Source organism: Microcoleus sp. T3_B1, from assembly GCF_036700445.1.
Taxonomy (GTDB): Bacteria; Cyanobacteriota; Cyanobacteriia; order Cyanobacteriales; family Microcoleaceae; genus Microcoleus.
In genome coordinates, this window is record NZ_JAUBOX010000016.1 from 1 (window position 1) to 57,671 (window position 57,671).

Genomic DNA, 57,671 nt, shown 5'->3' on the forward strand with positions numbered 1-57,671 from the left:
AAACCCAACGCCACGCTTGATTGTTGGGTTTCGTTCCTCAACCCAACCTACGAAGTTATTTAATCCACGATCCTAAGTGTAATTTGATAGTGGTGGAATTGGGCGATCGCGATCGTTAAATAGAACAAGCAGCACACCGCTCTCGATCGGCAAAAATAAACTTTTGTAAAGGTTCAAGAAAATCCCGGAAATTACTTTGGGACAGACGTAACCAGTGAAATCACCGATCAAACAAAGACTTTGGATAACAAGTATGAATTGATAAACTCTTTTCACACGTTGTCAGAGGCAGGCAAAAGTTTGGCGATCGGGATCTTCAGGATGCGTCCTTCCAGTTCATCTACCTTTTCCAAAGGAAAAACTAAAATGCCAAGAAGATCACTTGAAATCTTCGGCGATGGTCGCGTGTACGAAATAAAAGACGACCTAGCCGTTAAAGTCACCGAGACAAATGGGCAAGTAAAAGCATTAATTGATGCTTTAAAGTTCAGCGTGGCTAAAACATACAACATTAATCCTCCAGAAAAACAACCGCCTGATGTGGCAGAACGCAGAGGTTCAAAGCAAATCAATGGAGAAGGCTTTAAGCTTCTGACTACGTTTGAAGGATGTAAGCTAACTGCTTATGATGACGGCGGTGGAGTTTGGACAATTGGTTACGGACACACTGGCAACGATGTTTTTCCAGGACTGACGATTAGCCAAACGCAAGCAGAAGAATTGCTGAGCAAAGATTTAGAAAAATTTGAATCCTTTGTTGAGGATGCCGTTGAAGTTCAGCTCAATGACAATCAGTTTTCTGCACTGGTTTGTTTCTGCTTCAACGTGGGGCCAGGAGGTTTTGGAGATTCAACTCTTCTGAGGCTTTTGAACGAGGGAAATTATCAAGGAGCTGCTAATCAGTTTCCTCGCTGGAATAAGGTAAATGGTGAACCCTGGCTAGGGCTGACACGCCGACGATTGGCTGAACGAGCACTGTTTTTGGGAAAACCCTGGCAGTCATTCTTAACCTATGAAGGAACAGGCGAAGAAGTAACAGGTGAAACAATCTCAGAAGCACCTCGCACTTTGAAACTCACCGAACCCATGATGCAAGGTGAGGATGTTCGTCAAGTGCAAGAAGCTTTGAAAACAGCAGGAATTAATCTCGAACCTGATGGATTCTTTGGTAATGATACTGACAAGGCAGTGCGACAGTTTCAGCAGCAGAAAGGGCTAACGGCGGATGGTGTGGTAGGTGCCCAAACACGAAAAGAATTGGGACTATAACATCGATTGTGTAACCAAATTCAAACCGATAGGAGAAAACCATGACTGACTCAAGCGATCTTCTCTTTAATCAACCTGTAATTGTCGAGGCTTGTGAAGAATTTGTCGAACGGGATATGTTGGGAATTAAAGGCAGTTTTCCCGGATTGCTCAAAGATGCACCCATGTCTTCGACTGCGGTGGTCAATGGCTTATCTCAGCAGTTGATATATCAACTCCAACTGATTGTGCCAGATGCCTTTGTCAGTTTTGATGACCTCAATGTAGACTTGCTGGATGCAGCCTTTCCCTATGTACAAGCCCCTGCAAAACAGGCACTCCAGAGAGCGATTCAAGATCGAGGTCAAACTATGCAGGTGAACTCTGCCTACCGCACGATCGCTCAGCAAATGCTGCTATACAACGATCGCTTCAACAACTCTAATCCTGTAGCTGCACCGGGAGCCAGCAACCACCAAACTGGGTTAGCGATCGACATTGAAGATGCAAGAGGCTGGGAAGTTTATTTGATGCGGTATGGCTGGTATCCATTACGAAACGATCCGCCTCACTTCGACTACCAAGGCGGCGGCAGGATCGATCTTCGCAGCAAATCAATACTCGCATTTCAGCAGCTTTGGAATCAGAACAATCCTAATGCAAAGATTAGCGAAGATGGCAGCTTTGGCCCTCAAACTGAGGATGCGCTTAATCGTTCTCCGGCTCCAGGGTTTCCTAAAGCGCCGTGGGATGACAAACCCAGAACGTTGCGCTTGGCGGTGCCCCGAATGGAAGGTTCGGATGTACTCAAGCTTCAGGAGGGTTTGAAAAAGGCTGGGATTGTAGTTGGGGCTGATGGTGAATTTGGGCCAGCAACAGATAAAGCCGTCAAGGAATTTCAGCAGAAGAAGGGTTTGAAGCCAGACGGAATTGTCGGACCAAAAACCCGCGAACAAATGGCTTGAACTGTTCGCGATCGAATTAACAAAATCTTGAACTGAAGGATACGTTGCTGAATGGGCAGAGTTTTCTGAAAAGCTTGAAATTGCGGCTCTAGAACTCTGCCGATACACCAACTCTCTGAGTTAAATACAGATGCTGGAGTGATGAGGTAAAAATGGCTGACCAACCCGATCAAACACTGAATTTTTACGCATTATTAATTGGCATTGACTACTACTTACCCAATCGGTTGTACAAGAATCTTAAAGGAGCCGTGCGTGACATTAATCTTGTAGCAAGCTACCTCTCCGAGACACTGAAGATTCCATCCGAAGGGATTTTCAAGCTAACTTCTCCGAATCCTGAAGTCGCTGAAACAATCGAAACCAAAGACCCGGAACCAACTTATGAAAATATTGTGGCGAAGTTTAAGGCTATTACAGAACTAGCGCAGCCGGGAGAGCAGGTTTACATTCACTATTCTGGACATGGAGGACGGACGACAACTATTTATCCAGAATTGAAGGGGAATGACCAACTCGATGAGGGAATTGTGCCAATAGATGTTGGCAACGAATCTGGGCGCTACCTGCGAGATGTGGAATTGGCGACACTGTTGAAGCGGATGACGGACAAAGGGTTGATTGTCACCCTTGTCTTGGATAGCTGCCACTCTGGAGAAGCAACTAGAGGCGACGATGTTGCAATTCGAGGCCCCGGAGAAACCGACACAGCACCGCAAGACTCTGAAAGCTTGGTTGCCCAGCGACAAGAGCTAATCGCAAACTGGCACACTCTGACTGATGGGATTCCTGCAAGTATTACCCCCGGGCAGTGGCTTCCTCAACCTAGAGATTATGTATTGCTAGCTGCCTGTCGTCCTAGCGAGTATGCCTACGAGTATGCGGTGAGCGGTAAGGAGCGACATGGGGCGCTGACGTACTGGATGATCGATACGTTAACCAGTAGCCCTTCAGGATTGACATACAAAACATTGCACGATCGCGTCAGTGCGAAAATTCAAAGCAAGTTTCCTCAGAGGCCAATGCTGGTGGGCGAGAGCGATCGCTTTGTCTTCGGAGTTGAGCGCGGATCTTTACAATATGCCGTCAACGTGCTTGAGGTAATTGAGGAAGAGGTAACAGAGGCAGACTCAGAACCGAAGAAAGTCGTCAAGCACGTTCGGCTGAATGCGGGGATGGCAAACGGTCTCAGTCCAGGTTATCGTTTCGCAATCTATGCGTTTGGCACGACAGATTTTACCCAGAAAAATAAGCAATTGGCGATCGTTGAAATTGCCAAAGTTGGTGCTTCTGATGCCTGGGCAGATGTAATTGAAGTGCTACGTCAGGACAAGATTGACCAAGGTTCTCAAGCAGTGATGCTGTCAGCCCCTGTCGATTTGGTACGGGGAGTACGCCTTTTCAAAAAAGAGGTTGGTGAGAAAGACAATGAACTGCCTCAAGCAATTGCGGACAAGCAAGATAATGCACTCTCAGCAGTTAAGGAAGCATTGGCAGGAAATGGCTGGTTGAAACTGGCGGATGCACAACAAAAGGAAGATTATCTAGTTGCGGTTAATCAACTCGGTGAGTATGAGATTTGCGTTGGCACGCCCATTGAAAACCTGCTACCTGCCCTGAAGATTGAGCATTCTGAGGCTCCGCAACAGGTAGTACAGCGTCTGGTACATTTGGCAAAATATCAGGCAATTCAGGAGTTGAGCAATCAATTTTCTGAGTTGACTAATCAGCTAGAAGTGGAATTACTCACACAACCAAACTGGCTACCAGGGATGCCTAAAAAACCGCAGCCGTTTCCCGATCCAACTAATTTAGTTGTTAAATCTGGTGAGTACGCATTCTTGCGAATTAAGAATACTTCCTCTCAAGTTTTGAATGTTGCTGTGCTGGATCTCGAATCAAACTGGGCGGTTTCCCGCATTCAACTCCAAATACCAGAGGCGATTTTTTATCCATTCAATCCCAATCAAGAAATGTTAATTCCGCTTGCGATCAATCTCCAGGATACTGTGAAATATTCCAAAGGAGCCGAAACCTTGAAAGTTTTTGCGACTGTCAGACAGAATGATTTTCGTTGGCTGGAGTTGCCCTCACTTGATGAAGAAATTGCATCAAAGGCAGGACTCCAACGCGACCCCGATCCGCTTGGGATACTTTTGACTGCGGTTGGTGCTGATGTTGATGATGAACCCCCAACTCGCGCAGCAGTTCCGATTTTCGATCCGAGTCAGGAATGGACCACGAAGGAGATCCAGCTCACGGTAATGCGATAGGTGTTTTGTGAATAGGGCTATTCATCCAATTGGAATAGATCGCTGGTGATTAGCATCAGTTCCATGCTGACTTCTTGAATAGTCCTAGACTCATCAATATCCAGAGAGCCAATTAGTAAATAACTTGTCTGTGCAATGTCCGAACAGCAACCTACTAGCCGACGTGCAGAACCAATAATCTCAGAGTTAGAGGTGTACTCAGAGTATCGCAAGTGCGATCGCTGGGCAATTATTGTTGGTATATCACGGTACCGATATCAAGGTTGGAATCTGAGATACGCTGATCGGGATGCAGAGGAGCTTTACAACCTGCTCCTCACTCCTAGTGGAGGCAACTTTAAGAAAGAATTCATCTGTAAATTAATCAATGAGGAAGCAACAACTGCCAACATTACACGAGCACTCCGTGCTTTTTTGAAAAAGCCAGCACGAGAAGACCTTGTTGTTATCTACTTCGCCTGTCATGGCACACCGGATTTTGACCGACCAGGCAATATCTACCTGCTTACTCACGATACAGCTCCTGGTGATATCGCAGGGACTGCGCTACCCATGCGTGAAATTGACTTGTCTCTGAGAGAAAATCTGCTCGCTGAGAAAGTCATTGTCTTAGCTGATACTTGCCACAGTGCAGCCATTGCTGGAGGAATTGGTCGTAGAAGTGCTGTTGATGATTCTACATTTGTAAACCGCTATCTACAGGAAGTGAGTAAGGCCAGAGGAGGAATCGCTCTACTAACCTCGGCGGAGGCAAATGAGGTTTCGTTTGAGGATGCTAGATGGGGAGGAGGGCATGGAGTTTTTACCCACTATCTGTTAGAAGGAATGCGAGGTGCTGCCGATGGTGACAAAAATGGAATTGTGACGGTTGGGGAGCTATTTGAGTATGTGCGTGACAATGTTAAACGTGCAACCGATCACAGGCAGCATCCTTTGATTGGTGCAAATGTATATGACCGTAGTATGCCTGTTTCAATGGTACCTTCTACGGAACTCTCTAATATTTTAAGAAATGAGCAACAGCCATACACAGAATTTCACCTAAAGGACGAGGCAAAAGAACGTCAACCTAAAAATGTGAAATTGCCCAAGTGGCAATTAATCGGAGTGGGTCTTGTTTGTGTAGTCATTGTTATTACAATCGTTTATCCTATTTTAACTAATGTTGATCGACCTCCACAAGTTATACCAACACAAACTTATGTAGAGCCTCAAATCCTGAAAGATTATGAAATTCGTATTTATTTTATAAAAGATAGACCGGATGTAGAAACAAGAGCCAATAAGATTAAAGAATTATTTAGCAAAAATTTTGGGGATAAAAATATATTTTTACTTCCTCAAGAACAAGATTTTTTCGACAAATATACATTCCCGAATCCGGACATCAATACACCAGTCAATGAAATTCGTTACACTTCAAAAAATGAAGAGGCAGCTAAGTATTTAGAGAAAATTCTCCAAAACAAATTGCCTTCAGAGCAATTTGATCTTTTGCCCATTGGTTCTGCTTCAGGGAAATATGTATCTATTTTTATTAGACCTTAACCCGAAAGATTTGTTTGCCAATTTCTGTATTTCCTACTTATCTGAAATAAGACTCAATTATTGAAGGCTTTGTCCAGTCATAAGAGATAAATTACTATGTCAAACTTTGAACACAGTTATGCCCTAATTATTGGTATTAATGACTACAAAAACGGCATCTCTGCACTCAAAACAGCCGTCAGCGATGCGACAGAAATTGCCCGCATCCTCGAAACCGAGCATGATTACACCGTCACTCTGCTTCTGAATCAAGCAGCTACCCTCAGCCAACTTCGGCAGGTATTAGAGATAGAATTGCCGCAACAAATTCAAAAGGGCGATCGCTTTCTCTTCTACTTCGCTGGACATGGGATTGCCCTCAACGGTGAGGATGGCCCTGAAGGCTATCTGATTCCTCAAAACGCTAAGTTGGGCAATGTTAGCACTTACCTGCCGATGTCAGAGGTGAATAAAGCCTTGCTTCAGCTTCCCTGCAGTCACTTTTTAGGCATTCTCGACTGTTGTTTTGCGGGTGCTTTTCGCTGGTCAAGCCTACGCAAAGCGATTCCTGTTGAACTGGTTACGATCCACAAAGAACGCTACGATCGCTTCATTCAAGACCCCGCATGGCAAGTCCTTACTTCGGCTGCCTACGATCAATCTGCATGGGATGCCTTTGACTTGAAAGACGATCGCGGACAAATTGGAAGCCATTCACCGTTTGCCGGTGCTTTGATAGAAGCACTTGAGGGTAAAGCCGATGCCTTTCCGCCAGCAGAACCCGGTAAGCCTGCGGGGGATGGTGTAATTACGGCAACCGATCTCTATGTGTATTTGCGCGATCGAGTGGAAATTGCGACTGAAGCACGTGCCATCCGCCAGACGCCAGGGATTCATTGCCTCAACAAACACGACAAAGGCGAGTATATTTTTCTGACACCAGGACACGCCCTGAATCTACCGCCCGCACCACCATTGGATGTTTCCAAAAATCCCTATCGTGGCTTGTTACCCTTTGAAGAGGAACACAACAAACTGTTTTTCGGTAGAAACGAACTAATAGAAAAGTTACAAAATATTGTCCAAACTAATCCTCTAACAGTGGTTTTGGGTGCTTCGGGTTGTGGTAAATCCAGTTTGGTAAAAGCCGGATTAATCCCCAAATTGAAACAGCAAAAAAGCGACAAATGGTGTATTTTATCACCAATACGCCCCGGAGCAACACCTTTTCAAGCCTTGAATAATGCGCTGATTGATGCCCAATTACCCAAAATTGAATTACAAAATCAACAAAAAACTCTGAGTCAAAGTATTGCGGTTTGGGCTAAAAATCATCCCGATTCCCATTTATTAATCTTTATAGATAAAAGCGAAGAAATAATTACACTCTGTCAAGATGAGGATGAGCGCCCGGAATTTTTCCAACAAATACTTACAGCAATTGATGCCCATCGGGATAAATTACGAGTAGTGTTAAGCCTACGTTCTGACTTTGAAACCCAAGTCAGAGATGCTGGCTTAAAGTTTTTCCCCACAGTCCTTAAAAAAGAAGTGGGAAACACTGACACCGAGCTTAAAGAGCGTTGGCTCAACGGACGATTTATTGTACCAGCGATGACACGAGCCGAACTACGGGAAGCGATTGAGAAACCCGCTGAAGCACGGGTAATGTATTTTCAACCCCACGATTTAGTAGAACAATTAATTAATGAAGTGGCAGATATGCCGGGAGCATTGCCACTGCTTTCTTTCGCGTTGAGGGAACTTTATCTGAAGTATTTAAAGCGACAACGGGATGCACAAAATCGAGGAATAACAATTGACCGGGCGCTGACTCAAGAAGATTATCAAGCTTTGGGAGGAGTCATCCGATCGCTGACTCAAAGAGCTGATGAGGAATATCAGGCGCTAGTTCAAGAAAATCCAGCTTATAGCCAAGTTATCCGTCATGTAATGCTGCGGATGGTAGCCCTGGCTGGGGGTGAATTAGCGCGCAGACAAGTCCCGTTATCGGAATTGGAATATCCGCCAGATAAAAATAGTTTAGTTAAGAAAGTAATTGAGCGTTTTAGCACAGCCAGGTTGTTAGTGAAAGGGCAAGATGCAGAGGGAAATCCCTACGTGGAACCAGCCCATGATGCTTTGGTGCGGGCTTGGCAAAAGCTGCTGAATTGGGTAAAAGAGGAGAAAGATTTAGCACTGCAAAGGCGTTTAACTCCATCCGCTTTAGAGTGGAAATATCGGCAACAGGCAAAGTTTCTTTGGAATGCTAATCCCTATTTGGATGTATTGAATAAGGAGGTACTCAACTCCCCTGATAATAATTGGTTAAACCAGGTAGAAACTGAGTTTGTGCAGTACAGTTTGCAAAAAAGGCGAAACAGTCAGCGTAGTTTGGTTGCCACTGTGACTGGAGTCATTCTTTCTCTAAGTGGATTTGCCATTTTTGCTGGATATCAGTGGAGACAAGCAGAAATAGGACTAATTGAGGCTTTAATGCAATCTTCAAAAGCTAATTTCACGGCGAATAAAAATTCTTTTGATGCCCTGATTTATGCACTGACAGCTAATAAGCGTTTGCAACAATTACCTTGGGGCAGCACAGACCAAAAACTCCAGACCGATCTTCTCACAACTTTGGCGCAATCTGTGAGCTGGGTAAGGGAGGAAAACCGCTTGCAAGGGCATCAAAATACTGTTCAGAATGTTAGTTTTAGCCCGGATGGTCAAATGTTTGCTACAGCTAGCCACGATCGCACAGTTAAGTTGTGGCGACGGGATGGAAGTCTAGTCAAAACTTTGTCAGGACATACAGACGAGGTGATGAGCGTCAGTTTTAGTCCTGATGGGAAGAAGATTGCTTCCGGCAGTCTAGATGGAACAGTCAGACTTTGGGACAGCAACGGCAAGCTGATACGGGTTATTCATGCTCATAAAAATTCTTCGGTGATCGGTATCAGTTTTAGTCCAGATGGAAACACAATCGCTACTGCCAGTGGTGATACAACCGTAAAACTCTGGCGGCTGGACGGTAAATTGATTGATACCCTTAAAGGACATCAAGACTTGGTAAGGCAAGTGGATTTTAGTCCTAGTGGTGATCGGATTATCACAGTCAGTGATGATAAAACCGTAAAACTGTGGAGTCGGGATGGCAAGACTCTAATCAAGACTCTCACCAACCACTCTAAGCGTGTTATAAGTGTAGATTTCAGTAGTGACGGTCAGTTTTTTGCCACTGGTAGCCTAGATGGAACTGTCAAGATATGGAGTCGAGAGGGGCAACTTTTAAATACCCTTCGGCATTCTGGAGGGGTATGGAGCGTTAGTATCAGTCGGGATGGACAAACCATTGCTTCTGGCAGTCAGGATGGAACCGTAAGACTATGGGCACAAGATGGCAGATTACTGGATACTTGGGTAGGCCATGACGGGCTCATTCCCTGTGTTACTTTTAGTCCAGATGGAAAAATGCTTGCGACTGGAGGTAACGATAACATCACAAAGCTTTGGCAGATCGATCGAAACCAGTTAACTGTTTTGCTTGGACATCAGGAAGAGGTACATTCGGTTAAATTTAGCCCAGATGGTAAACGGATTGCGAGTGCAAGCTCTGATGGAACAGTGAGGATATGGAATCGAGAAGCTAAGCTAATTTTGACTCTGGAAGGACACAACAGTAAGGTGAATGCCGTTAGCTTTAGTCCTGATGGAAAAACGATTGCTAGTGGCAGCAATGACAACAAAATCAAGATTTGGGGAGTAGATGGACTAATCCAAAGAACACTGGAAGGGCATAGAAAGAGGGTCATATCTGTTAACTTCAGTCATGACGGACAGACAATTGCCTCTGCCAGTGCTGATGGAACCGCGAAACTTTGGAGTTTGCAAGGTAAAAGACCAATCACGCTAAAAGGACATAAGAAGAGAGTGTTGAGTGTGGCTTTTAGTCCTGATGGACAAACAATTGCCACTGCTGGTGATGACACAACGGTAAAATTGTGGAGTTCTAGGGGGCAAGAATTCCGAACACTGAAAGGACATACAGATGTAATTTGGTCTGTTAATTTTAGTCCTGATGGAACAAGGATCATTACTGCTAGTAATGACAAGACAATCAAACTTTGGCACCGAGATGGAAGGTTAATCACCACACTGAGAGACACTGCTGTGGTGCTTGATGCTAGCTTTAGCCCTGATGGAAAAACGATCGCCTCTGCGAGTAGCGATGGGACAATAAAGCTTTGGCAACGGGATGGAACGTTAATCACCTCCCTGAGTGGGCATACTGCGCCGGTGCAGACGGTGAGTTTCAGTCCCGATAGCAAATGGTTGGCCTCTGCCGGGTCAGATCGAGTTGTTTTGCTATGGAATGTGTCAGATATTAGTATTCAGGGGTTGTTAGAGAAAGGATGCAACCATATCCGCAATTACTTGCAAACTAAATCAAAAAAATTAAAATAATTATGTAATTGATGTCAGTTTGGCAAGTTAACTATTAGGACATTCTACTGTCTTGTCACAACGCGATCGCCGAAAGCTTGCGTTCCATGAGGCAGACTATCCAGCGCAAAAAATGGCCGTTCTTGAAGGCTTTTATCATACTGCGATTTTAATTTTGGAGTAGTTTCCGGATCGACAATCAAAACACCTATTCTATATTTGTGATTATCCGCTTGTTCTGGACCGATATACAGGGGTACCTGCCATTCTCCATCTGTGGCATGAATGGGATAGTTATTGATGCTTATTAAAACTAAATAGAATTTACCTTCGATTGTCGCGTTTACATAAGCCCACATACTTGCACCTTCATCCAAGTTCTTGAAAGTACCCCTACATTCACATGGATAAGGAACTTTGCTTCCCTCAGCGGGTTCTATTATCTGCATTTCCGGTTGCGGTTTCAAGCCAGTAAGTTTAATATATGTGTCTGTATCTCCCGTTCTGGGGAAAGCAGCAGCGGTTCCTCTTGAAAATGCCTGATCTATAAACTCTTGATTTAGAATTTTCTCTTGTAAATATTTGTAAAAGTTTTTGGAAAATTCGACGGCGGCTGTTCTCTCAATATAACCCTCTACTCCAATCACACATTGAATGTGTTGAGCAATTAATCTGGTAGCTTCTGATGAATAGCAAAAATTGAGAATCACACACTTCACGCCTGTGGCGTTCCTAAAAAATCCTGCTAGAGCCTCTGCTTTTACGCGGTCTATTTTATTATTATAGGAGTTTGGGAGCTCGACTGTCCCATCGGTTTTTCCTTCTCCAGAAATATGAATAATTCGAGTGACAGGTGTTGGAAACTGGATTAGATCCGTAATCTCCTCAACAGATGTGACATATTTAGAATCAAGCTCTAATTTACTGTTACTACCTCCTGTAACAGTTTCGATTGCTCGCAACTCCTCAGCTATGCCTATATTAGGAGTGTGCGTTGCTATAAGCATAATTTTTTGTTTGTCCTGTGTCACTTCATTCATCTGCTAAGTTTACTCCCGTTTATGTATGTAAAAATATGTGTTGGGTTCTCCCCACTATTCATTTTGGGTTTCCGCTTGCTTGGTTTTGGTTTCCGCCTCCTCCAGGCTGACCCTTTTTAACTCTATCTCCTCCAGCTTGGTTTTGGTTTCCGCCTCCTTCATCCTGCGAGGGTAGAATTCCATCTCCTCTGATTGGATCGAGATAAAGGATATAGTCACGCCATTTTCTTCGATCTAGTTCTTCAATAGCAAGTGGTTCGTTTTTGTCGAGTTCTAGATGTGCAATACTTTCAGTCTGTTTGATTTTTATGATAACAGAATTTTTTGTTATTTGAATTGTACCATAGGCAAAAAAAAGCTCGTCCAGATCGGATTTAGTAATATTAACTGGTAAGCCACTAACCTTTATCATTGTCAACTACCTCTAATCAATCAAAATAACAACCAACTATTTGGGAAAAGATTATAAAACCAAGCACACAAGTAGATGACAGAGAAGTTTTTAAAAGTGATTCACTATCTTCTGTGATTTTATGATTATAGGTTAGATGTTCGCAAGCAATATTAATTTTTGTTGCTATTTGTTTACTTTCATTGAATTCTTGAATAAAAGTAAACAAATAGTGCGATCGCCATTTCTGCGACGATTATAGAATCGATTATCGCCTTACCCTAGAATTTCTGTTGCTAATTCAAGTTTGTAGCTCATATTCCAGGTTTTACTAAACTTTTCTCCCAAGTCTCGCAAATTGCTGTAGCACCCATATTTGCAATCTTTTTAATAATTAGAGTTGCCAGGAGACTAGCAACAACAGGAGCAAACCCAAATCCACTGACTAAAACAGGAGCCAACATCCCAGCCGCTGTGGTATAGTTCTGATTTATTGTTTCATCTAAAATCTTCCGAGTCTCTGCATCGTCTCCGATGGGTTTGCACATAAGTTCGTAAACTAACGGGTTTATGCGATCGAACAACTGCTTACCTGCTTCTAGAAATCTTGGATCGATCGCTGCTCTAGCCGCAAAGTTCACATCAATAGATTCCAAGGAAGCTGCGTCTACCCCTCTTGCTCCACGTCCAGCAACATCATCCCCTATGGCTTGTACGCGAGAGCCTAGCTGAGCTTCCAATACATCATCATCCAGCTCCCACAAACTTGCCACAATGGCTTCAACTTCTGTCATTGCTAGTTATCTCCAGGCTTTAGTTAACAATAGAGTTACTGATTATTCTGGGGATATAAAAATATCTTCCGAAACCAATCAAGCTAGTTTAACCAAAATATAGTGATATTTCAAAAATCTCAACTATTCTTATCATTTTTTGATTGAGCGACTATCTCTCTGGAGATGAGCCGTGTTCGCGACTAATATCATTCCGGGTGGGCCGGAATGATATTACCCAACAAAAGAAGCCGGGGGTAGCGCGCGAGAGCGTTTTACTTTTAATTAGAACGACCTACTTAATTACTAACCTCAGCCATTTCAATCACGCGACCATCGTAATCCTTAACCAAAAAATTCAGCGGCTTTTCCCGGCGAATTTTATAACTAATGCCGCGAGTTTGTACCCTCATCAATAGCTGATCCAAACAATCGCGATCGAAACAAACGTGACGCGGACGATTTTTTTCCCCTGCACCGGCGCCGCTAATAATGTGCAGTTGCGTATTTTTCATCAACTGATACCACAAACCATCGGGACTCCCCATTGTTTGAGATGTCGTTGCCCTCCCGACATTCGGCGACAAATACAGCGGATCAATACCAGTTGTTCCCAAAGTTTGCTCGTAATTGTAGTAGTAGTGCAGCGGCACTTCTGCTACGGGCAGGTTTAGCATACCTTCATAGAACTCCCTCGCTTGTCCGAGATCCGATACCATCACGGTGTGTACCTTCGGAGCACTGGTGAGAAACATCCACATCGCCCCCGCATAGGCGGCCAGCAGCATCACCATAATCCCTTGAGTCGAAAACAAGCTGTCCAGGGACGGCAAAAAAGAGCTCAAGTACAAAGGCCGAAGTCCAAAAGCAATAAAACTAACTGCTAGAGTCATGAATTATAAGAAAGGGTAAACAACGAAATTTATCAAGATTGCAGTCGCGATCGCCCGCGAGACTTAAACTATTAGCTTAGCCATCTATAGCAATCCTAAATGATTCGTGTAATTCTTGTAGGGGCAAACCCCCCGTGGTTGCCCCGCTTGACTGGGGTAGGCACGGGGGCACTACCCCTACATATTTTTACAAATGATTTAGGATTGCTATATGTTAGCAAAAACTAGCGGTTAAGCCCTACCCGATGAAAGTCTTTGTCTACGGCACACTCAAACCGGGGGAGTGCAACTACCTCCGCTACTGCGAAGGAAAAGTTGTGGATGCTTGCCCCGCGATCGCCCGCGGTCAACTTTTTGCGCTGCCGATCGGCTATCCTGCGATGATGGCCGGAGATGGCACAGTCTGCGGTTTTCTCCTCTGTTTCGCAAACTCGGCTATTTTGGACGATTTAGACCGATTGGAAGACTATCATCCGCTGCGGGAACCGACACAAAACGAATATCAGCGACAGGAAATCGAAATCTTCGATCGACACCTCAAACCTTTAGGCACGGCTTGGGCTTACTTCATGTTACCCGATCGCGTTCGTTCCCTAGGAGGCATCTGGCTGCCCGACGGCAGGTGGGAAAATAGGTTTTTCACCAAATAAGGTGGTTAATGCCGATGAGCTTAGTTAATAGCTATTGCCGTGCGATTCGGCGGCTCGAACCTGTAACCGTAACCCCGAATTGTTTTAATAAACTGCGACGCATTAGCATCAACTTGAATCATTTTCTTGCGAATCTGGCCGATATGCACGCTAACAACTTGCTTTTCTCCTGTGTCGTGGCAGTTCCACCCCCAGATTTTTTCGATTAGCTGTTGGCGACTCCAAGATTGATTGGAATGACTAGCCAAAAAATACAAAATATTAAATTCCAAGGCTGTTAAGTTGATAATGCGATCGTTGAGTGTTGCTTCCCGACGCGCTGAATCGATCGCGAATCGATCGAATACAATACGTGATGAAGTGACAGGCCTCATACCAATTTTTTATGAGGCCCCGTAGAATGCGATCCCCCCTAGCCAAGAGGGCGGGCACTCTTGGCACCGCCCCTACTAAGGGGGGGACAAGATTCCGATCTTTCGTCCCCCTTCTTAAGGGGGATTTAGGGGGATCGAGATATGTGCAACTTCACATTCAATTGGTATCATCCGTCTCAACACAACTTCTATACGAATTGCCAACTCTGCCAAACCAAAGGGTTTGCAGATATAGTCATCAGCACCTGCAGACAGGACTTTAAGTTTATCAGCTTCGTCGGTGCGGCTGCTTAGCATAATCACAAAAACATTAGTACGGCGATGCATTTCCTGGGAGAGGTGATAGCCTGTAGTATCCGGCAAATTCCAATCAAGAACTACTAGCAGTGGCTTTAATTTCTCAAACAATTCTAAAGCAGTCTCGCCATCTGCTGCCGAATCTACTTGATATTTCTGATTTAAAAAACGATGAACAAGATTGCGGATTGATGAGTCACTCGATTTTAGATTTTAGATTTTAGATTTTAGATTTTAGAATTGAAGCATTGACCCCACGGATAAATTCGGGGGCAAGTTTCATCGAATACAGGTTTTTTATTTCTGGACTGATGAATCACGTGGCGGGTATCCTGGATGCTTTCGGTCATCATCCACAACGAGAATCTTGGGAGTAGTATCAGTAGTCATAACAAAAAAGTTTCTTCCTAGCGTCAATTTAAAGCTGGCAATTACAGCACAGCTTTAGTGGAGCGTAAATCCCAGATCGTTCCAACTAATACAGACTTTTTTGGGGCAATTCTTCTCTCAACTTCGCTTGAATGTCAAAAGGCTCTCCCCAATCCCAAATTTTTACTTCTAGGTGTTCGTTAAATACCATTATTTCCAGCTCTATCGGAGTTTCTAATGGCAGATTTTTGTGAGCGTGGCGAACAGCATTCGTAAACCCTTCAATCACAGCAAGTTTACACTGATGCAAAACGACTAGGGGAATTGGTAGAGGATCTAGCTGTTCAACCCACGATAAAACTTGAGCAACAGCCTTGATATCAGTATTTATTTGAAGGCGGATTTTTTGAACTAGCTGGTTATAACTTGGCTCGGATTGGGGAAATCGTTGCTTTTGAAACCCGAAATTAAAGCTGGTTAAAACATCGATAGCCCGCTTAAAAAAACCATCTTGAATGCTGCTTTGGGATGGTACTAGACCAGGCTGCTGATAATATTTTACAATGAACAGACAGTTCCGACCGTCAGAAGTGCGGGTATAACTTAGCTCATCGGCAATTTTGCCAATAATTTTTATACCTATCCCACCTGACGGAATTTCATCTATGTTATCTATCATGGTGCTATCCTTTGTCATCATTTAATGTGTACTTTTTTACCTAAAAAAGACAGTGGCATTCTGAACGATTAAGTTTGCATGATTTATGCCTGACTTTTCCCGTATGCCGTGCAGTTGTTGTCCCGATCATTTTCTCTTTTTTGATCGGGTCTTGACAAACTCAGTTTGCGATCGCTAAACTGATCGAAAACTGACGTTGACAATTAGATAAGTAAATTATACAATGACCACCCTCAAAGCCTCTGAGGAGGGATTAGTAAAAATTAAGCAAGCTAGAAGAGAAAGGGGCTCGACTATAGAAGACCCGATATGGCTAGTAGAAGCTAGTCAAAAATTAGAGCCCGATCGAACTTGGACAGAGGCCGGGCCCTATGCCGATGGCCTCTCGCTGCCAACTTGGAGGCGTTTTTTAGGAGGAAGAGACCCAATTAAAGCTAATGCTTTCAAGGCTTTTTGCACGGTTTTGCAGTTGAATTGGGAAGAAATTGTCGATCGTCCTCCTTTAGCCCCCCCTTACCAAGAGGGGGTTGGGGCAGGGCTGTTTAATTCTCACCAAAAACATGAATTTTGTAGGGGTAGTGCTACCCCTACTCCCCGTGCCTACCCCCGACCTAGAGGATTCGATCGGCAGATCCGACCAAGAGGGCCGGCACGGGGGCACGGCCCCTACGGATAATGAAACTGCCCTGGGGGTTGGGGGGGTTAGAGATTTTTGCCAACAGCATATTGATTCGGTAGTGCAAGAGATACGGCAAAAATGCCACAGCAAAATCCAACAGCTTTACAGCAAAATGCAACTGTTGGATATTGCACAGCCCGTTGATGTCAGCAACCTCTACGTTGAACTCAACATTTTGGAGGAAATTACCAGTTGGCAGCCGGGAGAAATTAGCGATTTACTCAGAGAGTTCAACCCAGATGCGGATAACTTTAACCGCTTGGGATTAGGTAAAATATGCCAGAAACGAGTACCAGGATTGGATGCGGTGAAATCTCACTCTAAACTGATGGTACTCGGCAAACCGGGTTCCGGTAAAACTACTTTTTTGAAACACATTGCCATTCAGTGCGATCGCTCTGAATTTGAAGCAAACAAAATACCGATTTTTATCTCTCTGAAAACCTTTGCTGAAATCGCTAATCTTGACTTATTAGAATATATCAGCGACGAATTTGCCAGTTGCGGAGTTGAGGCGCGATCGCAAACTGAATCTGTACTCAGTCAAGGCAGAGGGCTGATTTTGCTGGACGGCTTAGATGAAGTGCCAGAATCAGATAGCGATGCAGTCGTCAGACAGATTCGTCAGTTTGTCCAAAAGTATTACAACAATCAGTTTATTATTACCTGTCGAATTGCCGCTGCTAAGTACAGATTTCACGACGAAGCCTTTACCTGTGTTGAGGTAGCAGATTTTAATAACAAGCAAATCGCTGCCTTTGCTCGCAATTGGTTTGTGGCATTTTCCCAGAATATGGAGGCAGGGAAAGCTTTAGCGTCTCAATTTGTATATCAGCTAAAAATGAATAAAAATCAGCAAATCCGAGAACTGGCAGTAACGCCTATCTTGTTGAATCTGACTTGTTTAGTATTCCAAGCCAAAGCACATTTTCCATCCAACAGAGCCAAGTTGTATGAGGAAGGATTGGAAATTATGCTCAGAAAATGGGATGAAACTAGAGGCATTCAACGGGATGAAGTTTATCGAGATTTGAATTTGTGCCGCAAGAAACATTTACTTGCTTTTGTGGCAGCTATTACTTTTGAGCGGGGCGATTACTTTTTTGAAAAAAATCAAATCCAACAAGTGATTGCCAACTATCTGGCTAACTTACCCGATGCCACAACTGACCGCGTTCAGTTGGAGAGCCATAGTGAGGTTGTGCTGAAGGCCATCGAGGCACAACATGGCTTATTAGTGGAGAGGGCAAGAGGGATTTATTCGTTTTCTCATCTAACATTCCAAGAGTATTTTACTGCTACAGAAATAGTTAACAATTCCACTCCACAAGCTTTGGAGAAACTGGTCAGCCACCTGACCGAGAAGCGTTGGCGAGAAGTCTTGTTTTTAGCAGTTGGGATGTTGCCAAAAACTGATGACTTGTTACTATCAATGAAACAGCAAGTTGATGGGATGGTTGCTGAGGATGAGCAGTTGCAGCAGTTCCTAATGTGGGTAAGAAATAAATCTTTTTCCATTAAGGCTCCCTATAAACCATCAGCTATCCGCGCTTTTTATCTGGGTCGAGAGGTAGAGCGCGTTAGTAACCCTCGTTCGGACTTGAATTTTGACCTAAGTTTGATCCGTATTCTTGGTTATGCCATTGACCATACCTTTAAACCACCCCTTGAACTTTTTTTCTTGGACTTTACTTCTTATTATGACAATGAACGTGACTCTGGCTTGGCTACTGAACGCCACTCTGACTTGGCTACTGATATTGTTCTTGATGTTGCAATGTTTTATGCAATTGACCTTAATATTGCCTATACTTATGCTGCTGGTTCAGGTCGCAATCTTCTCTCTATCCTCGCCTTTTCTCTCAATTTAAATCTTGAACCAGAATTGAAGCAATCTCTGCAACAACTCAGAGACCAACTATATGCTTCAGCATATCCAAACAGAATACAGCACTGGTGGAGAAGCGAGCGGGAGTGGTGGAATGCTAAAGGTCGAGATTGGACTCAGCAATTAATAAATGTGATGATTAAGTATCGCAATATAGGTCGCAATTGGATATTCAGCGAACAGCAGAAGTCATTGCTGAGGAAGTATTATGATGCTAATAAATTGCTAGTAGATTGCCTCAATAGCGGTTGTAATCTATCTCCTGCTGTGCGGCAGGAAATTGAGGAGACATTGCTGTTGCCGATCGCAAATCTGCAAAAAATCGGTGACAAGTGCGATCGCCCCGTCTAATTCCACTCGCTACCTACTAGGATATTAAGATGCGATCGCCCCACAATTCGTCATTCAAAGCCGGGAAAGCGTCAAAGGATATATCCACCTTGAAAAACTGGGAAAAACAGCAAAAAGCCCCCTTTTTTAGGGAGCTTAGCAACTTTCGTTATTGCTCAAAACAGAAATCCTACTGCGCCTTTAGCAATTACTTTTGAGGGGTTGCTACACCAACTTTGGGAATATCCATGATCGGTGCATTCACCCCAAGCATCAAATCATTGGGATTAACCATCTCCACCAGAGGCTCGTTTAAAGCCATAATCAAACCGTCTGATTCAGCAGGAACGGGCGATCGAGCAAACTGAGGAGCAAACAATTGGCGATCGCCACCGACACCAGACACCACCGCAACCAACAAAGCTGCGATCGCACCTCCACCCACAATCCAAGTTCGTTTCGGCTTGCGTTCCACCCGCTGCAAAACCTTCGTCGCCAACTCCTCGGCAGATTGTTCCGCAGCAGGCACCGGCATTGCCTGAAAACTCTGCTGCATCATCAGCAGTCGCGAGTACAAACGCTTCGTAGTGGGGTCATTTGTCAGCCACTCCTCAACTTGCCGGCGTTCTGCTGCCGTCACTTCGCCATCGAGGTAAGCACTTAGCAATTCAAAGCGATCGCGCATCATAGTAGTTACATTGCCCTGGGCATAATTGTTGTTAACTTCAGTTTCAGCGAGTGAATCCCCCACGCCTTGCTGATTCTGATTTTTATCGGATTCAAAGTTACCACTCATAATTTCAGACTTGCTCTAATTGGGGAATCACGCACTCGGTATTAGAATGATTTACTGCTTACTTATATTTTAAAAGAGAAGTTTTGATGTCACAGCAAACTTCACCAAATCTTCTTAACCCGCCTCTGAAATTACTCTTGCTAATTACCATCGAGATATTTTTGCAATTCCAACTGCAATCTTTGGCGAGCTCTAGCAATTCTCGACTTGACAGTTCCCAGAGAAACTCCGGTCATTTCGGCTATTTCCTCATAGGCTAAACCTTCTATTTCTCTCAAAACAATTGTCGTGCGGAATACTTCCGGCAAATCTGCGATCGCCACCCGCAACTGGTCGTAAAATTCTCTCGTCGTCAAATCTTCATCAGGCCCCGGACTGTCGGCCGGAATTTCCCAATCAACCTCGCCATCTTCCAGAGTACGGGGTACGTCCAGCGACAGCGGAGTTCGCACCCGTTTGCGCTTCCGCAACTCATCGTAAAACAAATTAGTGGCGATGCGGCTCAGCCAGCCCCGAAATTTAACAGGCTCTTGCAAGCGGTTAATATTGCGGTAGACCCGAATCCACACTTCCTGAGCCAAGTCTGCTCGGTCTTGCCAGTCAGGGGCCAAGTGATAGAGAACCCTGTCTACGTGGGACTGATACCGCTTCAACAGTTCTGAAAAGGCCGTGGTCTCAGGTCGATTTCCTTCCTGACACCGCAACACCAAGTCATAATTAGAGAGTTTTTCGGCTGGCAATTGCACTCTTTGAACGGTCGCCACAACCGCAGACCAGGACACGGAAATAAAGTCGCTCATCGGTGGAATCGGCTCATCGAACATTCCACACTTTTTGACGTTAGGAGATCGTAACAAGTTCCCCTCTTCAATCTCAAATCTCAAATCGATTGACTAATGCCCGACAACCTCGCACGCTCCAATACTAACCCAACTGCTAGAACCGTCAGCCCAATGTTCCTTTTTCCAAATCGGTACATTGTGTTTGAGCGTATCTATGGCGTACTGGCAAGCTGCAAACGCTGAGCCCCGGTGGGGACAGCCAACAGCCACCAATACGCTGATTTCGCCCACCTGCAAGTGTCCGACGCGGTGGTGAATAGCGACCCGATTGACATCGGCCCACTGGCGGCGGATTTCAGTAGCAATTTGCTGGAATACTCGCACGGCCATCGGTTCGTAGGCTTGATATTCTAGGGAAACTACAGCTTGACCGTCAGTTTGGTTGCGGACTGTACCGCTCATTATTACCACGGCTCCGTTCGCGGGGTCATCTGCCAAAGCGTATATTTCCTCTACAGACAGCGGCGCTAAGGTAATGGCGAAGCTGTCGGATTCATGGCGTTGAGGAATTGTGCCGAGAGAAAGTGCAGCGAAGGAGTTCATTGCGAAAGAAGTGGTGCTGGAGAACTCGATCGATCTTGACACAAATCAAGTCGCGATGGATTTGTCTTGCATTCTTGTCGGGGACACTGGGAGGCTAATCTTGAGACCCATCTTGTAGCACGGCCGAGGGCCCGACGCCATCGCCCCGAACTTCTGCACGAGTGCGATCGGCTACACTATGACTGACCCCAAGCAAATTAAGATTGGGCTTGAAGACGAGCCGGATGCTTGTTCGATATAATTAACTGCCGATCTTGCTGTAGCAGTTCAATAAATAAGCACCAAAATAAGTAGTGTCATTCGCAACTCAGTACAAGCCATTTCCTACCCCAATCGATAACTTCGTTCCCTTTTTAATGACACAGTTAAGTTTAATTCTGCCCGGAGTTCTGATCCGCGTCGGCAAAATTTTTAGCAGCCGATGTAAACTTTATTTATTTTTTTGTTCCGGAAAGCTACATCAATGACATGATATACCTGTGCATGGTTCAGGAACATTAGCCAATACTCGGCAACAGCAAGACCTTAACGCCCTTTTGTGGCTTTTATGAAACATAAGTTAATAATTTGGGCTGTTAATTGAGGTTTTGACCTGAGTCTGCACCAAGAAAGGTTAACAACAATCATGAGGAAACTATGGAAGCACTAGCATTGAGCCACTCTTTTGTTGCTTATGAATCTCCAGAGTCCGAACTCCAAGTCAAGTCGTTAGACCAACTCGGCTTGAAAATTCCTAATTCTGCATGGATAGGCGTCGCAGGTATGGCAGTAGCCCTATCTGTTCTGAGTGTCGGTGGCGAAGCCCAGGCGGCAAGTTGCTACCGCAAACACTGTGGCCATCGCGCTCATCACAGCCATCACAGCTACGCCAAAGTTGTCACGAATGGCGGCCGACTGAATATCCGCCACCGCCCCAGTAGCTGTTCTGGTGTAATCGGCAAGTTATATTATGGAGACCACGTAAAATTGACCGGTCGTTACAAAAACGGCTGGGCCCAACTCAAAGGTGGTGGCTGGGTTTCTGCGTCCTGGCTTTCCTAACTCTTAACTAGAGCAATTTACATTTCTAGAAAGAGTTTTAATCGTTACCCGGCCCTACTGGGTAACGATTATTTTAAATATGCGATCGATCCTGAAAATCATTGAAGATCCGAAATTCATGACTAACAACTAACAGCCTAAACTTTACCCCCGCCGATTAGATAAAGTAATGCCATCCGCACCGCCACGCCGCTGGTAACTTGCTGAGATATCAGGCTAAACTGGGCATCGTCCATCAAATCCGAACTAATTTCCACGCCACGGTTAACCGGGCCAGGGTGCAACACCTTCACATCCGGCTTGCAGAGTTTCAGCCGATCGCGCGTAATCCCGTACAAAGAATGGTACTCTCGTAAACTCGGCAGCAAATGGTCGCTCATCCGTTCCTTTTGCAGCCGCAAAGTCATCACAAAATCAGCATCTGCCAAAGCAGGTTCCAGATGCCAGTGCAAAAATAACTTGCCTTCCCTACCATCGCCACACTCAGCAAACAACAGCGGTAGCAAAGTCGGCGGCCCGGCCAAATGAACCTCTGCCCCAGAAGCCGTTAGACTCCAAATATTAGACCTAGCCACCCGCGAATGCAAAATATCCCCCACCACAGCAATTTTTTTGCCCGCTAAAAGTTCCAGCCGCGGACGTTCGGTATCTAACAGAGCACAAATAGTAAATAAGTCTAGCAAACCTTGCGACGGGTGTTCGTGCTGACCGTCTCCAGCATTGAGAACGCTGACTCTCGAACCCAAGCGATCCATTTCCGAAGCAATCGTGCTGGGAACTCCCGCTTGTTCGTGCCGGATTACCATCAAATCCGTTCCCATCGCCAAATAAGTCTTAGCCGTATCCAGAATAGTCTCCCCCTTCGTCAGAGAAGAACTTCCCGGCGTAAAATTTAGCGTATCCGCCGACAGCCGCTTCGCCGCCAACTCAAAACTATTGCGAGTCCGGGTAGAAGGTTCAAAAAACAAATTCGCGACCACTTGACCCTGCAGGGCGGGCACTTTCTTCGTGCGGCGGCCGAGCACCTCCCGAAAACTGGCTGCTGTTTGCAGCACTGTATCGTATTCGTCCGAGGTAAAATCAGCCAGAGTGAGAATGTGTCGCCTTGTCCAAGTCATACAATTTTAGATTTTAGATTTTAGATTTCAGATTGACTCAATCAGGACGGACGATGGGTTTGGAAGTTGCTTGTACGCCCGCCCTGCTGTCGCCTTTGAATGTTCGATCGACATTTAGGGGTGGCGATCAACAGTATCCAACAATTTTTGATCGCTTTTGCGGTGAGTAGAGTTATAATCAGTTTATGTAGCTCCGACCCCACTCTCACAGCGAACCCAGCGTCGAAGGTGAAACAGGTGTGGTTTACCCGCAGGAAAGCGGAAATTACGCTGTAGCAGCCAAAGCGCAGTAGTTGCAGTTCCTCCTACGCAAACTCAGCCTTGTCAAGAACAAGCCGAACGCAGCCCTTGCATCTGCCACTATGTGGAAACAACGATGTGGAAACAATCGAGGCGGCCAACCTCCCACTGTCGATCGACAGCATATAGCGGGACATTTTAAAGATGATTAATTCTTTGAAGTCGGTCTTGACTCTTCAGTCCTGCTTATAGGGCCTTGTCAAAACGAACTGTGTTAAGATACAAGTTAAATATGTAGCTTCCCGACAAAAATCTACACGTATCTTGGCGAGACTGTTCTTGGCGAAACTGCGGTAAAAAGTGTGAGATCGGAAGTGGTAATTCACAAAATTTAAACAATTCAAGAGGTATTATGAGCCAGAAGGTTATACAGCCGATGGTTAAGTTCCAGCGTCAGGTGCATTCTCTCGTCACGTCTGACATTATCAAGCCGACAGACAGTATTTGGAAAATTGCTCTGCTTTACGGCGACGAATGGCCGTACTGGAAACAGCAATTGCTAGAGTTTGATTTTTCTATGCAAGACCCCGTGAGCGAGTTGATAGCTGTAGAAGCTTGGGACGAGGAATAACAGAGGAGACGGAGGACTGGGGTGTCGGAGAGAAATTCCGAGGCGATCGGCTAAATTTTATTTAATAAATTTCCGTTGCTAAATTCTTCCCTCTTCCCTTTTCCTTTTGCCCTCTTCCTCATAAATTCTGACTTTTGGCTTTTGAGTTTTGACTTCTGACTTTTGTTAAAGCGAAGCTGCTAAAGCTCGAGCTAATTGTTGAGCAGTTTGAAAGCGATCCCCAGGCTTAGCTGCCGTGGTTCGCAAAATGGTGTCCCGCAGCTTGGGGGCGATCGTCGGAATATTTTCGAGCTTAAACCCGTAACCTCCAGCTATTTTGCCGTAAAAGTTTTGAGGGCTTTGGGCCGTCAGCAAAAAAATTAAAGTAGGCCCAATAGCATATAAATCCGACTGAGGGAGAGGCTGTCCCCGGTCTTGTTCTGGTGCGGTGTAGCCTTCAACGCCGATGCGAGTGCCCGGAGGAGTGCCGATTTCTTTAACGGCTCCAAAATCCAGCACTGTAATGCGATTGTCCCGATGCCGCACCAGCAAATTAGCAGGTTTAATATCCCGGTGGACGATCGGGGGTTTTTGAGAGTGAATGTAGTCCAAAACCTCACAGGTTTGGCTCATCCACTCTATTGCTTGTTGGGGAGCAACAGGCCCGCGGTTGTAGATGCGTTTTTCTAAATCCTCGCCGTGGAGCATTTCCATCACCAAGTATTTTTTGCCCCCTTCCACAAAAAAGTCAAAAAACTGAGGAATTCCCGGATGGTGGAGGGCCTTGAGAGTTTTAGCTTCACGTTCAAACAGTTCTTGAGCTTTGGCGATTTGAGCCATATCAGCATTCATTTCCTTGAGGACTACCAGAGAAGCTGCGGGGGAACTTCCGGGTTTTTGAGCTTTTGCTTTCTCTCGATCCCAGGCTAAAGTCGTTGTCCCCATACCGCCTTGGCCCAAAGTTCTCAGCACTTGGTAGTGGCGCACCGTGCGATCGACTTTAATCGGTTCGCCGCAGTGGATGCAGAATAAATTCCCCGGCGGGTTTCCCGCGTGGGTACACCTTGGTGCCGCGAGATTGACGGTGGGGTTCGCCTTAATTTGGCCGCCGAGTTCAATAGTAATCACTTGGAAATGCAGAATTGGGCCGCCCCGCGCCAACTGGATCATGGCACCGTCGGATATCCAACCCTGAGACATGAGAATACCGTTCACCAAAGTGCCATTTGTCCCGGAATTGACTAAGTACCACTGACTGGATTTCCCGCTATTAACTCTTTGCAGTTCCAGATGCTGCCGCGACACTAGAGCATTGGGGATCACAACGTGATTTTCGGGAGAGCGGCCGATGCGAATAATGGATTCGCTCTCGAAACTCCACTGTTGCAGGGGGGTCTGTTTTTCTGGATCTAAAAGAGTCAGCAGCATTTTCGCTTGATGTGGTTGAACTCCCTGATTTGGCAGTGAGAGTTGACGGGATTTATAGATTTGGGGCGTAGGGCTTTGAAAAATTAGCAATTAAAAATTACTTATGAGCTTCACAGGTTAGTTCCAGGAAAACTTTATAATATCCTGATTGTGATTAAAGATTTCATAAACAATTAAGTTATAAATAGTCTTTTGGGAACAATTATTCCTAAAATTTGTGAGGGGTCGATCGCTCCTTAAAACACAGTCGATCGATTTAACACTTGAAACTACAAAAACCAGGTAAACAATCGCTAAATTTTTACGTAAATTTGCTGTAGCAGCAGGTTGTGATTTACCCCCCACATCTATAGGTAGGGCGGGCACTTCCTGCCTATGCCCAAATTGCCCCGACAGCGATCGAGTATAAAACAGATTTCGCATTAGCCAGCCTGCATACTCACTTCATTTTATAGCAATCCTAAATCATTTGCATAATTATTGTAGGGGCAATCCCACGCCCGGTTGCCCGATAGATAGGGGGTAGGCACTCTTAGCACTACCTACAAATTTATCTGAATCATTTAGGATTGTTATAGTTGATTTTTTTTCATTAGACTAACTATTTTTATAAGTGAAAGCTCTTTCAACTATGATGAATCCACTTACTATCAAGCCAATTTTTCCGGTAGATTCCCTGAACCGAGTCTCAAAATTAAAGCTACTGATAAATGGTTAGTCCTCCACAGCTTTTCTGCAATCTTATGGGTCTGTAATCAGTTTTTGAGCAATCAAACTGAAGCTGTTTTAACACCGGATACCTAATAACAGAGCCAGCAGTAAAGCCTTGCCCGAAAAAGGCAGAAGCTGTTTCCTTTCCCTGCAACAATTGCAGGTTTAACCCAGACCGTCACGGGGGAAAGCACCACCTTTGAAAAAGTTGGCCGCATCGAAAGTCTAAAATCGAAATGCGCCTACCTGGGCCCGAATGATAATTGCCGTGATATTGTCGTGACCGTTGCGTTTGTTGCCCAGTTCAATCAATTGAGCAACTCCCTGGTCGAGATCAGCTTGGGGATTGAACAGGGGTTCGAGAGTGTTCTGCCAGTGAGTTTCCAACAAATCATTATCTGTCAGGCCGTCCGAAGCCAAAATTAATAAGGTATCTTCGCACAAGTCTAAAAACTGCACCTCTGGCTTGAGAAAATTACTGTCTCGCGGGCCGATGGCTTGAGTTAGTTGATAGGCGTCGGGACGGGCATAAGCAGTTTCCGGGTCAACTCCGCGCTTAATTTCGCGCTGCCCTACTTCGTGGTCTGAGGTGATTTTTTCTAGGGTTTGTCCCTTTCTCAGTCGGTAGAGGCGGCTGTCGCCGACGTGGGCAACGGCGAATTGGGTGTCTTGAACTAAGACTGCGACTAGAGTTGTACCCATGCGGGCGCTGCCGGAGCGTCCGTCCTTTTGATTGATTTCAAAGATGGCTTTGTTGGCTAGCAGCACTCCCTCGCGGATGGTATCTGCCGGAGGTAGTTGATTTTGCCAACGGGTTTGAAAGAATTCTCTGAGAGTTTCAGCGGCTAGTTGGCTGGCTACTTCTCCGCTGTCGTGTCCCCCCATGCCGTCGCAGAGAATGTAAAGCCCTTTGGTTTGAAAGATGCGACCGAAGGAGCTTTCGAGTTTGTTGAGCTGAGTCCAGATGCTGAAGAAGTCTTCGTTGTGGTCGCGCGTGCGGCCAACATCGGTGAGGCCTGCGTCTTCTAAGCTGTAAATCTGGAGTGGCATGGGCTGGGTTAAGACCTCGCCAACGTCGGGGGGGGACTCGTCGGGGCTGCGGTAATGCCTGCGCGTCGGGGTTGAGCTTGGTGAAGGTGCGGGTTGGAGTTCGAGGGGAACTGTTTCTAGGCGCGATCGCAACTCTTCGATTGTGCTAATCTCGCCTCTGTACATTTGTTGCAGCAGGTCGAGCAAGGCGCCAAACTGAGTGCGATGATCGGACTGGCTAAATATCACCTGCCACAATTGCCCCAAATCTACCAGTTGCAGGTTGGAGCCGGCGGGTTCGGGATAGAGGTATTGCAGTCGCAAAGAAGCCAAGGAGAAGGAAGAGTCGGGGTTGACTCGCAAATTTGTCAGTTCCAACAAGCTTTGCCGACAGCGCCAGGGTTCTAGGGCAGCCCACAGTTCTGTCATTTCGTGTAGCCAGTATAAAATTTGCTGGGTGGAAGTTTCGGGTTGACTCCAGCGTTCTACCAGCAGCGGCCATTGGGAGCAGTCTTCTAGCAGCAGCACTGCCTGTTCGTTGTCTGACCAGCTATCGTGAATGACTGGCAGGTTTTGAGAGAATTGCCACCGGAGTGCCAGATAAGGTTCAGCTATGCCTTGGCAAAGCTCTGCTAAGGCGGAATTGGTTGAATTTTCTCCGCGTTTGATTGCTGCGCTATAGGGGGATGTTCGTCTGGCGACGCTGGCAGAGTTGGCTGCTAGCATGGCTTTGAGGGGTGACATTTCCAGCGGCTGACAGTCCAATACTGTTACTTCTACTGTGTCTGAGCGTTTTCTCGGCGGCACGGTTTCTAGGAGTTGGTAGCGCTGCTGAGTGTCTAAATAAGCTCCTGCTTGCTGGGAAGGGATTAAATATTCTGAATTGGGGACGGGGAATTGTGGAGATTGGGGGGAGATGTCAGCTATGTTTGGGCTGTCGGGGTTCTCTGTTGCTTCCTGGATTTGTTGAGGCTGTGGTGCGGTTGTAAAATGGTGTTCAGATGGGGTTATTTCGCGCTCTGGTGCTGTAGTAGAGCTTTTTTCTGTTGTTTGAAAGGATGCTGGTGCGATCGCCCCCACGGCTACCACAGGGTCACTTTCTGTGCTGCTGAATTCGCCGTCGCTTGGCTGTGGAGAAGTTGATGCGACTGCTATTGGGGGTTCGGCTGGGGTGGTTATTTCGGTTTTAATGGCGTCTGTGATTGGTTCAGGAGAGTTTTGGCGCGATGGGATTTCTGGAACCATCTCTGGTTTTTGGGGAAACTCGGCTGGGGGTAGGGTTGACTCGTCTGCCTCGACTGCTGGAAAATTCGATCGACCGCAGATAATGGCCCGCCACACTTGACCTGTTGCGACGCCGCAATTCTGACATAATGCGGCGCTAAAAGCGACTTGGGCACCGCATTCGTGGCAAGGTTTGTAAATTAGGGAATTTCCGCATTGTTGACAAAACTTGTTTGGATTGGGATTTTCAAATTGGCAGCGGGGACAGAGAAGCATAGGGGTTTTAAATTGGATATGGGCGATCGAGTTTGGCGGTGGGGAGTTTTGGGTTGTGGCCTGTGAGTTAGGAGTTATGAGTTTTGGGTCTGACTCGCAACGGATAACTCCCATTGCCCTATGCCTTATTTTATCGGGATGAATTCAGAAGTAAGATATTTCTTAGAACTGAGATGTTGCATCCGTGTCAGGAATAGGCCTCTTAAGCCACATCTACAACAACTTCTCTCGCTTCAGGGCCCCAAAAGCCAGCCCCACCGGTGGTAACAGCGTGCGGGCCCGACAATAAAAGTTATCTCATGAGTGGAACGGGCCGAAGAGCCCGTTCTTAACAATGGTGCAATATCTCAGTTAGAACTCATGTGTTCCACCATTCTCAATAAGCTTTTTATGAACAGGCAAGATGCCTGTTCCACAAAGAGTGAATTTTCTTGTGGAACAGGCATCTTGCCTGTTCTTGAGAATAGTCCAATATCTCAGTTAGAAGGGATTTGCTGTAGAATCTTCTTGGAAAACGGTTTCTCGGGCGATCGACACAATGGTGGAAAGGGGTACTTCACAGAAATATTTCCGCCGGAATTGTTCTTCGGAGACTGCTGCTAGGAATTGCGCTGCAAAACGGGCGGCGATGGGGGAATTTGGCACGGAGGATTGGATGGATTGGCTATCTAATAAGGATTTGGGGATTTGATCGGGCGCGTCTTGCTGCTGTGCGGTTTCGGGTTGTCTGGTGATGTGGAAAGCTCGATCGCGATAATTGATTTTAAAACCGAGATATGTTAGGGTTTTGAACCCTAGTTGCAAGGATGTGTCGCTGATGCCGAGTTTCTGGCGGAGTTGCTGTCTGGTGACGGGTTTTTTGGTGCGGCTGAGGTATTTGGCGATGCCGATTAGCTGTTGGCAGATTTGCTGTGGGGGTACGAGTGGGGGTAATGTGTAGGCGATCGCGAGTTTTTTCTGAGTGTGCTGTGCTTGCCTAAACCAGATCCGCAGTTCGTCCCAGCTTGCGGGGCATTCTTTGAGGACGATCGAGTTTTCGCGATCGACCATTTCGGAATTGTAAACTAGATTGTCGATCGGCATTGGAGATTCTAAGTTTGTGCTGGCTGCTAACAACTCTTCCTCATTATTTCTATTGCGCCAGTCTACGATCCAATCTATTTTAGTCGGGGAATTGATTGGGTTGTCTGCCGTGCGTTCCCGCACTGCTACGAGGCGCACTTCATACCGCGATTTGTAAGTATTAAAATCTAGTTCAACGGTGACATCGCAGCGACCTTGGGGAACTTCATTTTGATTATGTCCCCACCAAAGGCCGGGAAATCCAGTATCGCTAGATTCATCCCTAATTGTAAATTCTGTTTTAAGATATTCTACTTTTTGCCCTTTCAAGTCTTTGATTTTTTGATTCCACAGATTGTCAAACCAGCAGTTTTCAATCAGCAATTTGGGTGCGGGGTTGCCCATACCGCACGGTTCGAGCAATTTTAGTTCTTGAAATAAGTCTTTGCCTAATTCGGAGACAGTAATTTTTAGGTCTGCTTGAACTGGGGCGGCTGTTAAACTATCTGTACTGTATTGTTGTCGCAGTTGCTGATTTACCGCATCGGTAAATAGGGGGATATTTTCAACAGGGAGACTCAATCCGGCGGCGAAGGGATGACCACCAAATCTGTCCAATAAATGCGCTTGGTCTTTGACTAATTGGTAAAGGTCAATTTGATTGGCGGAACGCGCCGAACCCCTAGCAATTTTGGATGGGGAAAGTGTTTTTGATTCTGAATCTAAGAAAGAGGTCAATTGGGTTTCCTGGGAATTTTCCTTAATTTCTTCGCTTCCTTCTGTGCTGAATAAAATCACGGGACGGCCGTATTCTTGGGCGATTTGTCCCGCTACTAATCCTAATACTCCTACGGGCCATTGGGGGTCGCTGAGGACGATGACGCTAGTAGTTGAGAGGTCGAGTTTGGCTAATTTGGCGGCGGCATCTTTGGCAACATCTTTTTGTAAAGATTTGCGCCGGGAGTTGGCAATTTCGGTTAAATTTGCTAGTTCTTCGCAGCGTTTTTTGTCGCGGCTGGTGAGGAGTTCTACGCAGAAGCTGGCGTCACCTTGAATGCGGCTGACGGCGTTGATTCGGGGGCCGAGCCCGAAGGATATGTCGGTTGGGCGATCGCCCGATCTTTTGCACAGTTCGAGCAATTTTGCAACTCCCGGGCGGGTGGGATTTGCGATTTGTTTTTGCAGTTGTTGGATGCCGATTTGTGCTAGGTAGCGGCTGTCTCCTGTAAGTTGGACTAAATCGGCAATTAAGCCGATCGCTACTAATTCTAATAAATCTGCGATCGGGCGCTGCGGAATATCCGGTAATGTGTCATATAATGCTTCAACTAATTTATAAGCTACTCCCACTCCTGAAAGGTTAAATAGTTGGTGGCTTGGGGGAAAGTAGCGGGGATTGATAATGGCTGTAGCTGGCGGGCGATCGTCTGGTAATGTATGATGGTCGGTGACAATTGTATCGATGTTTAAGCTGGTGGCATATTCGATTTCGGCGATGTTTGTACTGCCTGTATCGCAGGTAATAATTAAGCTAATTCCCGCTTTTGCTAAGGCATCTATTCCTGTGATATTGAGTCCGTGAGATTCGGTTAATCGGTTGGGAATGTAATAAGTTAGTTGGTCGTTTTGAGTAAAAAATTCTCCCAGTCCATCCCACAAAACAGAGGTTGAGGTAATGCCGTCGGCGTCGAAGTCTCCCCAAATTGCAACTTTTTCTGCGCTGTTTCGTGCTTGCTGGATTCTTTCTATCGCCCAGTTCATTTCTAGCCCGAATTCAAAGGGACTTGCTGGTTGGTAAAGTTGGGGGTTTAAGAAACCTGGTATTTGTTCGGGGTTGTGAATTCCTCTATACCAGAGAAGTGCGGCGGCATAGTTTCCGGGGAGTTCTGGTGCATGGTTCCTGACAGCTTGGATCAGCCAAGCTGGGGGTTGGGATAGGGGTTGAGTTGGCAAATTTTGAAGTAGTTCTGTCATAAGTTATTTCATTAATTCCTGTAGGGGCGGGTTCACCAACAATCTTTCATTCACATCCACAATATCTATAAACCCGCCCCCACCGGGGACTAATAGTTGGCATAGTAAAAGATTTGAATTAAATAGACATTTCCTCAATGATAGCAAGATTTGGCAGCCAATCTGTGGGAGTTTCTGCGGAAAGATTGGATGAGGAAGCTGTGTTGTCTGTTGTGCGGTTGCAGCGAGTTGCAAATTGACAGGAATCGCAAAGATTGGAACTAATTTCTACTTGGGGTAAGAATTCGCCGCCTTCGGTATAGCGCTGTCGCCACTCGCTTAGCTGGTGCAATAGGTGGGTTAAATCTTGTTTTGTGCGATCGTGTTCTGTTTGGTTGTAATAAAACGTGAGTTTTTGCGGCGGTTCTTCTCCTTGCAATTGTACGAACCAGTATGTCATGGAAACTTGTTCGGGGGAATAGTCGCTGGTTTCTACTAAAACATATAAATAGAGGCGAGTTTGCCAACTTTCGGCTATCCATTTTGATTTTTGAGGGCGGGGATAGGTTTTCCAGTCGAGAATTTGCGCGGCGTTTGGTTCTGCTATTAGCAAGTCATAGATAACGGTGAATAGGTAGTCTTGGAAAATTAGGGTGCGGGGGTGTTCGGCTTGGCGGAAAATGCGATCGCTATTTTCTGAATTAGCGAAAAGTTCGGGTGCGGTGTTGATAAATGCTGCCACACAGCGTCCCAGTTCGGGGTCTTGTTGGATGATGAATTCAATGGGAAGTCCGAGTTCTCGCTGCTGCATTAATAGGTGAAAGTGGCTTCCCCATGTGAGTTTTTCTTTGTGTTCTGGGGATGCGGTGGTGGCGAGTAGTTCGAGGTAGCTGTGTTGGAATTTGCGGGGGCATTCTTCGAGAATTTTGAGTTGGGTTTGGGATAGTCGGAGCATTTTTTTATGATTTTAGATTTTATATTTTTTATGATTGTAAGGGGTAGAGATTTTTTTTTAACCGCAGATGTCGGCAGATGGACGGAGATAAACGCAGATAAATTAGGGCGATCGCATTTTTGGAGGAGAGTACGCGCGTGCGTAGCTATCCCGTAGGGAATCGCCCTTTGCTTTCCCAAGTGCGATCGCTTTATACATATAAAAGCTGATTAGCGATTTCATCAGCCGTTAGGGTATTTAATAAAATGGCAACCCGTTGAGCAATCTCATAGGCGTTCTTTTGAGGTATCACAATAATCCCCGAATGTTGTTTTCCTTCTGTCATATAATCTAGATGCAGTCGCTCAAAGTCTACGCGATTATGGGTGAGCAAACATCGCTCCATAGATGCTGCGTAAGCTAATTGTTGGCTATCGGATTTACTCAGCATTCCCTGTTCGCTGGTTGTCGTCACATCGAACCCTCTAGCCAGCAGTAAAGTAGCTACAAGCCTTGAAACATCTTCATCTGTATAAATAGTTGCAAACAGTTTCACGGCTTTCTCATTGCAGCTTTAACAGCAGGATGAATCAATTCTTCAGGAATTCGATTGCGCTCAATATAAGTATTTATTTCTTCCTGGTTATCCAAATAAAAGCTCAGCGCGTCAAAAATTTGAGCTAATTTCAGGTGAGGTAAGTGCATGGGGATTTCTTCAGGAGTAACACCCAAACGCCACAATTCAACGATCGCCCGAACGGAAGTCCTGGTTCCTGCGATAATTGGTTCGCTTTGCAAAATTTCAGGGTGACGTGCGACATAACGCGAAACAGATTGTACATTCATGGCAGATTAACAGGGCAGATATATTTTTATTATATGTTATTATTTCAGCTAAAAGTGTGCAAAAAATTGAGAAGCATTAAGCGCGATCGCCCTTTTTTACAAGTGCGATCGCCCGTTCAGATCGATCCAACGCTAATTAATCTTCCCCTAACTCTAAAAACAATAATTCCAAGTCTCGATCGCCCCGCAGAACGCGAGCAATATCAATCCCGTCCGATCTCGGGTAATAAAAAATTAAATAATCCCTAACAATAAATCCGCGCAAGTTGGGGGATAACCTCTCATAGCGTTTGCCCATATTGGGAAATTCGGCGACAAGTTTACATTTTTGACGAATTGCATCAAAAAGCTCGCTGGCTGCCCTGGAACTATTGCCAGCAATGTACTCACAAATCTCATTCAAGTCTCGGACGGCTTCATCTGAAAATGTATAACTGTTCATGCCCCTGACTGTTCTCTTCGATCGATCTTTTCTTGAATTTTGGCAAACACAATTTCTCCATCTGTCACTTGTCCCTTAGCAATTTGTGCAGTTCCCACTGCTATTTTCTGGCGGAGTTCTTCGATGCGTTGTTTTCGTTCTCTTAAAAGTGCGATCGCTTCTCCAATTAGTTCTTCAGCGCTGCCATATTTTCCGCTTTGAATTTGCGATCGAATAAACTCTTCGTATTCCGGCTTTAAGACAATATTCATTGACTTGCTCCTTTAAATCACAGAAAGGTTACTGCACGATCGTGACATCTTTTGTAGATTAGCTTAGCACAAATATCAACATTCTCAGAGATTGTGGCTGCCCTAAAGTCGAGCTTGAAAAAATTATTGTGAATCGCCTGCGATCCTCTTCGAGGGCTTCGCTAACGCACTTTTCGCCAACCTCTCTACAACTTCCCAATTTGTTGAGCAAACCACATCGCCGCCGTCCCATTTCCCTCACCCAAAAGTTTCAAAGTATCCGACAGCAAAGCAATTGGCAATCCCTCAAGCGCACCGGAAATTTCGCATTCATGATATTTCCCGTTTTCCTGCAAGCGAAATGCCAAAACTCTCTCGCCCTTAATATCTACTACCCAATACTCAGGAATTCCCAAAGCAGCATAAAGCCGCTTCTTTTCATCTAAATCGCTGGCCAAAGTAGTATCGGCTATCTCCCCGACTAAATCGGGAACTCGCGACTGATTCAGATTAATTCGGCGAGGTTCCCCTTTTTGCCATTGGTGGAAATCTCCGCCGATGTATAAAACTTTATCTGGTGCACCCGCTCCCACTTTAGGTTTCTCAATTACACAACCGCTGAGAGAATCAAAAGTTTGTCCTATTTTGGTAGTAAACCACACGAAAAATATGATAGTAAACAGATCGTTAAATCTGGCGTGCTGAGGCCCTTCATTACCCATGTCTATCCAAAGATATCCTTCATAAAAAAATATTCTGGCTTCCTCCAAAGATGGATCTTCGCAGGCTGCTACATAATCTTCCCATGTCGCGGCTTGCCATTGAGGAATTTCACCCACTTGAGGCAAGATGAATTTTACAGTTGTAGAAGTCATGATTTAAAAGCAAATTGAGGATAAAATTATCCTAACTTAAGTCGCTATTTATAGCCAAAGGAAGAAGGAAGGCACTACACGGATACACGAATGAATTATCGAGTCTGAGTCATTCTTAAAAAGGAAGAAGGAAAATACAAGAAAGATCGACTTGAAGTCAGACGAAGGGGCGGGCACGGGGGCACCGCCCCTACAAATGGCGATCGCAATCCTTGTGCTTATCGAATTGCTGTGGGCGCCGCAATTGGTACTTCTAAATCTGGCTGCAAGTCAAAGACTACGACAAGCGTTGCTTGAGGCATCAGTTGGCGCAGACACAGCAAGTGCCCGTCAGCATCCGATCGACTGCGAAATCGCCCCACAATCGCCCGCTGCATACTGGGCATGAGTTTGGCGATCGCCCAAGGGTAAAGGCGTTTTTGGTACGCGATCGCCCCAGGATTCGCAGCGAATCCCTGTTGATAACCGTTTTGTGGCATGATGGTTTAGTATCCTCTATGGACTACAGGAAAGGGCGTTAGTAAGTCTCTTGCCGGAAATCGACTAACGCCTCTACTACTATGATTAAACACCAAACTCACCTCATGTGTCAATACTTGGCGCTAAATATTCACACTTGCTATATTGAAAGGTTTATTCAGCTATGGATTTGAGAGCCTTGAGAGAACGTGCAGGGCTGACAATCTTAGACGTAGCACGGGAACTAGAATGCGCGGAGTCTTCAATTCGCAACTGGGAAAAAAGCCGAACCTTGCCAAAGATGGAAGTTTGGCAAGTATTCCGAATGCGAGATTTGTATCGATGTAGCGAAGCGGAGTTGATGCTAGCTGTCAGAAAGTCAATGCCGACGGAAAAGAAAGAACAGACAAAACTGACAGAGTAAGAATCCTCTGGATTTATTAGAGAATGTAAAGTATTGTAGGGGCGGGTTTTACAGAAAATAATTGTCTAAAATCGATCATCTTTTAAACCCGCCCCCACCCAACGGCAAATCCCCATCTACCTGTAGGATCAGGTTTATGAAACTGTGGGCTTTGCAATTAGGTCGGGGCGGGTTTTTGAGATTGTGGGTCTTAGGCTGAGATTTTTCGTAAAACCCGCCCCTACATCAAATAATAACTTGGTAATTAGGTCGGGGCGGGTTTTTGAGATTGTGGGTCTTAGGCTGAGATTTTTCGTAAAACCCGCCCCGATATCAAATAATAACTTGGCAATTAGGTCGGGGCGGGTTTAAAAGATTGTGGGTCTTAGGCTGAGATTTTTCGTAAAACCCGCCCCGATATCAAATAATAACAAATCACTCTTTTGTCAAGACAAAAACACTGTCTTTATTCCCCCGTCCAATCCGCAAATCTTTATCCAAATAAGTAATATCCAGCCATCCCTGCTGTTCGCGAGTATCCAGCCCAAAATCTACAGCCGCGAACTTTTTCCCCGACTCAATCTCATCGATAAACTTCCCCGGATATTCATAGCCAATCAACCTGCTTAAACCTACTATAGACCGCTCAAACTTCACCTGCACTCGCCGTTCGGAAGTTGGCTCAAATCTCGCCGCCACACTGACAATTCCTTCCAAATAAGGCAAGCCGTAAAGTTCGCCAATGTTGTAAATTTTAGATTCTTTGACGCGGATAGATTGATAAATTTGACCTAATTTGACCAAGGGAAAACTGTCCAGATTCAGCAGTTCGCGGCTGGTGGTGTACAATAACCGCCAATCACCATTTAAAAGCTCTGCAGCTTCGACAGGGCGAGGCGTGGGGTTGTAATCTTCCAATTGGGCGATCGCACTTAAAATCGCTTGTTTGTCGCTGGGAGTCGCCAGCAAACCTCGATTCTTACCAGCAATTATCTCTAAGAGTGCAGATTTTCTAAGCATGATTTTTTAAGAAGGAAGAACACGGATTTTGACACGAATACACGGATTAATTATCGAAGGTGAGGCAAAAGTGAGACCGCTCTTTTCTTCAGTCTCAAGCGAGAGGGAGGAAATTTTGTGTAGTAGCGATATTAATCGCCGAGTCCGCAGAGTATTAAGCTGTTGTGCATTTAAATAGAATGTCAAAAAACAATATAATTCTTGTGGGGTGGGCGTCTCGCCCGCCCTGAATATGCAATTTAAATGCGTGACAGCTTAACAACTAATTACTAAGATATCAAATTTCACCAAATAAAGCAAAGTCCGATACAGGTCGGCTAATTCTTGCTCGTTTTTAACGTAGCGTCGGATAAGTTCCCCCACGCCGATCGCACCTTCCTGCTTAATTATCTCCAATATCTCCATCTGAATGCTAACAGATATTCTCCTATCCTCACCAAAACTGGTAAACCTAATTGTCTGTACCTGCTTTAAAAGTTCTGGTGTGGCGATCGCACCCAGACTCAGCATCATCTCATTGCTTAAACTTCTAGTCGCATAATGGCCCAATACCCGAAACGGATCGTCGCCTAGGGGATAAGGCGGCTTCCCAGGTTTTAAAGGTGCTGACTCCGGTGCCGCAAGGCGAATTTCTGCTAATTCCCGCCACAATTGTTCGTAAGCAGCAATTACTACTTTCCAATCATAAATTTCCCTCGCCCTTTGTCGGGCATTTTCCCCCATCCGCTTTCTCAATTCGGGGTTTTCAATTAATTGACACAACGCCAGAGTGCAAGCATCAATGTCAACTGCTGTCGCGAGAGAAGTGTGACCCATGTAAGTCGGCCAATTTAAGCTGTCGTCAAGATAATTTAGCGCTAAATCTAAACAAGATTCGGGGGGCGGGATGAGTGTGGGAATGCGGAAGCCGTCTATTTCGTGGCGTACAGATTCTTTGTATCCGTTCCAATCGGAGACTATGGCCGGCAGTCCGTTTGCCATTGCTTCAATTGGCGTCAGCCCAAAGGATTCTTGAACGTTGTCCGAAAGCGAAATGAAAATGTCGGCGGCCGACCAAATATTTATTCTAATTTCCGGCTTTCTCCCATCTAAAAAAATAGCATTCACGGAGGGACAAAAGATTTGCGCGCTATTTTTAAAGTCGGGTTCTTCTCTCGGATCTTCGATCCAACCTGCTTGAATTAAGTGGATTTTGGCTTTTGTCTGTTGTGCGGCGCCCTCTAGGGCGATGTACATCGGTACCGGATGAGCTTTTGCAGAAAAAATCAATCGACCGACAAATAACACAACTATATCTTCGGGAGAAATGCCGAGTTCTTGTCGCAGTTGGCGGCGACTATTAACTGCTTCCACACCCTGCGGAAACGCGCTGCAATCCACTCCTAGGGGAATAACCGGCAATTTGACTAAAATTTCCGGTTTACCGCCGTTGCGCTGGGCTAAATATTCAGACCACTCCCTCATAACTCCTTCTACTGCTGTTTTCACCGCTTCAGAGGTGCAGATCAGGGCGTCCCAAGGCTGCATGGGTGCGGTTATCAAATCGCCGATCGCCCCCATGATGTATTTTGTACCGATCGTGTGAGTAACGCCGCAAACGCTGTAGGCCCGCTGATCGACAAATCTGCGCGCCCAAACCATCTGCGACAGAAGCGGATCGGGTCGGTAAATTGTGCCCGGTTGAGATAGCAAATCCGGTCGTTCTGTGGGAATCCAGCGGACTTTCCGAGGTTTTTGCAGCCAAGGTTGGATGTGCGAACAAAACTCCTTAAAGGTTGTTTTGCTGTCGGCGTAACAGTAGAGAGAGTCAGCGGTTCCGTGTTGGACTAAGCTTTTGAGAAACCCTTCTCCGGCTGAATGACGCCCCAGAAGTTTTTGCCCTCCGGTGTCGTAGCCCTCTTTGTTGTATAAAACCGCTGCCGTTATATCCATTCTGAGATTTATTGCTTGAGAGTTGACTGAAGAAGCCAGACGGCATTCGAGCTCAGGCTTTGATGAAAAACCAGGAGACTGTTGTGAATCAAACCCTTGCCGTTAGCGAAGCTTGCAGAATACGATCGCCACTTGTCCCGCGATATCTTAAAGACGATCGTCTTAGATTACAATGCTTACGGCTAAAGAAGGATTGGCAAGAGCGGATTTTAGTGTTATCCTCATGCCCATGCTTGGGGGCGATCGCCTTTTCGGTCTCCCATCTTATCCCGATCCGGAACCAAACAGTGCCTGTGGTATAATGCTTTAGCCTTGCTAAATGCCCGATTTGCAAGTGCTTGATCAAAGGAGCAGTTCGTCGGCAAAACGTTACCTCTACTCGATCGCGTCTTTGTCTTTAAAAACCAATAATCATGTACAACCCATCTCTGCGTCAAATTCCTCGCCATTTACCTGCGGATGTAATTCCATTAAAACAGCAATCTTCTCTTTTAGACTGGTTGGAATCTAACAATCGCCTGTTAGCAAGGGATGTCCAAGAACCCGACTATCTGCACGAAGAAGAAATTTCGGAACTTATGGCAGTTGACGACAGTCCTTACGATGATTTAGAAGAGGAAGTAGAAGAGGATGTGAGTGTAGGCGAAGAATAACGGGTAAAAGGGTGAAGAAATCAACCGGAAACAGGGAAGAAAAACTAAGAGATTTCTCAATCTCCTGTATCGCACCCTATTCCCCATTGTCAATTGCTTATTCTCAAATAGTGTGTGGTGAGGAGTGTTATGGATAACTTTTTGGATGAGAAAATCCCTTTTAGTCTGCCTTTCAAACTTACGGGCAGGAATTTATTCCTGCTGCTGGGTTTGGGGCTAGGCACTGTAGCGATCGGTTTAGATGTAGCAGCGGATAGATTTTTGAATTTACCTGCATCGCTATTTATGCCGCTAATTGTTTGTGCTTTAGTTGCGTCGGGGTTGGGCTATGCAGTTGTACCCCTACTCCAGCAACTAAAAGCAGGACAAATAATTCGCGAAGACGGCCCCCAAGCCCATTTGAAAAAAGCGGGAACGCCGACAATGGGAGGCATCTTTTTTATACCTGCTGGGGTAGCAGTCGCTTTACTTTGGTCTAAGTTTAACTCAGATGTTGTTGCCGTATCGGCTTTAACTTTAGCTTACGGTTTCATTGGCTGGATTGATGACTGGCAAATTCTGCGACGCAAGTCGAACAAAGGTATTTCACCTCGGATGAAATTGGCTTTGCAAATAAGTTTTGCTGCTCTATTTTGTCTGTGGCTGATGTTTCATCAACCAGCAATTTCTACGAATGTTGCTTTGCCTTTCGGTTGGGTATTGCCATTAGGTTTGCTGTTCTGGCCGCTGGCGGGTTTTGTGCTAGTTGCCGAAAGCAATGCTACTAATATTACCGATGGTGTTGACGGGTTGATGGGAGGTTTGGGGGCGATCGCACTTTTGGGATTGGGCGCATCTGTAGCCTCAACTTCGCCAGAATTAATGATATTTTGCGCTTGCATCAGCGGCAGTTGTTTCGGTTTCTTAGCACACAACCGCAATCCAGCCAAGGTGTTTATGGGCGATACAGGTGCTTTAGCTTTGGGCGGTGCGTTGGGTGCGGTAGCTTTATTAACAAATAGCCTTTGGATATTATTAATTATCAGCGGGATTTTCTTTATTGAAACGCTGTCAGTAATTGCTCAAGTAGGTTATTACAAAGCTACAAAAGGCCCGGATGGCATCGGCAAGCGTCTGTTAAGAATGGCTCCACTGCACCATCATTTAGAGTTGTGCGGCTGGTTGGAAACTCAGGTTGTTGGCATCTTTTATTTAACAAACGGGGTGTTAGTGTTAATGATTTTGATGTTTACTAGCAACAGTTAACCGCGGATTTGGTAACGGATTGTGCAGGGGATGCAAGAGATATTTTCTCCTATTTCAAAGAAACAGGCAAGATGCCTGTTCCACAATAACTCAATGCAGTTGTGGAACAGGCATCTTGCCTGTTTAAGGGAAAGAAACAGGCAAGATGCCTGTTCCACAATAACTCAATGCAGTTGTGGAACAGGCATCTTGCCCGTTTAAAGCTAAAGCAACACGCTTTTGGACTGTTCCACATTTCTTAGTCTCTTAGAGAGGGACTTCGTTTCTGTAGTAAGTAGCAGTTTCAACCGCCGAACAATCTATAATATCCCTAGTTAATGCAATGGAAATAAAAAAAATCAGGGGCAATATTGGAAGAACTGTTTCATCTACAAGCCTTCTATTGCTGGCTGCTAGCTTAGTTTTTTACTGGAACCTCGTTAGGCTGGGTTATGCTGTTCCAATTCCCTACATTTTAGACGTTTTCTGCTTAAATAACTGTCCGGCTGATGATTTAAATATTTTGCATACCCAATTCCCGCCCGATAATTTATTAAACTACGACAAGCCGCTAAGACACATTTTAGGCGAACCAGATAAGTTAGATAAAAACAGAATTTCCATCCTAGTTGAAAAATCAAAATACAGGCTGACTGTATACGATAGCAAAAAGCCAGTAAAATCTTATCCTGTAGTATTTGGTGGCAATCCCGCAGGTGATAAATTAAAAGCAGGGGATTTGCGGACGCCGGAAGGTGTTTTTAGGATTAAAGATATGTATCCTCACGAAAGTTGGTCAAAGTTTCTGTGGCTGGATTATCCAACTAAACAATCTTGGCGAAAACATATAAAAGCTAAGCAAAATGGTACAATTGGCTGGGGCGATAGCGTGGGCAGCGAAATCGGGATTCACGGCGTTCCTCCTAATTCGGATAATATAATAAAATATCGATCGAACTGGACTTTGGGCTGCGTTTCGCTGGAAAATAAGGATGTTGAGGAGTTGTATGGGTTTGTGCAGAAGGGAACGGCAGTAGAAATTGTTAAATAAGGTAAACTGGTATAAAACTTGTTTTTCTGAAGCAACAGGCTTTCCGGCCTGTTCCACAAGAATTTAATGAACAGTGACGGGTTTTTACCGCAAGTTTCGGTGGTTGTGCCAGTTTACAACGGCGAGATGGATTTGCCGGAGTTGATCGAGTGCCTGCGATCGCAAACTTATCCGATCGCCAGTGTAGAATATCTCTTAGTAGACAATAACAGTCGCGATCGCACTTCAACCATCCTCCAAACAGCAGCTAAGTTGGATCAAATAACCATTCGCCACCTCACCGAAAACCAGATTCAAAGTTCCTATGCCGCCCGCAATCAAGGAATTCGCGCATCAACAGGCGAAATCATTGCATTTACCGATGCAGACTGTCGCCCGGAATCTGACTGGCTGGAAAATTTAGTTAAACCATTTGTTGACTTAGAAGTAGGAATTAGCGCTGGGGAAATACTCGCATTGCCCGGTAAAACTATTTTAGAACAACACGCCGATCGCCAAAATACTTTATCTCAAAAACATACACTCGCTCACCCTTTTTGTGCTTACGGCCAAACAGCCAATTTAGCTGTACGCAAACAAGTTTTAGAAACAGTAGGTTTGTTTCGCCCGCATCTCACCAGCGGTGGCGATGCGGACTTATGCTGGCGGATTTTGCGGGAAACATCCTATAAAATGTATTTTGCCGAAAATGCGATCGTCCGACACCGCCACCGTTCTACAATAAAACAGTTGCAAAGTCAATGGTATCGGTACGGCGAATCTAATAAATATTTGCACGAACTCTACGGTGTCGATTTGATGCGAGAATTCACCACAGGGGAATATTTTTACCGGCTGGCTAGGTGGCTGTTAAAGGAATTTCCGGTGGCAGCGGCCAAAAGTGCGATGGCCCAAGCCGATATGGTAGATTTGTTTAATACGCCGATCGGTCTAGTGAATGTTAGGGCAAGGTCGATGGGACAGCGCCAAGCCAAACTTCCAGAATCAGCTTGGCAGATTGAGCGGTTTTAATCGGTTTTAATATTTTAGAGCAATAAATTATTGTGCGATCGCACTTGCGATCGACAAATATTCGTTTGTACACAATCCGCCCTTATATACATATAAGTATAGTTTATCAGTACAGATAAATAAGCTGAATCCGAAATATGAAAATTTAACGCAATACTTAATATAAAATTAATAAGTCTATTCTGAAGCGCTCGGTTTGACGAGGAGAAGAAACTCAGAGGCAAACCCCAAAATTTTCTTTACTTCTGCCTTCGGGCTTTTCACTGCTGTCGTCAGCGCGTTGGGAATTATTCTCATAATTTTAAATTTTTGTAACCTTTACAAGTAATGCCAATGGCTCAAATCTTACTCCAGACCGTTTGGTTTATACCTTGCTATCCACTCATCGGCGGAGTTCTGTCGATGCTGTGGTTTCCGGCAATTACCCGTCGCACGGGGCCAAGACCATCCGGTTACGTGAACGCCATCTTAACCTTGTTCGCTTTCTTACACGGCGTCATAGCCCTGACAGCTATCTGGAACCAACCGGCACAACACCAGTTAATTCCCTGGCTGAATGTAGCAGGTTTAGACTTAACCATTCCCGTAGAAATCTCTACTGTCACCGTCGGCGCGACAGTTTTGATTACCGGACTGAACTTGCTGGCGCAGATTTATGCTTTCGGTTACATGGAAATGGACTGGGGCTGGGCGAGATTGTTTTCCCTGATGGGGCTGTTTGAAGCGGGGATGTGCGGCTTGGTACTGTGCAATTCCCTGTTCTTCAGCTACATGATTTTGGAAGTTCTGACTTTGGGTACTTACCTGCTAGTCGGGCTGTGGTTCAATCAGTCTTTGGTGGTGACAGGAGCCCGCGACGCTTTCTTAACAAAGCGGGTGGGAGATTTATTCCTGCTGATGGGAGTAGTCGCAATTCTGCCACTGGCTGGAACTTGGAATTTTGACGAGTTGGCTGTTTGGGCTCAGACTGCAAAGCTTGACCCTACTGTAGCGACGCTGTTGAGCTTGGCTTTGATTGCCGGGCCGATGGGTAAGTGCGCTCAGTTTCCCTTGCACCTGTGGCTGGATGAGGCGATGGAAGGCCCGCTGCCGGCGACGATTTTGCGGAACACCGTAGTTGTCGAAACTGGTGCTTGGATATTGATTAAGTTGCAGCCGGTGATTGCTTTGTCGCCGAGCGGACTGAAGACAACTATTATTGTAGGCGCTGCGACGGCGGTTGGTGCTTCATTAATTGCGATCGCCCAAATTGACATCAAGCGCACGCTTTCCTATATAGTCAGCTCTTACATGGGCTTAGTATTTATCGCCGTCGGCACCGGACAAGCCCAGACAGCCCTGACATTAATATTTGCCTACAGCTTGGCAATGGGTTTGCTGGTGATGAGCATCGGTTCGGTAGTTTGGAACAGCATCACTCAGGATGTCCGCTCTCTCGGCGGTTTGTGGGCAAAGCGGCCGATATCGGCCATATCGTTTATTGTCGGTAGCGCTGGATTGGTGGGACTGCCGCCCTTCGGCTGCTTCTGGGCTTTAGAAGACTTCACATCCGGGCTTTGGCAAACTCATCCTTCCTTGTTAGGAATAGTGCTGTTTGTAAACGGCGTCACTGCTTTTGGGTTGATGCGCGTCTTCGGTTTAGTTTTTGGCGGCAAACCAAAGCAAATGACCGAACGCTCGCCGGAAGTTCACTGGCCTTTTATCTTGCCGATGACTGTTTTAATGGGCTTTACTTTGCACGTTCCGCACTTGCTGGCTGCGTGGCATTTATTGCCGGGGGCAAGTTTGAATTATACCGCAACTGGACTGCTAGTTTTGTCAACGGCGATCGGCATCGGTGCCGGAGCATTTGTTTACCTGAACGAAAAATGGGAAAAACCGGTGCGAATTGGTTCTCAAGCTTTGCAAGACTTTTTTGCTTACGACTTTTACACTGCCAAACTTTACCGAGTAACAGTGATATTTGCAGTCGGTCTAGTTGCTCAAGTTATCTCTTGGATCGATCGCAATATTGTTGACGGTTTCGTAAATTTAATCGGTTTTGCAACGGTTTTCGGCGGGCAAAGCCTCAAATACAACGTTAACGGTCAAACTCAGTTTTACGCCCTAACAATTCTGTTCGGAGTTGCGCTTTTGGGACTGCTGATAAGCTGGCCGCTGCTAGCTCGCCTGTCGCTGATTGTAGGCGGGTAAAAAGATATAAATTTTAAGATTTTAGGTGACAGTTTTAATCTAAAATCTTAAAAGCATGAAGTCTTGAACAAAGATTTCCAACTCGTTCAAATAAGGCACATAAATGACATCAAACAACAGACAATTCAATCTTTCCCGACGCAATTCCCTCAAATTTGTCGCAGGAGCCATTGGTACAGGGATACTTGCAGCAGGAGCAGGCGCTGATTTGGCTGCACCCGAACCAGCAATTGCTCAAAATGACTCGACTCCCGATGCAGCTCTGCAAAAGTTAATGGACGGGAACAAGCGCTTTGTTAACAGAAAACGCCAAAGTCCCAACCAAGACTTACCCCGCCTCGTCGAAGTTGCCAAATCTCAAAAACCCTTTGCTGCTGTTCTCGGCTGTGCAGATTCCCGCTTTCCTTCGGAGATTATTTTCGATCAGGGATTGGGAGATTTATTTGTGTGTCGCGTGGCCGGAAATGTTGCTACTCCCGAAGAAATTGGCAGCCTGGAATTTGGCACGCTGGTATTGGGAGCAAAAGTGCTGATGGTAATCGGGCATAAACGTTGCGGTGCGGTAGAGGCAACCATCAAAGGAGCTCAAGTTCCGGGTCAAATTGGCAGTTTGCTCGACGCCATTAAGCCGGCTGTAGAAAGCTCGAAAGGCCAAGCAGGCGATCATCTAGAAAATGCCTGCAAAGCCAATGTTGTGCTGCAAGCTAAGAGGTTGAAAGCATCTCCTGTTATCTCTAAGTTAATTGAGGAGAATAAACTGAAAGTTGTGGGTGGATATTACGATTTAGACACGGGTGCAGTCAATATTCTGGTTGAGTCTTGATGCAATTTTAAAGTTATAATTTGGGAAAAAAGTGAGCTCTAAATTCTCAAATTATCAACCATAAAAGCGTGCCAAATTGATAGTTAATATCAAATACAGCAGTTCTCAATAAAGTGAGGTATGCCCACGGAGGCCACGGAGGCCACGGAGGCCACGGAGGCCGCTTATCAAGCGTGTACCTCATGTTACTGAGAAAGGCTATAAGTTAGCATCGGAATAGTAAATTCGAGTTAACTGTCAACCGTCAACCGTCAACCGTCAACAATCATTCCGGTGCAAGCGGAATTGATATTACTCTTCACTCTTCACACATTATGCTTAGTGCCTTGCTCTGGTTGCCCGCGTTGGGCGCTGCGGTAGTCGGGTTTCTGCCCGGAAACATCAACGGGATGCGGTTGCGTTCCATTGCCTCAGCTTTTGCTGCTGTTGTTTTCCTGTTGAATATCTGGCTGCTGACTCAATTCGATCCCGCCCATGCGGGACTGCAATTTCAAGAATATTTACCTTGGATTCCGCAATTAGGTTTGAGCTACAATTTGGGCATTGACGGCTTGTCTTTGCCGCTGCTGGTTTTAAGTGCCTTGCTGACGCTATTAGTCATTTACGGCACTGGCGAAAAGATGGATCGCCCCCAGCTTTACTACGCTTTGATTTTGCTAATCAATGCGGGTGTTGCCGGAGCTTTGATGTCTCAAAATTTGCTGCTGTTTGTACTGTTTTATGAAGTAGAATTAATTCCTTTTTATCTATTGATTGCGATTTGGGGCGGAAAGCAGCGGGAATACGCTGCCATGAAGTTTTTGATCTACACGGCAGTTTCGGGACTTTTAGTGCTGGCAGCATTTTTGGGTGTGGCTTGGCTGAGCGGTTCTTTAAATTTCGATTACAGTGCGATTACCACTCAAGAATTGCCGAGAAATCTGCAGTTAATCCTGCTCACACTTTTGCTAATTGGGTTGGGAATTAAAATTCCTTTGGTGCCGCTGCATACTTGGCTACCGGATGCTTACGTGGAAGCTTCGCCAGCAACAGCAATTTTGCTGGGAGGGATTCTGGCGAAGTTGGGAACTTACGGTTTAGTGCGGTTTGGCTTGCAGATGTTTCCCGAAACTTGGTCGATTATAGCTCCCGGTTTAGCGATTATCGGAACTGTGAGCGTGATGTACGGGGCTTTGAGCGCGATCGCCCAAAAAGACATCAAACGCATGGTAGCCTATAGTTCGATCGGGCATATGGGCTACATCCTGGTTGCCTGCGCCGCGGGTACGAAGCTGGCATTAATCGGTGCAGTCGGGCAAATGGTAAGCCACGGCTTAATTTTAGCTTTGCTATTTTATTTGGTAGGCATCATCGAAACCAAAGTTGGCACGCGGGATTTGGACGTGCTCAATGGTTTGATGAACCCGATGCGGGGTTTACCCACTGCCAGTTCCCTGTTAGTTTTGGGCGGCATGGCAAGCGCCGGAATTCCCGGCTTGGTGGGTTTTGTTGCCGAATTTTTAGTGTTTCAAGGCAGTTTCGCGATCTTTCCAATTCCCACTTTACTCTGCATTTTAGCTTCGGGTTTAACAGCAGTTTACTTTGTGATTCTGCTCAACCGCACCTGTTTTGGGAAGTTGGACAATGCCACGGCTTACTACCCTCCAGTTACGTTTGCTGAAAATATGCCGGCGCTGGTTTTGGCGGGCATCATTTTTGTGTTGGGAATTCAACCTGCTTGGCTGCTCAAGTGGAGCGAATCTACTACAAATGCGATCGTAGCCACTCTGCCGGCTGACAGAAATACCCAAGTTGCTATTAGCTATCCTGGGGAAAAGTCAGCGATTGAAATCGCATCTACACAAACGAAGTCCGCCAGGGAATGAATTCCCTGTCTAATAGCGAAAGTCCTCTTAAGAGGACTAATGAGTTTTCTAGTCCTCTTAAGAGGACTTTAGCTGTGAGGCAGGGAATTCATTCCCTGCCGGACTTAGGGACTATCGGTTTTACGTTAAGTTCTCACCAATAGGCAGAGGCTGGAAGTAGATAAATATTCAATTTCACTCAACCAAAGGAAGAAACAATGGTACAAACTCCTAATAAACCAGCAACTAAACTACCTCCTTCCAAACACGAATTTGCCGAAATAATTCACAGGCTAGAAGCTGGCGGCGCGATGATTCCAGATACGCCGGAAAATCTGATGCAAATCATCGCTATCTGGAAAGCTTACGCGGTGCCGATGGACTTTTACTGGCGGGATTTGCTTTACATCGCCGAACGGGTATTTTTACACCCGCTTCCCTTCTTTAAATACTTCTTGCCCCAGGAGTATTTAGACTTGCAAAATCACTATTCGGGCGACGGTGCAGATTTGCGGGTGTGGCGGGGGACTGGAAGCGCCCACCCGGAACTTTTGGAGTTCATGGAAAAGGGAGAAACTGGCAAACTCCCGCGATTGTTTCACCATTTGTGGCACGATCGCATTAACATGGAATTTGCGGAAGAGTGCATGAGGGCGATGCTGTGGCACCGGGGCTTGTACGTGCCAACCAATCAATTCGATCCTTATTTGGACAGTGACGAATATAAGGCTAATGCCGATCGGGCAATTAAAGCTTACTTCAAAAAAGACCCGTTCATGCTGGCACTGCACAAAGCATTTCCAGAAATGTTTTTAGAACAGTGCCGCCAAATGTCTTATTACAGCAATCTCGGTTTATTCTGGGAAGTAATGGCACCGGTGTTTTTTGAAGTTTCGGATCTTTACGACGAAGGGAAAGTTACCACAGTCCCGCAGGCGATGGATTTCTTAGTAAATGGCATATTTGCCATCGCCGGACGCCCGATTTACCACCACGTTTACATCGACGGCGAGAAGTACGAAATTATCCCCAAATCTAAAGGTTTCACTTGGCTTTACGAAGCAGCGTTACCTTACGTGGAAGCTGTATTTTATCGCACTTCGCCATTCCGAGGCACCAAATCTTACAACGCTCAAGCTAGAGAAGTTCCTGACGACCAAAAAGACTTCCACTACGGAGTGCTTTATGCAGACAAATTCCCCGTAGGTACGGCGGGGATTCCGCCGACTTTGCTAGCACAAGATATGCTGCATTTCCTGCCGCCTTATTTGAAGGATTTCTACAAACAGCGCTGTCGCGGCGAAGATGATATCCTCAATCAAATTGGGGTGACATTTCAGCGATCAATGTATTGCGTAACTTCGGCGGTGATTCAAGCTTTGCGGACTGCTCTTTTGTATCCTTTAGATGATCCGAATCCAAAGCATTTGAAGGCAAATCGGGCTTTCTTTGAGTCTCAGATCGATCGCTTCTGTCGCCCGGAATACGGCATGAAATATGCTGCGAAGTTGAAGAGTATTCAGACTTCGGATTATAGGTAAAAGATGTTTTTGGGAGGCATCTTAGCTGAAAAGTCCGCCAGTCCGTTAGTCCGCCTGGGGTTGAAACCCCAGGCTCAAAGCTCAAGTCGGTTGAAACCGACTGGGAAAAATCAGAGCTTTTAAAGCCGTTTCAAAACTCCTATAATATTAAGCCAGTTGGCATCGTAATTATTCATATCTCTCTCTTCTCCTCTGATTTCTCTGCGTTCTCTGCGTTCTCTGCGGTTTAATCATTCCGATACAACCGGAAACGATATAACCAATAACAAATAACCAATAACTATGGACAGCAAAGAGCTAGCAAAATATATCGAAGCAACCGATGGGATTTCCAAACCTTGGCTGTTGGTGCAACTGCGACTGAAAAAATTACAAGAAAGGCGATCAGAGATTTCTGCTGAAGAGTATATGACAGAACTTACAGACATTCACAAAGATTTAATGAATCTGGGGGAATGGTGGCTGGGAATCGAGGATGAGGTTTTCTAGGCGATTTGAAGAATGCTAGGTGCGGGGATGGGTTCACCTTCTTCCTGCCAAGCTTCTAGATACATTTCGAGCACTTCTTCGCCATGTCGGATGGCTTCTTCGCGGGTTTGGCCGTGGGTACAGGGCATGACAACGCGATCGGCAAACTCTGGAATCGTCACGAGGAAAAGTTGATCCTCGTCAGACCATTGGACGATCATACTGTATCGATTCATGAATCTTCCTCCTTTAACTCGTCGAGTTCGGCTAACAATATTGCCAACTGCTTCTCTAAATAGCGTGGCACATCATCTCCGTCTTTGCCTGGAATTGTTAATGTCTTCCCAATCAAAGGATGCTGCCATCTCTCATGGCTGCCTTTTCCGCGTTTTGGCAAATAAATAAAGCCCTCACGGCTAATCTGAGCTTTTAACTCGCGAATTTTTCTAGGCATGGTGATTGTCCATTTTCTACCTCCATTTTCTCACTTAGCCATTTATTTTAATTTTTCCTTGGCCCATTCTGGCAGTTGGTTGCCGGGGCGATCGCACTTTAAAATTTCTCCATCAAATCTTTTTCTTGGGCATAGACATCTCGTAGCTGTTGCAGCGCGGCCCCAGAAATGACCGATTTAACAGTAGCTACCAATTGGCCCCACTCCAGCAAGCTGTCAACGGAAACAGCTTTTTTGAAATTGTACGTGTAGAATTTAGTCCAAAATGCTGGTGCTTGCTTGCTTTTCCAGCGTTTGTACCATCTGCCAAAATCTTGAGGTGCGATCGGCTTTACTGCTAAAATCGGGGGAAAATCGGCGTAGCTGACAAAGCGGCTGATGCCTTTGGCGTGCACGTACACCATGTAGCGACAGCATTCGATCCGGTAAATCTCGTCTGCTGAGATATTGAACAGCAGTGCGACTGTTTCTTCTGTAACGAATCTCGCCAGCGGATGCAGGATAGGAGATTTATGAATTATTCTAGATTCTGCGATCGTTCGCGATTTTGCCGGAGTTTCTGATATCATGGCTAGTACACCTCTGGATATGGTTAGTAGACTTCTGGATATGGCAAATGCACTTTTTGATAGAAAGAAATAATCTGTCCAGATGAGGTTTTACAGACGATCGCCCTTTAGTTTTCCAGGCCGGGGGGCGATCGCTCTTTACATATAAAATTGTACGACGCAATTGCATCAACTGTCAAGCATGGGTTTAGTCAGGCTAAAAATTCGGGAACTAGCGGCGGAGAAGGGCTGGACGCTTAAGGAAGTATCCGATCGTTCCGGGGTAATTTATAGCACAGTCAGAAGCTATGCTCGTCGTCCTGAAATGGCAATGGTTGACTTTACTTGCCTGCGGAAGTTAGCTCGGACTTTTGATGTGATGATTGAGGATTTGGTTGAGGTTTTGGAGGAATAGGTCGATCGCCCTTTAGTTGTCCAGACCAGAGGCGATCGCTTTTTTAGATGCAATTATCTTAAAACGCAACTGCATTATTTGTCAAGCATGGGTTTAGTCAGAGTTAAAGTGCGAGAGCTAGCGGCCGAGAGGGGCTGGACATTCAAGGAGGTGGCTGAGCGATCGGGCGTGATCTATAGCACCATAACCAGCTATGCTCGTCGTTCAGAAATATCAATGGTTGACTTTACCGCCCTGTACAAGTTAGCGCGGGCATTTGATGTGATGATTGAGGACTTGGTGGAGATTATTGAGGAATAGGTCGATCGTCCGCGATTTTGCCGGATTTTCTGATATCATAATAGACTCATCTCTTGATTGTAGGTGTGTACATCTTTTTGTTGTAGATGTGCAGGACAGAGATTATCTGTCCACATTAGGTTTAATAGGCGATCGCCCTTAGTTGTCCAGACCAGAGGCGATCGCTTTTTAAGATATCTAATATTAAACGACAGCAGATTGTCATTTGTCAAGTCAGTATGAGCAAAGGCTTAGTGAGGTTGCGGATTCGGGAGTTTGCTGCCCAGAACGGCTGGACACTTAAGGAAGTTTCCGATCGATCGGGCGTTGGTTACAGCACCATCAGAAACTACGCCCAATGTCAAGGCATGACAACCGTTAATTTTGCCTACTTGCACAGGTTGGCTCGCACGTTTGACGTAATGATTGAGGATTTGGTGGAGATTTTGGAGGAATAGGTCGATCGGCCACGATATTGACGGATTTTCTGATATCATGGTGAGCCAACCTAAGAATTGCATCCACTCTCAAGCATGGGTTTAGTAAGAATTAAAGTCAGAGAACTAGCTGCTGAGAAAGGTTGGACATTCAAGGAAGTTTCAGAACGTTCTGGGGTAATGTACAACACTGTCAAGCATTATGCTCGTTGTCCAGGGCTGACAACGGTTGACTTTACTTTGCTGCGGAAGTTAGCTCGGACTTTTGATGTGATGATTGAGGATTTGGTTGAGGTTTTGGAGGAATAGGTCGATCGCCCTTAAGTTGTCTAGACCGGGGGCGATCGCTTTTTTGTATTTTTTACACTATAGCATGATTAACTGTACTTAGTCAAACATTATTGTACTTAATCGGACTGAGGATGGTAACATCAAGGAAAGTTGTTATTAATAGTTGATTATTCTTCGTGGCTAAAACTAATACTGCGATCGCGGTCAGTTCCGCGATCAAGGAAGTCATTCAAAAACAAGCGCTAGCGACCAGACTAACTCAGAAAGAAGTAGTGTATTTGGGAATGCTGGCAATTGATGCACTCGATAAGGAAAGCCGCCAAGAGTTGGCGGACAAGGTGCATCAAATGCAGATGAATGGGGAGATTTGAAGCTGAGGGAAACCAGGTCAACAGTGTAATCTTTACGGCAAAAATGGACTCAACTTTATCCAAGGTCGATCAGCTTTCGATGTAATATCAACAATCGGGGCTTGAGAATATTGGCTGCGTATCACGTCAATTTTCTTTCTTTTGCTTTCGACGTAGAGTTGCATCGTTAATTGGGGGCTCAAGTAAATCCACCATAGCAAAAACGGCGATATCAACTTCTTGCTTCTTCCTTGAGCAATTCGTTGCGGTGCAGCGCGGTTGTTGGGATGCTGGGGCTACCTCGGTGCTTTACGCCAACCATTGGCTTTAGCCTCTGACTCTGTGCAAAACCATCTCTCACCGCTAGCTGGATCGATAACTGTTGATTCGTAATCTTCCATGCCTGGAAGGTGATAAACCTTATTGCCTCTATCGATCGAGATGTTGCCTTTGATAGTACATCCTGGTTTTGCGATCGATGTAATTGGAGAAGGTGAACGACTAGGACTAAACTCCATTGTAAGAACCACAATGACAGCCAGAATCCCAATACCAAAAACTGTTTTGAGTACACCGCGTTTCTGTGGTTTCTGCTTTGTTGGTTCATTTCGAGGTGCAACACCTTGAATTGATGCTCTAGTTGCACGTACTTTCCCGTCTGTTTCAGCAACTTGCTCGTACAAAATCGTATCTCCGACTTTTGGGCGACGACTTGCTTCCTTCAGCGCACTGATATGCAAGAAAACTTCTTTACTGCCATCATCCGGTTTAATGAAGCCAAACCCCCGATCGTTTTTCCATGTTGTCAGTTGCCCTTTATTCAGAACAGGTTTCATAAAATTGAACTTTTATTCGTGCTTAACAGACTCAGCCAACCGCTTCACATTCTCTCGCCAATGAACATTAATCGGACTGTTACGAATATCAACTTCTAGGGTTACTTATTGTAACTAAGAATCTGTAGTATGTTCCAATCCGTTTTAAGTTTTGACTCGATCGCCCTTTAACTGAGGCTGGGTATCAAGCATTAAATCCCTTTGAATCCCACTTCCAGATCCATCTCTTTTGCCGGACTTACAGGAGGTTGAGGCGCGGATTGGGTTTGGTTGCGAAAAACACCAATTTGATTGAGAACGATCCCGATTAAAATGATGCTGCCGCCGATGTATTGAGCTGTTGTGGGCGTTTCCGATAAAATCAAATAGGCGGTTAAAATCCCCGCGATCGGACTAAACGAACTGGCGAGGGATACATCTGCAGCGCCCGTCGTTTTTAGTCCGGTAAACCAGCACAGTTGTCCGCCAACAACAATAATCGCACCATAGACGAGCATCCACTGCCAGAGGAAGGGCGCAAAAACATCGATAAAGTGGGTGGGAGTATATAAGATTAAAACGACAATAAAGAAAACAACTGTTCCCAGTGTTGTTCGGATAATAGAGAACAATCCTAACGGAATTTGTTTGAGCGTGACTTTACTAATAATCGTCGAAATGGCTAACGTGATCGCCCCGGATGCTGCCATCAATTCGCCTCTGCCGATCGTCAATCCGCCCATGCCCATCATATCGGTAGTCGGTGCTTGCAATACAATAGTCAGTGCAACACCGACAAACGAAACCATCGCCCCGGCAATCACCCAAAGATTGACGCGATCGCCCAAAATTAGAATGGACAGCGCTAAAATCAGAGGCGGCTCGATGCGTCCAATCAGTACCACATTATTGACAGCGGTTAAATCCAACGCCATAAAAGTTAAGGCTGGAGCCAATGCCCCAGATAGCAAAGAAATTGCGATCAACCCCCACCATGTTTTACTGGGAATCGAGCGGAAATTTTGCACCGTACATTGCTGGCGATAAACCAGGAATAAAACTGCTAACGCGCAGAGATTCCCTACAAATAAAACATTACAAAGTGAAATCAAATTTCTGCCGTCGATCAGGTTCTGCGCTCCTAAATCGGTCAGTTTGCGAATGACAGAGTTAGAGGCAGCAAAAATGAGGATTGCTAGTAATAAATAGGTTCGTCCAGGGATGCGGTTGAATAATTGAGACACGATAATAGGAACATGAATATATGATGCGTTCTCTTCTTTATACCACTGTTTCCTATGCGGTAATTCCTTACAGAAATATACAAAAAAATCCCCCGCCAGAAGGCAGGGGATTTGATTTAATTACCTACAAAACCAGAGTTCAGAGTTACCCGAATTTCCCGGCTGTCGAGGCAATTACAAAGGCCGCGTAAGTGAGGACGTTGCCCACAGTAAAGTGAACTAAGCCAACCAAACGACCTTGGACGATCGACAAAGCAACAGGCTTGTCTTTCCAGCGAACCAAGTTAGCCAAAGGAGTGCGCTCGTGAGCCCAAACCAAAGTCTCGATCAACTCTTGCCAGTAACCTCTCCAAGAGATCAGGAACATGAAACCAGTTGCCCAAACAAGGTGTCCGAATAAGAACATCCAAGCCCAGACTGACAAGTTGTTAGTACCATACGGGTTGTAACCGTTGATCAACTGAGAAGAATACAGCCAGAGGTAATCGCGGAACCAGCCCATCAGGTAGGTAGAAGACTCATTGAACTGAGCCACATTACCTTGCCAGATGCCCAGGTGCTTCCAGTGCCAGTAGAACGTTACCCAAGCTAGGGTATTCAACATCCAGAATACAGACAGGTACATGGCGTCCCAAGCAGAGATGTCGCAAGTACCGCCACGGCCGGGGCCGTCGCAAGGGAAAGCATAACCGAAGTCTTTTTTGTCCGGCATCAGCTTAGAACCGCGTGCATCCAGAGCGCCCTTGACCAAGATCAAGGTGGTGGTGTGCAAGCCTAGTGCGATCGCGTGGTGAACCAAGAAATCGCCAGGTCCGATCGCCAAGAACAGAGAATTAGTACCGCTGTTAATCCCGTCCAACCAGCCTGGGAGCCATACGTTGCCGTAGTTGGGCCAAGCGGTAGAAGCAATGCTGTCAGGGTTAGACAACAGCACGTCCATGCCGTAGAGAGCTTTTCCGTGAGCAGCTTGGATGAACTGTGCGAACACTGGTTCAATCAAGATTTGCTTTTCAGGAGTTCCGAAAGCGACTACAACGTCATTGTGAACGTACAAGCCGAGAGTGTGGAAGCCCAAGAACAGCGACACCCAGCTCAAGTGAGAGATAATCGCTTCTTTGTGCTGCAACACGCGATCGAGCACGTTGCCTTTGTTTGCTTCAGGATCGTAGTCCCGCACCAAGAAGATAGCTCCGTGGGCGAAAGCGCCGACCATGATGAATCCAGCAATGTACTGGTGGTGGGTGTAAAGCGCAGCCTGAGTCGTGAAGTCCTTACCTATGAAAGCGTAGGGAGGCATCGCGTACATATGCTGTGCTACCAGGGAGGTAATTACGCCCAAAGCAGCGAGGTGAAATGCCAGTTGGAAGTGCAGGGAGTTGTTGTAGGTTTCATACAAGCCTTGGTGAGGCAAGTTGAACTGTCCTTCACTCTTGCCGCCGACCAAACCAGCCTTAGAATCCAACATCTCTTTGATGCTGTGACCGATACCGAAGTTAGTCCGGTACATATGACCGGCAACGATAAACAGAACTGCGATCGCCAAGTGGTGGTGAGCGATGTCTGTCAGCCACAGGGATTCTGTTTGAGGGTGGAAGCCACCCAAGAAAGTCAGAATTGCGGTTCCCGCGCCTTCGGAAGTACCGAAGACATGGTTCGCTGCATCTGGATTCTCGGCGTATACGCCCCAGTTACCACTGAAGAACGGAGCCAAACCGGCCGGGTGAGGCGGGGTAGACAGGAAGTTGTCCCAACCTACGTGCTGTCCGCGAGATTCGGGGATAGCAACGTGAACCATGTGACCAGTCCAAGCCAAAGAGCTGACACCGAACAAACCAGCCAAGTGGTGGTTGAGGCGAGATTCAGCATTTTTGAACCAAGACAAGCTGGGGCGGTACTTGGGCTGGAGGTGCAACCAACCTGCGAACAGGAATACAGCCGCCAGTAGTAGCAAGAAGATAGCTCCTTGATACAGGTCGGCGTTTGTCCGAATCCCTTGGGTGAACCACCAATGGTAGACACCGGAGTAAGAGATATCCACCGGGTTAGAAGCGCCCCCTTGAGTGAAAGCTTCTACTGCAGGAGCGCCGAATTGCGGGTCCCAAATCGCGTGAGCGATCGGGCGGACGTTTAGAGGGTCTTTAATCCACTGTTCAAAGTTACCTTGCCATGCTACGTGGAACAGGCTGCCCGATGTCCACAAGAAAATGATTGCTACGTGGCCGAAGTGAGAAGCAAAAATCTTTTGGTAAAGATTTTCTTCGGTCATGCCATCGTGGCTTTCAAAGTCGTGTGCTGTGGCAATCCCGTACCAGATCCGCCGTGTGGTCGGGTCTTGGGCAAGGTCTTGGCTAAATTTTGGAAATTTCGTTGCCATAAGCCTTGATTAATCCTGAATCCTGAACAAAATTGAAGGGATTCGGTTCGGAGTTTGGATTCTCGATTTGAGATTCCTCCCAAATCGAGAATCCAAAACCTAGGGGTAGTTTACCCTACCGAAATGATTCGCGCTAGGAAAAATGCCCACGTAGTGACAATTCCTCCTAGGAGGTAGTGAGCTACACCCACAGCCCGACCCTGAATAATGCTCAGAGCGCGAGGCTGAATCGACGGAGCTACCTTGAGCTTGTTGTGAGCCCAAACAATCGACTCAATCAGTTCTTGCCAGTAGCCGCGGCCGCTGAACAGGAACATCAAGCTGAAGGCGAAGACGAAGTGTCCAGCTAGGAACATCAGACCGTAGGCCGACAGTGCCGAACCGTAGGACTGAATCACCTGAGAAGCTTGCGCCCACAGGAAGTCCCGCAGCCAGCCGTTAATCGTGATCGAACTTTGTGCGAAGTTGCCGCCGGTAATGTGAGAAATTGTGCCGTCTGACGATACTGTTCCCCACACGTCCGACTGCATTTTCCAGCTAAAGTGGAAAATCACGATCGAGATGCAGTTGTACATCCAGAACAAGCCTAGGAACACGTGATCCCAACCAGAAACTTGGCAGGTGCCGCCACGGCCTGGGCCGTCGCAAGGGAACCGGAAGCCCAAGTTGCCTTTGTCAGGAACCAAGCGAGAACTGCGTGCAAACAACACGCCCTTCAAGAGAATCAGGACTGTAACGTGAATGGTGAAAGCGTGGATGTGGTGGATCATGAAATCCGCCGTACCCAACTCGATCGGCATCATCGCTACTTTGCCGGCGACTA

The 57,671-nt window shown here is 45.9% G+C and carries 56 protein-coding genes (1 of these 56 running past the window's edge); 25 read left to right on the forward strand and 31 right to left on the reverse strand.

The features are described 5' to 3' along the window. Positions 1-366 precede the first annotated feature (366 nt). The 5 genes from QT990_RS11185 to QT990_RS11205 all read left to right on the forward strand — a co-directional run bounded on the left by QT990_RS11185 (position 367) and on the right by QT990_RS11205 (position 10,477). Positions 367-1,269: a glycoside hydrolase family protein gene (locus QT990_RS11185; RefSeq protein WP_333140586.1), complete on the forward strand. Its 903-nt coding sequence runs from the start codon at positions 367-369 to the stop codon at positions 1,267-1,269. A gap of 41 nt (positions 1,270-1,310) precedes the next feature. Further along, positions 1,311-2,213: a peptidoglycan-binding protein gene (locus tag QT990_RS11190; protein ID WP_333140584.1), complete on the forward strand. Its 903-nt coding sequence runs from the start codon at positions 1,311-1,313 to the stop codon at positions 2,211-2,213. 152 nt (positions 2,214-2,365) lie between these two features. Further along, complete coding sequence (locus tag QT990_RS11195) at positions 2,366-4,486, forward strand: caspase family protein (protein ID WP_333140581.1); 2,121 nt, start codon at positions 2,366-2,368, stop codon at positions 4,484-4,486. Between the two features lie 135 nt (positions 4,487-4,621). After that, a complete protein-coding gene (locus tag QT990_RS11200; RefSeq protein ID WP_333140579.1) occupies positions 4,622-6,034 on the forward strand; it encodes a caspase family protein in 1,413 nt (470 codons plus the stop codon). Positions 6,035-6,130: 96 nt separating this feature from the next. Continuing rightward, positions 6,131-10,477 (forward strand): nSTAND1 domain-containing NTPase, encoded by a 4,347-nt coding sequence (locus tag QT990_RS11205; RefSeq protein ID WP_333140578.1) that lies wholly within the window; start codon positions 6,131-6,133, stop codon positions 10,475-10,477. 44 nt (positions 10,478-10,521) lie between these two features. Here the strand turns inward: QT990_RS11205 and QT990_RS11210 are convergent, their stop codons facing one another. The 4 genes from QT990_RS11210 to QT990_RS11225 all read right to left on the reverse strand — a co-directional run bounded on the left by QT990_RS11210 (position 10,522) and on the right by QT990_RS11225 (position 13,553). Beyond that, positions 10,522-11,496, reverse strand: a complete 975-nt coding sequence (locus QT990_RS11210; protein ID WP_333140576.1) for a hypothetical protein — start codon at positions 11,494-11,496, stop codon at positions 10,522-10,524. 58 nt (positions 11,497-11,554) lie between these two features. Further along, positions 11,555-11,908, reverse strand: coding sequence for a hypothetical protein (locus QT990_RS11215; RefSeq protein WP_333140573.1), 354 nt, complete (start codon positions 11,906-11,908; stop codon positions 11,555-11,557). Between the two features lie 293 nt (positions 11,909-12,201). Then, positions 12,202-12,681 (reverse strand): hypothetical protein, encoded by a 480-nt coding sequence (locus QT990_RS11220; RefSeq protein WP_333140571.1) that lies wholly within the window; start codon positions 12,679-12,681, stop codon positions 12,202-12,204. A gap of 278 nt (positions 12,682-12,959) precedes the next feature. Then, positions 12,960-13,553, reverse strand: a complete 594-nt coding sequence (locus QT990_RS11225; protein WP_333140569.1) for a glyoxalase-like domain protein — start codon at positions 13,551-13,553, stop codon at positions 12,960-12,962. Between the two features lie 245 nt (positions 13,554-13,798). Here QT990_RS11225 and QT990_RS11230 point away from each other — a divergent pair, with 245 nt between their 5' ends. Then, positions 13,799-14,203, forward strand: coding sequence for a gamma-glutamylcyclotransferase (locus QT990_RS11230; protein ID WP_333078464.1), 405 nt, complete (start codon positions 13,799-13,801; stop codon positions 14,201-14,203). Positions 14,204-14,223: 20 nt separating this feature from the next. Here the strand turns inward: QT990_RS11230 and QT990_RS11235 are convergent, their stop codons facing one another. From QT990_RS11235 to QT990_RS11245, 3 genes are all read right to left on the reverse strand, one after another. After that, positions 14,224-14,577, reverse strand: a complete 354-nt coding sequence (locus QT990_RS11235) for a response regulator transcription factor (protein ID WP_333140567.1) — start codon at positions 14,575-14,577, stop codon at positions 14,224-14,226. 114 nt (positions 14,578-14,691) lie between these two features. Further along, entirely contained in the window at positions 14,692-15,063 is a 372-nt protein-coding gene (locus QT990_RS11240) for a response regulator transcription factor (RefSeq protein ID WP_445252017.1), read from the reverse strand. A gap of 286 nt (positions 15,064-15,349) precedes the next feature. After that, entirely contained in the window at positions 15,350-15,922 is a 573-nt protein-coding gene (locus QT990_RS11245) for an ATP-binding protein (RefSeq protein WP_333140565.1), read from the reverse strand. 223 nt (positions 15,923-16,145) lie between these two features. Between QT990_RS11245 and QT990_RS11250 the strand changes: the two genes are divergently transcribed. Beyond that, positions 16,146-16,598: a hypothetical protein gene (locus QT990_RS11250; RefSeq protein WP_333140563.1), complete on the forward strand. Its 453-nt coding sequence runs from the start codon at positions 16,146-16,148 to the stop codon at positions 16,596-16,598. Between the two features lie 61 nt (positions 16,599-16,659). Then, complete coding sequence (locus QT990_RS11255) at positions 16,660-18,840, forward strand: NACHT domain-containing NTPase (RefSeq protein ID WP_333300345.1); 2,181 nt, start codon at positions 16,660-16,662, stop codon at positions 18,838-18,840. Between the two features lie 187 nt (positions 18,841-19,027). On the opposite strand, the gene QT990_RS11260 is transcribed toward QT990_RS11255, so the two are convergent. The 3 genes from QT990_RS11260 to QT990_RS11270 all read right to left on the reverse strand — a co-directional run bounded on the left by QT990_RS11260 (position 19,028) and on the right by QT990_RS11270 (position 21,000). Then, positions 19,028-19,615 (reverse strand): zf-HC2 domain-containing protein, encoded by a 588-nt coding sequence (locus QT990_RS11260; protein ID WP_333140559.1) that lies wholly within the window; start codon positions 19,613-19,615, stop codon positions 19,028-19,030. A 140-nt stretch (positions 19,616-19,755) separates the two neighbouring features. Further along, positions 19,756-20,415, reverse strand: a complete 660-nt coding sequence (locus QT990_RS11265) for a sigma-70 family RNA polymerase sigma factor (protein WP_041622468.1) — start codon at positions 20,413-20,415, stop codon at positions 19,756-19,758. A gap of 93 nt (positions 20,416-20,508) precedes the next feature. Next, complete coding sequence (locus tag QT990_RS11270; RefSeq protein WP_333140557.1) at positions 20,509-21,000, reverse strand: molybdenum cofactor biosynthesis protein MoaE; 492 nt, start codon at positions 20,998-21,000, stop codon at positions 20,509-20,511. 636 nt (positions 21,001-21,636) lie between these two features. Here QT990_RS11270 and QT990_RS11275 point away from each other — a divergent pair. Beyond that, a complete protein-coding gene (locus tag QT990_RS11275) occupies positions 21,637-22,041 on the forward strand; it encodes an SH3 domain-containing protein (RefSeq protein ID WP_333140555.1) in 405 nt (134 codons plus the stop codon). A gap of 137 nt (positions 22,042-22,178) precedes the next feature. Here QT990_RS11275 and QT990_RS11280 read toward each other — a convergent pair whose 3' ends face one another. After that, a complete protein-coding gene (locus QT990_RS11280; RefSeq protein ID WP_333140553.1) occupies positions 22,179-23,159 on the reverse strand; it encodes an aspartate carbamoyltransferase catalytic subunit in 981 nt (326 codons plus the stop codon). Positions 23,160-23,811: 652 nt separating this feature from the next. Here QT990_RS11280 and QT990_RS11285 point away from each other — a divergent pair. After that, positions 23,812-24,030, forward strand: coding sequence for a DUF4327 family protein (locus QT990_RS11285; protein WP_193973492.1), 219 nt, complete (start codon positions 23,812-23,814; stop codon positions 24,028-24,030). A gap of 165 nt (positions 24,031-24,195) precedes the next feature. On the opposite strand, the gene QT990_RS11290 is transcribed toward QT990_RS11285, so the two are convergent. From QT990_RS11290 to QT990_RS11335, 10 genes are all read right to left on the reverse strand, one after another. Further along, complete coding sequence (locus QT990_RS11290; protein WP_333465253.1) at positions 24,196-25,437, reverse strand: protein kinase domain-containing protein; 1,242 nt, start codon at positions 25,435-25,437, stop codon at positions 24,196-24,198. A gap of 936 nt (positions 25,438-26,373) precedes the next feature. Beyond that, positions 26,374-28,677 (reverse strand): serine/threonine phosphatase, encoded by a 2,304-nt coding sequence (locus QT990_RS11295; protein ID WP_333412098.1) that lies wholly within the window; start codon positions 28,675-28,677, stop codon positions 26,374-26,376. Between the two features lie 480 nt (positions 28,678-29,157). Beyond that, entirely contained in the window at positions 29,158-31,713 is a 2,556-nt protein-coding gene (locus QT990_RS11300; RefSeq protein WP_333309214.1) for a DHH family phosphoesterase, read from the reverse strand. Between the two features lie 118 nt (positions 31,714-31,831). After that, positions 31,832-32,647 (reverse strand): PD-(D/E)XK nuclease family protein, encoded by an 816-nt coding sequence (locus QT990_RS11305; RefSeq protein WP_333140549.1) that lies wholly within the window; start codon positions 32,645-32,647, stop codon positions 31,832-31,834. Between the two features lie 190 nt (positions 32,648-32,837). Then, positions 32,838-33,182, reverse strand: a complete 345-nt coding sequence (locus QT990_RS11310) for a DUF5615 family PIN-like protein (RefSeq protein WP_333027231.1) — start codon at positions 33,180-33,182, stop codon at positions 32,838-32,840. Next, positions 33,179-33,472 (reverse strand): DUF433 domain-containing protein, encoded by a 294-nt coding sequence (locus tag QT990_RS11315; protein WP_333465254.1) that lies wholly within the window; start codon positions 33,470-33,472, stop codon positions 33,179-33,181. The genes QT990_RS11310 and QT990_RS11315 overlap by 4 nt, the downstream gene beginning before the upstream one ends. 136 nt (positions 33,473-33,608) lie before the next feature. After that, positions 33,609-33,914: a type II toxin-antitoxin system RelE/ParE family toxin gene (locus QT990_RS11320; RefSeq protein ID WP_333158798.1), complete on the reverse strand. Its 306-nt coding sequence runs from the start codon at positions 33,912-33,914 to the stop codon at positions 33,609-33,611. Further along, entirely contained in the window at positions 33,911-34,165 is a 255-nt protein-coding gene (locus QT990_RS11325; protein WP_333105636.1) for a type II toxin-antitoxin system ParD family antitoxin, read from the reverse strand. The genes QT990_RS11320 and QT990_RS11325 overlap by 4 nt, the downstream gene beginning before the upstream one ends. A gap of 185 nt (positions 34,166-34,350) precedes the next feature. Further along, positions 34,351-35,019 carry a Uma2 family endonuclease gene (locus tag QT990_RS11330; RefSeq protein WP_333283141.1) on the reverse strand — a complete coding sequence of 223 codons (669 nt, stop codon included), beginning with the start codon at positions 35,017-35,019 and terminating at the stop codon, positions 34,351-34,353. Between the two features lie 218 nt (positions 35,020-35,237). After that, positions 35,238-35,498: a hypothetical protein gene (locus QT990_RS11335; RefSeq protein ID WP_333283138.1), complete on the reverse strand. Its 261-nt coding sequence runs from the start codon at positions 35,496-35,498 to the stop codon at positions 35,238-35,240. A gap of 164 nt (positions 35,499-35,662) precedes the next feature. Between QT990_RS11335 and QT990_RS11340 the strand changes: the two genes are divergently transcribed. Beyond that, positions 35,663-35,902, forward strand: coding sequence for a helix-turn-helix transcriptional regulator (locus QT990_RS11340; protein WP_333228438.1), 240 nt, complete (start codon positions 35,663-35,665; stop codon positions 35,900-35,902). A 414-nt stretch (positions 35,903-36,316) separates the two neighbouring features. Here QT990_RS11340 and QT990_RS11345 read toward each other — a convergent pair whose 3' ends face one another. Both QT990_RS11345 and QT990_RS11350 read right to left on the reverse strand, forming a co-directional pair. After that, positions 36,317-36,901 (reverse strand): PAP/fibrillin family protein, encoded by a 585-nt coding sequence (locus QT990_RS11345; protein WP_333283136.1) that lies wholly within the window; start codon positions 36,899-36,901, stop codon positions 36,317-36,319. A gap of 255 nt (positions 36,902-37,156) precedes the next feature. Continuing rightward, entirely contained in the window at positions 37,157-38,833 is a 1,677-nt protein-coding gene (locus QT990_RS11350) for a glycosyltransferase family 4 protein (RefSeq protein WP_333283133.1), read from the reverse strand. A gap of 413 nt (positions 38,834-39,246) precedes the next feature. Here QT990_RS11350 and QT990_RS11355 point away from each other — a divergent pair, with 413 nt between their 5' ends. The 9 genes from QT990_RS11355 to QT990_RS11395 all read left to right on the forward strand — a co-directional run bounded on the left by QT990_RS11355 (position 39,247) and on the right by QT990_RS11395 (position 49,662). Then, a complete protein-coding gene (locus QT990_RS11355) occupies positions 39,247-39,486 on the forward strand; it encodes a DUF3134 domain-containing protein (RefSeq protein WP_006631296.1) in 240 nt (79 codons plus the stop codon). Positions 39,487-39,615: 129 nt separating this feature from the next. Then, a complete protein-coding gene (gene mraY, locus QT990_RS11360) occupies positions 39,616-40,731 on the forward strand; it encodes a phospho-N-acetylmuramoyl-pentapeptide-transferase (RefSeq protein WP_333309212.1) in 1,116 nt (371 codons plus the stop codon). 322 nt (positions 40,732-41,053) lie between these two features. Continuing rightward, complete coding sequence (locus tag QT990_RS11365; protein ID WP_333309210.1) at positions 41,054-41,761, forward strand: L,D-transpeptidase; 708 nt, start codon at positions 41,054-41,056, stop codon at positions 41,759-41,761. A gap of 66 nt (positions 41,762-41,827) precedes the next feature. Beyond that, the gene (locus QT990_RS11370) at positions 41,828-42,772 is read left to right on the forward strand and encodes a glycosyltransferase (protein WP_333465255.1); all 945 of its coding nucleotides are present in this window, start codon (positions 41,828-41,830) and stop codon (positions 42,770-42,772) included. Between the two features lie 333 nt (positions 42,773-43,105). Further along, positions 43,106-44,965 carry an NAD(P)H-quinone oxidoreductase subunit F gene (locus QT990_RS11375; protein ID WP_333140526.1) on the forward strand — a complete coding sequence of 620 codons (1,860 nt, stop codon included), beginning with the start codon at positions 43,106-43,108 and terminating at the stop codon, positions 44,963-44,965. A 103-nt stretch (positions 44,966-45,068) separates the two neighbouring features. Next, the gene (locus QT990_RS11380) at positions 45,069-45,788 is read left to right on the forward strand and encodes a carbonic anhydrase (protein ID WP_333140524.1); all 720 of its coding nucleotides are present in this window, start codon (positions 45,069-45,071) and stop codon (positions 45,786-45,788) included. A gap of 314 nt (positions 45,789-46,102) precedes the next feature. Beyond that, positions 46,103-47,653: an NADH-quinone oxidoreductase subunit M gene (locus QT990_RS11385; protein ID WP_333465256.1), complete on the forward strand. Its 1,551-nt coding sequence runs from the start codon at positions 46,103-46,105 to the stop codon at positions 47,651-47,653. A gap of 197 nt (positions 47,654-47,850) precedes the next feature. Then, complete coding sequence (locus QT990_RS11390; protein ID WP_333140520.1) at positions 47,851-49,173, forward strand: CO2 hydration protein; 1,323 nt, start codon at positions 47,851-47,853, stop codon at positions 49,171-49,173. Between the two features lie 282 nt (positions 49,174-49,455). Continuing rightward, entirely contained in the window at positions 49,456-49,662 is a 207-nt protein-coding gene (locus QT990_RS11395) for a hypothetical protein (protein ID WP_333140518.1), read from the forward strand. On the opposite strand, the gene QT990_RS11400 is transcribed toward QT990_RS11395, so the two are convergent. From QT990_RS11400 to QT990_RS11410, 3 genes are all read right to left on the reverse strand, one after another. Beyond that, complete coding sequence (locus QT990_RS11400) at positions 49,659-49,877, reverse strand: type II toxin-antitoxin system HicB family antitoxin (RefSeq protein ID WP_242717443.1); 219 nt, start codon at positions 49,875-49,877, stop codon at positions 49,659-49,661. The genes QT990_RS11395 and QT990_RS11400 overlap by 4 nt on opposite strands. After that, positions 49,874-50,095 carry a type II toxin-antitoxin system HicA family toxin gene (locus QT990_RS11405; protein WP_333140516.1) on the reverse strand — a complete coding sequence of 74 codons (222 nt, stop codon included), beginning with the start codon at positions 50,093-50,095 and terminating at the stop codon, positions 49,874-49,876. The genes QT990_RS11400 and QT990_RS11405 overlap by 4 nt, the downstream gene beginning before the upstream one ends. A gap of 98 nt (positions 50,096-50,193) precedes the next feature. Continuing rightward, a complete protein-coding gene (locus QT990_RS11410) occupies positions 50,194-50,664 on the reverse strand; it encodes a hypothetical protein (RefSeq protein ID WP_333306663.1) in 471 nt (156 codons plus the stop codon). Between the two features lie 181 nt (positions 50,665-50,845). On the opposite strand from QT990_RS11410, the gene QT990_RS11415 reads away from it, so the two are divergent. From QT990_RS11415 to QT990_RS11435, 5 genes are all read left to right on the forward strand, one after another. Beyond that, positions 50,846-51,058 (forward strand): helix-turn-helix domain-containing protein, encoded by a 213-nt coding sequence (locus tag QT990_RS11415; protein ID WP_006631307.1) that lies wholly within the window; start codon positions 50,846-50,848, stop codon positions 51,056-51,058. Between the two features lie 87 nt (positions 51,059-51,145). After that, positions 51,146-51,358, forward strand: coding sequence for a helix-turn-helix domain-containing protein (locus QT990_RS11420; RefSeq protein ID WP_006631308.1), 213 nt, complete (start codon positions 51,146-51,148; stop codon positions 51,356-51,358). Positions 51,359-51,576: 218 nt separating this feature from the next. Beyond that, the gene (locus QT990_RS11425; RefSeq protein WP_293135490.1) at positions 51,577-51,795 is read left to right on the forward strand and encodes a helix-turn-helix domain-containing protein; all 219 of its coding nucleotides are present in this window, start codon (positions 51,577-51,579) and stop codon (positions 51,793-51,795) included. 75 nt (positions 51,796-51,870) lie between these two features. Next, a complete protein-coding gene (locus tag QT990_RS11430; protein ID WP_242717445.1) occupies positions 51,871-52,083 on the forward strand; it encodes a helix-turn-helix domain-containing protein in 213 nt (70 codons plus the stop codon). A 158-nt stretch (positions 52,084-52,241) separates the two neighbouring features. After that, positions 52,242-52,436 (forward strand): hypothetical protein, encoded by a 195-nt coding sequence (locus QT990_RS11435; RefSeq protein ID WP_333140510.1) that lies wholly within the window; start codon positions 52,242-52,244, stop codon positions 52,434-52,436. A gap of 32 nt (positions 52,437-52,468) precedes the next feature. On the opposite strand, the gene QT990_RS35815 is transcribed toward QT990_RS11435, so the two are convergent. From QT990_RS35815 to psaA, 5 genes are all read right to left on the reverse strand, one after another. Further along, positions 52,469-52,600 carry a DUF6939 family protein gene (locus QT990_RS35815; RefSeq protein WP_445252016.1) on the reverse strand — a complete coding sequence of 44 codons (132 nt, stop codon included), beginning with the start codon at positions 52,598-52,600 and terminating at the stop codon, positions 52,469-52,471. A 111-nt stretch (positions 52,601-52,711) separates the two neighbouring features. After that, a complete protein-coding gene (locus QT990_RS11440; RefSeq protein WP_333140508.1) occupies positions 52,712-53,251 on the reverse strand; it encodes a cold shock domain-containing protein in 540 nt (179 codons plus the stop codon). 191 nt (positions 53,252-53,442) lie between these two features. After that, positions 53,443-54,474 carry a DMT family transporter gene (locus QT990_RS11445; RefSeq protein WP_333465257.1) on the reverse strand — a complete coding sequence of 344 codons (1,032 nt, stop codon included), beginning with the start codon at positions 54,472-54,474 and terminating at the stop codon, positions 53,443-53,445. Positions 54,475-54,619: 145 nt separating this feature from the next. Further along, the gene (gene psaB / locus QT990_RS11450; RefSeq protein ID WP_333140504.1) at positions 54,620-56,848 is read right to left on the reverse strand and encodes a photosystem I core protein PsaB; all 2,229 of its coding nucleotides are present in this window, start codon (positions 56,846-56,848) and stop codon (positions 54,620-54,622) included. A gap of 110 nt (positions 56,849-56,958) precedes the next feature. Next, a protein-coding gene (gene psaA, locus QT990_RS11455; protein WP_333140502.1) for a photosystem I core protein PsaA crosses the window boundary here: on the reverse strand, positions 56,959-57,671 show its final stretch. The gene runs 1,582 nt beyond the window's last position; only the last 713 of its 2,295 coding nucleotides appear in the window; its start codon lies beyond the right edge, outside the window; its stop codon occupies positions 56,959-56,961.

Bases quoted from the DNA above. Each gene is read 5' to 3' on its own strand.
- QT990_RS11185 (WP_333140586.1), top strand. From the start codon at position 367: ATGCCAAGAAGATCACTTGAAATCTTCGGCGATGGTCGCGTGTACGAA.
- QT990_RS11190 (WP_333140584.1), top strand. From the start codon at position 1,311: ATGACTGACTCAAGCGATCTTCTCTTTAATCAACCTGTAATTGTCGAG.
- QT990_RS11195 (WP_333140581.1), top strand. From the start codon at position 2,366: ATGGCTGACCAACCCGATCAAACACTGAATTTTTACGCATTATTAATT.
- QT990_RS11200 (WP_333140579.1), top strand. From the start codon at position 4,622: ATGTCCGAACAGCAACCTACTAGCCGACGTGCAGAACCAATAATCTCA.
- QT990_RS11205 (WP_333140578.1), top strand. From the start codon at position 6,131: ATGTCAAACTTTGAACACAGTTATGCCCTAATTATTGGTATTAATGAC.
- QT990_RS11210 (WP_333140576.1), bottom strand. From the start codon at position 11,496: ATGAATGAAGTGACACAGGACAAACAAAAAATTATGCTTATAGCAACG.
- QT990_RS11215 (WP_333140573.1), bottom strand. From the start codon at position 11,908: ATGATAAAGGTTAGTGGCTTACCAGTTAATATTACTAAATCCGATCTG.
- QT990_RS11220 (WP_333140571.1), bottom strand. From the start codon at position 12,681: ATGACAGAAGTTGAAGCCATTGTGGCAAGTTTGTGGGAGCTGGATGAT.
- QT990_RS11225 (WP_333140569.1), bottom strand. From the start codon at position 13,553: ATGACTCTAGCAGTTAGTTTTATTGCTTTTGGACTTCGGCCTTTGTAC.
- QT990_RS11230 (WP_333078464.1), top strand. From the start codon at position 13,799: ATGAAAGTCTTTGTCTACGGCACACTCAAACCGGGGGAGTGCAACTAC.
- QT990_RS11235 (WP_333140567.1), bottom strand. From the start codon at position 14,577: ATGAGGCCTGTCACTTCATCACGTATTGTATTCGATCGATTCGCGATC.
- QT990_RS11245 (WP_333140565.1), bottom strand. From the start codon at position 15,922: ATGATAGATAACATAGATGAAATTCCGTCAGGTGGGATAGGTATAAAA.
- QT990_RS11250 (WP_333140563.1), top strand. From the start codon at position 16,146: ATGACCACCCTCAAAGCCTCTGAGGAGGGATTAGTAAAAATTAAGCAA.
- QT990_RS11260 (WP_333140559.1), bottom strand. From the start codon at position 19,615: ATGAGTGGTAACTTTGAATCCGATAAAAATCAGAATCAGCAAGGCGTG.
- QT990_RS11265 (WP_041622468.1), bottom strand. From the start codon at position 20,415: ATGAGCGACTTTATTTCCGTGTCCTGGTCTGCGGTTGTGGCGACCGTT.
- QT990_RS11270 (WP_333140557.1), bottom strand. From the start codon at position 21,000: ATGAACTCCTTCGCTGCACTTTCTCTCGGCACAATTCCTCAACGCCAT.
- QT990_RS11275 (WP_333140555.1), top strand. From the start codon at position 21,637: ATGGAAGCACTAGCATTGAGCCACTCTTTTGTTGCTTATGAATCTCCA.
- QT990_RS11280 (WP_333140553.1), bottom strand. From the start codon at position 23,159: ATGACTTGGACAAGGCGACACATTCTCACTCTGGCTGATTTTACCTCG.
- QT990_RS11285 (WP_193973492.1), top strand. From the start codon at position 23,812: ATGAGCCAGAAGGTTATACAGCCGATGGTTAAGTTCCAGCGTCAGGTG.
- QT990_RS11290 (WP_333465253.1), bottom strand. From the start codon at position 25,437: ATGCTGCTGACTCTTTTAGATCCAGAAAAACAGACCCCCCTGCAACAG.
- QT990_RS11295 (WP_333412098.1), bottom strand. From the start codon at position 28,677: ATGCTTCTCTGTCCCCGCTGCCAATTTGAAAATCCCAATCCAAACAAG.
- QT990_RS11300 (WP_333309214.1), bottom strand. From the start codon at position 31,713: ATGACAGAACTACTTCAAAATTTGCCAACTCAACCCCTATCCCAACCC.
- QT990_RS11305 (WP_333140549.1), bottom strand. From the start codon at position 32,647: ATGCTCCGACTATCCCAAACCCAACTCAAAATTCTCGAAGAATGCCCC.
- QT990_RS11315 (WP_333465254.1), bottom strand. From the start codon at position 33,472: ATGAATGTACAATCTGTTTCGCGTTATGTCGCACGTCACCCTGAAATT.
- QT990_RS11320 (WP_333158798.1), bottom strand. From the start codon at position 33,914: ATGAACAGTTATACATTTTCAGATGAAGCCGTCCGAGACTTGAATGAG.
- QT990_RS11325 (WP_333105636.1), bottom strand. From the start codon at position 34,165: ATGAATATTGTCTTAAAGCCGGAATACGAAGAGTTTATTCGATCGCAA.
- QT990_RS11330 (WP_333283141.1), bottom strand. From the start codon at position 35,019: ATGACTTCTACAACTGTAAAATTCATCTTGCCTCAAGTGGGTGAAATT.
- QT990_RS11335 (WP_333283138.1), bottom strand. From the start codon at position 35,498: ATGCCACAAAACGGTTATCAACAGGGATTCGCTGCGAATCCTGGGGCG.
- QT990_RS11340 (WP_333228438.1), top strand. From the start codon at position 35,663: ATGGATTTGAGAGCCTTGAGAGAACGTGCAGGGCTGACAATCTTAGAC.
- QT990_RS11345 (WP_333283136.1), bottom strand. From the start codon at position 36,901: ATGCTTAGAAAATCTGCACTCTTAGAGATAATTGCTGGTAAGAATCGA.
- QT990_RS11350 (WP_333283133.1), bottom strand. From the start codon at position 38,833: ATGGATATAACGGCAGCGGTTTTATACAACAAAGAGGGCTACGACACC.
- QT990_RS11355 (WP_006631296.1), top strand. From the start codon at position 39,247: ATGTACAACCCATCTCTGCGTCAAATTCCTCGCCATTTACCTGCGGAT.
- mraY (WP_333309212.1), top strand. From the start codon at position 39,616: ATGGATAACTTTTTGGATGAGAAAATCCCTTTTAGTCTGCCTTTCAAA.
- QT990_RS11365 (WP_333309210.1), top strand. From the start codon at position 41,054: ATGGAAATAAAAAAAATCAGGGGCAATATTGGAAGAACTGTTTCATCT.
- QT990_RS11370 (WP_333465255.1), top strand. From the start codon at position 41,828: ATGAACAGTGACGGGTTTTTACCGCAAGTTTCGGTGGTTGTGCCAGTT.
- QT990_RS11375 (WP_333140526.1), top strand. From the start codon at position 43,106: ATGGCTCAAATCTTACTCCAGACCGTTTGGTTTATACCTTGCTATCCA.
- QT990_RS11380 (WP_333140524.1), top strand. From the start codon at position 45,069: ATGACATCAAACAACAGACAATTCAATCTTTCCCGACGCAATTCCCTC.
- QT990_RS11385 (WP_333465256.1), top strand. From the start codon at position 46,103: ATGCTTAGTGCCTTGCTCTGGTTGCCCGCGTTGGGCGCTGCGGTAGTC.
- QT990_RS11390 (WP_333140520.1), top strand. From the start codon at position 47,851: ATGGTACAAACTCCTAATAAACCAGCAACTAAACTACCTCCTTCCAAA.
- QT990_RS11395 (WP_333140518.1), top strand. From the start codon at position 49,456: ATGGACAGCAAAGAGCTAGCAAAATATATCGAAGCAACCGATGGGATT.
- QT990_RS11400 (WP_242717443.1), bottom strand. From the start codon at position 49,877: ATGAATCGATACAGTATGATCGTCCAATGGTCTGACGAGGATCAACTT.
- QT990_RS11405 (WP_333140516.1), bottom strand. From the start codon at position 50,095: ATGCCTAGAAAAATTCGCGAGTTAAAAGCTCAGATTAGCCGTGAGGGC.
- QT990_RS11410 (WP_333306663.1), bottom strand. From the start codon at position 50,664: ATGATATCAGAAACTCCGGCAAAATCGCGAACGATCGCAGAATCTAGA.
- QT990_RS11415 (WP_006631307.1), top strand. From the start codon at position 50,846: ATGGGTTTAGTCAGGCTAAAAATTCGGGAACTAGCGGCGGAGAAGGGC.
- QT990_RS11420 (WP_006631308.1), top strand. From the start codon at position 51,146: ATGGGTTTAGTCAGAGTTAAAGTGCGAGAGCTAGCGGCCGAGAGGGGC.
- QT990_RS11425 (WP_293135490.1), top strand. From the start codon at position 51,577: ATGAGCAAAGGCTTAGTGAGGTTGCGGATTCGGGAGTTTGCTGCCCAG.
- QT990_RS11430 (WP_242717445.1), top strand. From the start codon at position 51,871: ATGGGTTTAGTAAGAATTAAAGTCAGAGAACTAGCTGCTGAGAAAGGT.
- QT990_RS35815 (WP_445252016.1), bottom strand. From the start codon at position 52,600: ATGCAACTCTACGTCGAAAGCAAAAGAAAGAAAATTGACGTGATACGC.
- QT990_RS11440 (WP_333140508.1), bottom strand. From the start codon at position 53,251: ATGAAACCTGTTCTGAATAAAGGGCAACTGACAACATGGAAAAACGAT.
- psaB (WP_333140504.1), bottom strand. From the start codon at position 56,848: ATGGCAACGAAATTTCCAAAATTTAGCCAAGACCTTGCCCAAGACCCG.